The organism is Martinezella lusitana, assembly GCF_010668395.1.
In the GTDB taxonomy this organism is placed as follows: Bacteria; Pseudomonadota; Alphaproteobacteria; order Rhizobiales; family Rhizobiaceae; genus Rhizobium; species Rhizobium lusitanum_A.
Window position 1 is genome coordinate 1 of sequence record NZ_WUEY01000028.1, and the last position, 57,671, is coordinate 57,671.

Consider the following 57,671-nt stretch of genomic DNA (forward strand, 5'->3'; position numbering starts at 1 on the left):
CGTCTTCGGACAGCAGCTTCATGACCGGCGGCGAGGTTTTCGTCGATGGAGGCCTGGCGCAGGTCTGAAGCCCCTGAGCGTTGGGGCTTGAGAGCTTCGATAACGTGGATCGAAGCTCTCAGGGCGCCGTCCGGCACAGAAGCGAGTCGTCTCCGTGATGCCTGTCCCGGGCTCACGCCTTGGGCGCAGGTAGACGATCATGTTGGCAACTTCCTCGGTCGTTGTAAAATGCTGGATAAGGGAGGCCGGACGCAGCGCCATCAGGAAACCTCGCTCGGCTTCCTCTTATGCGATTCCGTTCGCGGCGGCCTGCTTCGCCATGAAGTTAGCAGCCACCTCAACGCGACGCCGTGCAAATGCCTTGGCCGTCGGACGCCAACCGAAGTTTTCCGCAAAAAACTCCGCGCCCAGATGAGACACGCCGGTTAGTTTGGGCAGCCCCGCAGGTCGCGATTCAGCACGAACTCACATGGCCGATACTTCAGCCGCATTGGCGAGTTCGCTACATCCCATGCACGCGGTACGCATTGAATGAAGTTCATACCATGGCACTATGTGTCAGGCGTTTTCTCATTATCTTGGCTTCTTGAAGCGGACTCCTACACCCCCGCCGTTTTCCGGAATGAATTCGATCCCGGCGTCCTCAAGCGCCTGCTTCACGCGCTGAAGCGTGCTTTCCCGTAGGTCCTCGCCTCGTTCAAGCCGACTAATCGTGTGTGTCGACACGTCGGCCGCCTTTGCAAGTTCGCGCACACCCCATTCAAGCGCAGTACGCGCCATCTTGCATTGAATTGCATCCATATCGCAACACTGTAGCGTTTTCGGTTGCCCGCCGATGGCGGATAGTGTAGGTTCCAAATGAAATCGGCTGGATGGCGTGCTGGAACACGCCACCCAACCTAACCACACCCAAGCTAGTTGGAGCTCGGATCATGGCTGATTCTGAGAATAGCAGAACTTTGCCTGCAAATACCCGACTAAACATCCTTTCGTACACGACAGATTTTCTGACGCGGACGAAGGACCGTGGCGTTAACGGCTCTGCCGCCGATCCGGCCCTTGTAAAGTGGCTGGAATGGCATGAAGCCCATCGCGAATTCGTCCGGCGCTGCCACCTGCAGCAGCACCTCGAGACCCAGTTGGTCGAAGCCGTCGGTTTTCCCTCCATTAAAATCGATGTTCCGGGCAAGCCCAATCCGGCCCACATGCAAAGTGAGGCCGAGATTGAATACTGGCTCAAAGGCGACGATCTGGCCGAGGCACGGGATAGGGCAAAGGAAGCGCTGTCGGCGCAGGTTCGGCGCTGGCATGCCGCAGACAACGTCATCGGGTATACCAGAGCCCAGGAAGCCGAGAGCGTGGCCGCTGATCGCGAGCTCGCACTGGCTGCGGAACTGTGGGAGATGCCCGCGCAGTCCATTGAAGGAGCAATCGCCAAGCTGCATGGGGTTCTGACCCTCGGTATCGCATCGCGTGACTGCGACGAATTTCCCTGGCGGTCGCTACGCTCCTTGATGAAGGATCTTTTGGAGATGCAACAGGCGGTTTGATCCCGCAGCCGCCGGCTCAGGGATGACCAGAATAAAGACGGCATCGCACTCGTGATAGACCTTGATTGTCAGTTGGTGGCCCGACGTCGACCACAGAACCAATACCGCAAAAACGATACCGCCATGCCTCTTCCATCCACCGCGATCAGCCCGCGCAAGAGGAGCTTCGGAGGCCATTTAGATCGCAAGCCCGCCCATCGATTGATAATCGGCAGCTGCTGACGAGAATTGAAGTCGCAGTCACCGATCCCCGCGTCACATTATCAAGATCCCCTGGCGAGATGCCCGCCATGGCGCAGATCAGTGAAGCCCACTATGAATCCCATGAAATGCTTGGTGGCGATGCGTGATTCTATTCCTCCGAACATCCCAAGATGCACCTTCCGAGTAAGGCCGCTATCGTCTCGATTTCCGCCACCCGGCGGCCTGCGCATCTGCTTCGCTGCAGAACCATCGCTCACCGTAGGCGGGATCTATCCGGGTCATGGCGTAAAACTTCTGTCCTGGGACGTGATAGATCCGCTCTCCGGTTTCGATGCTGACATTTCCCTTGATGTTGCAAGACGGATCGGTCGTTTCCTTCACTTGTTGGGCAATCGGCTGTGGAACGAGCTTATAGCCGCCCGTTGCGACAAACGATGCTGTTGAGACAATCGCGACCAAAGCGACAAATCTGGACATCAAATATCTCCCGATTGCCGCGAATGTAGCGAATACCGCTTTCGTTAGAGTTGAGCGGATGAATAAAAATCTACTGATCTCACAGGATATTCGATGAAACGGAAACTCATACTCGGGCCGGCTTCTTGAGCCGGCGGTGCTAAGCGGGACGATCAGCTTTTTCGGCGCGACATGATCAGGGCGGCATGACGCTCCGGGTATCCAGAATGTTTCCGTCCATGGTTCAGAGCTCTCGAAGGACCTAGCAATACGGAGATTGGACAGGCGACTGCCAATAAAGGAAATCCAAATTTGCGAGAGGCAATAGGCTGCTCGGGGCTGTTTTCGACATCACCCCCCTTGAGTGCCGAATAAAACCTCCATGAGACGTGTTCACCACCGCACGCCCGCGATTTGCCGTGTGGTTTAAGGAGTTCCTTGCATGACAATTCAAAGTACCGTTCTCGATGCAACACCCAAAAACGTTGCCCGTTACGACCGACTCACGATTACCCTTCATTGGCTTACTGCTCTGCTCGTCGTCTCACTTTTCGCGCTTGCCCAGGTGTGGGACATCCTTCAAAAGGGAACGCCTTTGCGTCTCGGCTTGCAGTCACTTCATATTTCGCTCGGAATGACGCTTGCGGCGGTCATCGCAATTCGGATCGTCTGGCGGTTGGCGCACCGGGGCGATTTGCCGCCTGCGGCCGGCGGCTTTCAGCACCTGCTGGCAAAGGCCGTTCATGGCCTTCTTTACCTTCTCCTCCTCCTCCAGGTGGCGCTCGGATTTTTGTTTCGTTGGTCGCAAAATCAACCGCTCTCGTTCTTCGGGCTTTTTGCGCTGCCGCAGCCTGACGGATTTCCAGTCGATATGCGCGGCACCTTTGCGCTCATGCATTATTGGGTTGCCTGGTCGATTATCATTTTGGCTGGTTTTCATGCATGCGCTGCGCTGCTTCATCACTATGTTCTGAAGGATCGCGTTCTCGGGCGCATGTTTCCGATCCCGGCCAATAAACGATAGTTCACCGAGCCCAGAAAATTGGAAACACACTCGCGCAGGACGGCCAATGTCGAAACAGCACCAAGCGGCTGATGCAACTCCGGGGTCTGTCGTGGTCTGGATTGGCTTCGTTGCCATGTGCGTTGGCATGTTCATGGCGATCCTCGACGTCCAGGTCGTCGCGACATCCCTGCCAACCATCCAGTCCGCGCTCGAGATCGACCCGGACCGGATGAGCTGGATCCAGACGGCCTATCTCATCGCCGAAGTGGTCGCCATCCCGCTGACAGGTTTTCTGACGCGGTCGCTGACGATGCGGTGGCTGTTCTTCACCGTTATCTGTCTGTTCGTCATCGCTTCCATCGGCTGTGCCTTGAGCGGCAGCTTCGGCGAACTGGTGGCCTGGCGTGTCCTTCAGGGTTTTTCGGGCGGCACCCTGATCCCGTCGGTATTCTCCGCCGTCTTCATCCTCTTTCCGAACGAGCGGCAAGCGGTGGCGACGACGATCGCCGGCGTGCTTGCCGTTCTTGCGCCGACGGTTGGGCCGATAATCGGCGGCTGGCTGACGCAGACCTATTCCTGGCACTGGCTGTTTCTGATCAATGTCATCCCCGGCATCGTTTCGGCCATCGTCGCGTGGCGAACGCTGCCGCGCGGAACAGTCGACCGCTCAGAGATCGTTCACCTCGACGGCCTGTCGCTCGTCCTGATGGCGACCGCGCTGACGACGCTCGAACTGAGCCTGACGGATGCGCCTACCAGCGGCTGGTCCTCGGTCTATGTGTCGAGCCTGCTTGCCGTGTTCCTCGCATCAGGCTGCATTTTCGTCTGGCGTTCGCTGCGCCGTAGCCGGCCGGTGGTGGATCTTAGCAACTTCGGCGACCGGAACTTTCTTGTCGGAGCGATCCTCAGCTTCATCCTCGGGATCGGCCTGTTCGGATCGGTCTATCTGATGCCGGTCTTTCTTGCCTTCGTCCGCGGGCACAACGCACTCCAAATCGGCACGACGATGCTCGTTACCGGGATTGCCCAGCTGGTTACGGCGCCGATCGCCGTGGCGCTGGAAAAGCGCACGGATCCCCGTCTGCTTTCGGCGCTGGGCTTCGGCGTCTTTGCGGTCGGGCTCGCCATGAGCGCCTTTGAGGATCCGCGCTCCGATTACGATGCGTTGTTCTGGCCGCAGATCGTCCGCGGTGTCGCCATTATGTTCTGCCTGCTGCCGCCCACGCGGCTGGCACTCGGCAATCTGCTGCCCGAACGTGTTCCGGACGCGAGCGGTCTATTCAACCTGATGCGGAACCTCGGCGGCGCAATCGGCATCGCGCTGATCGATACGATCGTCTACACGCGCTCCGGTCCGCTCGCGCAGAGCCTGTGGGACCGCCTCCAGTCCGGCCACGCCGACACCGCCGCCTTCGTCGGGGCTCCGGTTCGGACGATCGCCGGCCACACCGGAGCTTTCGACGTCGACACCACGGCAATGCTGGATCCGCTGGTTCAGACGGCTGCCAGCGTCCAAGCCATCAACGAAGCCTGGCTGGTTGTCGCCATCCTAACCGGCTGTGCGGTGCTGTGTGTGCCATTTGCCAAGCGGGTCTCGCCGCCGCGATGAGTTTGGGGATTGGAGCAGGTTCCGATCAATATCATGTGCTCGCTGCCAAGTCGCCGCCACCGCGCAGCCCGCCGCTTTCAACGGGCACAACTCGGCAAAAGAGCAATCGGAGCTCCCGATGACGCCATCGGTCTTATCCGTTTCCATGCCTTGGGGCTTCCTGCGAAATCTGTGCTGCGGACAGCACATGCAGGAATGGAAACAATGGCAATCGGAAATATCGCAAATACAAGAATCCTGATCGTCGGTGGCAGCTCCGGAATGGGACTGGCGCTGGCAAAACAATCTCTGGAGGCCGGCGCCGAGGTAATTATCGTCGGGCGCAACGAAGACAAGCTCAGGCACGCTTATGAAAAGCTGCGAAGTCCGGCAATTTCAACGGCAGTAGCCGACATTGCCCGAGAAGAAGACGTTGCAGCTCTTTTCGACGGAATCGGACGGCTCGATCACATCGTCAGTACCGCTGCCGATATTGAAGGCGCATATGAGCTGCTGCCCGCGCTGAAACTGGAAGCCGTGCAACGGGCCATGGCAAGCAAGGTCTACGGGCCGCTGTTCCTGGCGAAATATGGCGCCCATTCCCTTTCCGCCGGCGGCTCCATCACCTTTACCTCCGGTATCGCGGCGTATCGGCCGGCCATGCGCGGATCGGTCGTCGCCGCCATCAATGCCGCGCTCGAGGGGCTCGTCCGTGCTCTTGCCATCGAGCTAGCCCCCATTCGTGTCAATGCCGTCTCGCCCGGCTGGGTCGATACGCCCATCTGGACCTTTGTCGCCGGCGACAGGAAGGACGAGACGCTGGATGCCATGGCAAAGCGCTTGCCGGTCGGCCGGGTCGGTCGCCCCGAAGACATCGCCGATGCTATCGGCTACCTGATGGGCAACGGTTTCACGACAGGATCGGTACTGCATGTCGAGGGCGGACATCGGCTGATCTAGGCGACGCGAAACCCTCGCTCGCAGCCGCCAGCAACAATCTCAAAGCCGGCGGCTGAACCCGCCGGCGCCGCCACACCATGACGAGCGACGCAAACTGGTCGGATCCTGGCCAAGCCGCTTCCCTGATCTCACCCCTTTCAAGAGCATCGGCAACCGCCAGACGCGGCACAAGACCGATACCGGAGCCGGCCGCCGCCAATCGCGCAATCGCGCCGATGCTGCCCACTTCAACGGCAAGCCTTGGTGCTCTCATGCCCGCTTCGGAAAACGCGGCATCGAGCATGGTCCGATAGACGCAACCGGGCCCGGTTCCCAAGAAATCCATCGCGCCGAGCTCAGCCAGATCCGGCTTCCATGCGCCAAAGGCATTAGCGGTGGATGTCACGAGAACCAGCGGCTCCCTTGCTATCAAGCGCTTGACGAAACGCTGATCGACATCGCCCTGATCGAAGCAAAAGGCGACATCGATCTCGCCGTTCTCAAGCTTCCGCAAGAGTTCGCCGCTACCCGCAACCTTCAACTGCAATGCGATCTCGGGGTGATCGCCTTGGAAGCCGGATAGCCACGCGGGCAGCCTGACGGCAGCGATCGTCTCCAGCGCGCCGACGGCGATCGATCCAGGCGCCTGTCCGGCCGCCGTCGTGACTGCGGCGCGCGCCTCTTCGTTCAGCGCCAGTATCTCGTCGGCATAGGAAACGAGCGTCTCCCCCGCCTCCGTTAGTACGAGGCCCTGCCTGGAGCGAATGAAAAGCACAACGCCCAACTCAGCCTCCAGCGCCTGCATCTGGTCGCTGACGCTGGATTGCACGAGGTGAACCTTCTCGGCAGCCCGCGTGAAGCTTTTGCTGCGAGCGACCGCCAGGAATGTCTTGAGGACTCGGGGATGCATCAATACTCGCGCGATTGTTTCAGAAACCGTACCGCAGCACACAAGGCCTATTCGCAGTAGGCGCTGGAACGCTGCCACATCGCGTATGTTGTCGTCAACAAGGGACAGTATGCGCCTGGCGCGTGTGCATAAGTATCGTGTGATGATCCCGCTCGTCTCAGCGAAAACAATGGCTTATTGTACCGATCGGCATCGTGGCCCCGATGCCGTTTCACAACATCGATTTTAACGGAAAGGAAACCGACGGTTTAACCAACTGGTCTCTCCTGGGCGCTTGGTCCAATAACTGGAAAAGCCGCGCACGAGTTTTGACGGCGAGGGGACAGAGATCGTTGAAGCGGGAAATCACAGGAAGGCGGAGATCAAAAAAGTCCCGCCTGCGAGAGGGCGGGACAAGCAAAGTAGCGCACCTCCCAAGCCAGCGCCAAGAAAGGGCGTGAACATTCAGAAAGCAAGAAACCGATGGAAGTCGAGCCCGCGCTCTCCGCTTCCGTGCTGTTCAGCCGCAGGGATCGATCTGATGAACGGGGCGTATGTAGATCGTCGATATCGGAAGCGTATTTCTCGAATTAGCCGACCCGAAAGATGCAGGAACCAATGCTGCAGTCCTCCGGGCGGAGGGCCTATATCAGGGATGAAATTGGCTAGATCGCGCAACTGACCGCTGTCGAATTTCTCGACGAGGATGTTGAATGGTTCTTGCCATCTTATCGTCCAGGCGGTTTGTCGCTGCTTCTGACCTTTTGGGCGTCTAGTTGTCCGTGCTCGAACGATTTGGCGGCGCTGCTTCCTTCGGGATATGGGTTCCCATCACCCGTGTCCTTTTGCTTCCCGGCATTTGCGCCACGCTCGTATGCGCCGGCATTGCTCTTCGAGACATGCTTTCCATCCGATGCGCTCGATACAGGCGATTTGTCATGCTTTGTCATAGGTTCCTCCTTATCCCGGTAGACCTTCGCTATTGCTGAGCGGGGGCAGTGGCCGGCGGCGTTGCGGTGGCAGGCTGCTGTGTGGTCGTCTGGGCCGGGGCGTTAGAAGATATGGTGTTGGCGTGTGGCCAGAAGCCCCAGGTGAGAGCCGCGACCACGATAATCACAAGGACAGCGATCCATGACATCCAAGGCTGCTGAGGCGCGGGCGTCGTTCTGAGATCTGGCCTCGGTTTGTTGATGTTGTTGCTCATCGGAATGCTCCTCCAAGTCATAACCGTTAACTGTACCGAAGGTTCCAGAGTGTCCGAGCGTTGCGGCCAAGATTAATAGTGGAACTGATCCGGCACCTGGACGCGCCAATGGACGTTAGCTTTAAAAGCTGATGCCCATAGGCGTGAAACGAGAGCACCCGTAGATGACCACACATGGCAGTGTCCGGAGATCAACCCGCGCCTGGCGCCGGTGACCTCCGGACGGCCGCTCTGGAACGGGCCTTAACCCGGCACTAGGACGGACGCCATCTTTCCTTCACCGTCCGGGCTGCCTCGAAAATAAGTTGAGCTGCAATATCGGGGTGCGACAGCATTGCCAGGTGGCTGGAGGCAACCTCCACGATGGTGGCATGCATGCGCCCAGCCATGATGCGCTGGAGTTTGGGTTGGATCGCGTGATCCTCGCTGGCGAGCAGATACCAGCTCGGCTTCGATTGCCACGCAGGTTCCGAGATCGTTCCCGTCAGCGAGGCGATGGCGGTGGGGCCCTGCGTTGCAAACAAGACCGTCTTTTCATCATCGGAAAGATCCTGCGCAAAATGCTGATGAATTCCAGTTTCCGTAATCTTGAGAAAATTGGATGCATCCGGTCTCAGCTCGGCGTTCATCGGCGCCGGCTCGACGGTTTCACCCAATGAGGCAGCCGACTCCCCCGCCGCCGGTGCAAAGGCGGCGATATAGACAAGCGCCGATACTTTTTCATCGCGTCCCGCCTCGGTGATGACGGCGCCGCCATAGGAATGCCCGACGAGCACGACCGGCGGCTCGGCCAGGGTCAGCGCGCGGCGTAAAGCGGCAACGTCGTCAGCGAAACTTGCCAGAGGCATCTGGACGGCAGTCACCGTTAGGCCTTGCGCGGTCAATTGCGGAATGACGCGCGCCCAGCTCGATCCATCCGCCCAAGCGCCGTGAACCAGAACTACAGATTTGGCTATCATGTGTGTCTCCATATTAGACGTCAAAGCCGCAGCGATTGCAGCCGGAGTTGAAGGGACGCGCCCTGGTCGTGCCTGATCAGCGATCAAGCCGCGCCCGGAGCGCGTCGCATACGTTCAGTGGGCCACTGCGTCTTCGATCACCGCAGCCACTGCCGAGGGTTTGGACAGCATGATCAGATGGCTGCCCTTCACCGTTGTCGTCTTTGCATGGATCGTCTTGGCCATGGTGGCTTCGAGGGTCGGAGGTATGGCTCGATCCTCGGCGGCGACGATGTACCATGAAGGCTTGCTGTGCCAGGCTGCCGCGCTGATGTTCCCGCCTAGAGAATTGGTGTTCGTAGGCGCTTGCGCAACGTAGAGCTCCAACTTCTCGGCAGAGGTGACATCCTGGGCAAAATCCTCATAGACGCCCGTCTTGGTCAGCTTCAGGAAGTCCTGGGAATCGGGCCTGACCTCGGCGCCCATGGGCGGGGGAGGGACGGAGGCGCTCAAAGAACCCGCCGACTGGCCGGTGTCGGGAGCAAAGGCGGCGACATAGACCAAACCAGACACTTTCGGATCGTTGCCCGCTTCGGTGATCACCGCGCCGCCATAGGAATGGCCGACCAGCACGACCGGTCCGGTCTCCAACGCCAGCGCTCGCTTTACCACGGCCGCGTCATCGGCGAGCGACGTCAGGGGCAACTGTACAGCCGTGACATTCAGGCCCTTGGCCGTCAACAAGGGGATGATCTTGGACCAGCTGGAGCCATCGGCCCATGCGCCATGCACCAGGATCACGTTTTTCGCGGGTTGCGCATGGACGGCCACGGGAAGGCTAACCAGACCGAGCAAGGCGACCGCGAGGTATGGCCGGCGAAGGAAAGCGGGAACGGTAATCATATACTACTCCATGGGGTTAGAGCCGGAACAAAACCGGGGCGATGCTTTTATCCACCGGGGATGGCGCTCGGCGCATGTATGGAACTGACGTCATTTGTAAAAAACCGGTGCAAACCAATGGCGAACCAGGCGGGCACGGATGTCACCGACGACCGCGTCAGTCGAGATGAAGGCGCCGCCATCGCGCCGGCGGATGTCCCTCGCGGAATGCGAACGCCCGAGTGAAGTGGCTCTGGTCTGTAAATCCGCAGGCGACCGCTATTTCGGCGACGGGCAGGGCGCTGTATCTAAGCAGGTCTTTGGCGCGCTCGACCCGTTCGTTCATCAACCATCGGTGCGCGGTGACCCCGACCGAATGCCGGAATGCACGCGCAAAATAGCTTGCAGAGAGTCCGCACTCTCCAGCCAGTTCGGCAAGCCCTACCCCTTCCGACAGCTTTGCGAGCATCAACTCACGAGCGCGCCGGAGCTGCCACGGGGCCAGTCCACCGCGCAGAGGCTGCTCGCTGCGAAGTTCGCCATATGTCTGGGCAAGATGGATGTGAAAAGCGAGCGCCACATGGTCGAGGAATAACGGGTCGCTACCGCCATAAAGCCGCAATCGGCTCAGCAGCGCAGAACTGAGGCCGTGCAATGCCGGATCGTGAGCACCGAAGGTCGCTCTGAGGCTGCTCGAGCGCTGCCCGCGATCATACGCCAGGTCATCAAGCGTCCGCTGGGAGAAATGAAGACGAACGGTATCGAGCGGGTCCTGGATCAGCGAGATGGGGGACGTGCTGAGATCGAACAAGCAGATATCGCCGGCCTTCAGCGGATCCAATTTGGCGTGACGCCCTTCTATCCAGGTCTGGAGTCTGGGTAGAGGCGCCATGACCACATGGACTGAAAAGGCAGCCTCGGGATCCGGCGTTTCTGTCCAGCGGCCGGTGGGAGCAGCCAAGTTTAGCATGGAAATCGCGATCGGATCCTTGGAGATAGTCTTCGCAAAAAACGTCGTCGCGACGTTGGTCCGGAAGCGACGCGCAACAGCCGCTCCATAGGCCTCGACTTCAGAATTCATGGTTTGAATGTAGCTAGCCGGTTGGTAAGGGACGGTCCCGAATGGGAGATCCAATGGGAGTAAAGCACGGTCGATGCGGCCGCTCTTTCAAGAAATGGCTTTGAATTTCGAAAACAGCCCAAAAAGGCAACGGTGGAGCGGCGCAGAGACGTGCGTCATTCTGCGAAGCTATCGTTCCTCATCGCGAACGAGCGGCGCCAACGTCCGGGGCTCATATTTGTGTCGCTCTTGAATGTCGCGTTGAAATGAGACTGGTTGGAGAACCCGCATGCCAAGGCGATATCAGCCAGCGTATCGCTCGTTTCCGTGAGCAGAAATTTCGCTTTGCTGATACGCCGGGCAAGCAACCATTGATGCGGCGACATTCCGGTCGACCGCCGGAAACCCCGAACGAAATGCGTTATGGACAAGCGGCATTCCCGTGCCAGTTCCGACAGCCCGATGTCCATATGCTCATTCATCATTTCCTTCACGCGCAGCTCCTGCCATCGTGCCAGGCCAGGCGCGGAACGGCTGACCGGGATAGGTCTGTTGCCGTACCGTCCCAACGTGTGCGCGCACGCAGCACCCAGAATTTCGTCAAGCAGCAATCCGCTTGCAATGTGTTGCTCCCGAAGCGCGGCCAAGGCCGCCTGACCCAGATACCGCGTCACAGGATCGTCTTGACCAGCCATCGGCCGGTGGGTCAACTCCGAGATCGACGGGATATCGTTCTGATCGGCGAATGCGTTGAGCGTTGCAAGCGGTAGGTAGAAGTGGAGCGCATGCGTTGGTTCGCGCACCAGCGCCCTGGGGTCGAGCCGCAGATCATGGATATAGGTCATGCCGGCAATAGCGGGTGCGACGGGTATCGATCGGCCGTCCAGCCAGTATTCATGCCCGACAATATTGCAAAGCTGAATTCCCACCAGGAAAGCTTCGTCGTAGCCAAGCGAAGCGCTTGGCTCTGCCGCCGGAACATCGACTCTCAATTCCGATACAGCGACCTTGCCACGCTGTAGCGTGCGTTGCACGTTCAAGCCAGGTTTGGGCATATCAAAGCACTCGGCGAGATGCTCTCCATAAGCGCGATCGCTTGATCTGCCTTCCGTTCCAACCGCATTGCCTGAAACAGTCGCCATTGAGGAACTCCCACGAAACTCGCCTCAGGACGCGCTGCCGACCAGTTGGCAATATGAATGATGTTGACTGTTTCGCGAGCTGGGGTGTCAACCGCGGCCTGCGAGTTTGTCGTGCCGTTACAAACAGCGCATAGTAAGGTTGAGAAGCAAAAATAAAAGGCCTTGATTGCGGTCGCCCGCACACAGGTGTCGACAAGCAAGTTGTATTGCCGAGCTGTTCGCTTGCACCAGCGAGCCGGGCAATGATCTATGGTTTCAATGGGGACATGCGAAAAGGCGGAAAACTCACGCTCGAGCGCCTGTAGCACGCGGGTGCGCAGCTATCTGTGATTGCGTTTTCGCCCTAACCCGGTGAGGCGAAAGCCGCTATCGCCGCCTCGTTGTGCCCTGCCTCGTCAAGAAGTCGCCGAGCCAATTCGCAGGCCGGTCCGCTTAGCCGTCCGTCCGGTCGCACGAGATGGAATGACACATGATTGTTCAGCTCCCTGTCACAGACCCGGACCAGGCGCCCGGATGCCATCGCTGCGTCCGACAGAGGCGGTCGGGCCAATGCGACGCCGATGCCCTGCGCACAGGCGTCGATGATCAGATTGTAATCCTCGAAGCGGCGGTCCTGGCCGCGGGGCAGATACTGGACATCCTCGACAGCCAGCCAGCGTCGCCAGCCCTCGATGTTAGAGTCATGCAGGATCGGCAGGGTCAGGATCGATTGAGCGTCGCAGTTCCGGCCAAGCTGCTCCGCGAGCGATGGCGCGGCGATCGGAAAGGATCTCTCCTGCCAGAGTGGTGTCGCGCGAACGCCGGCCCAGGGGCCTTTTCCGCACCGAATGGCGAGATCCGTCCCTTCACCGAGATCTGCCAGTCGGTGCTCCAGGGACAGATCGATATGGAGGTCGTCGCGTTCCAGCTTTGCCAAACGTGCGAATAACCACAACGAGGCGACAGACGGTGTCACGGAAAGGCGCACTGTCGTCTTATGCCGCCGCGGGATCCACCGCTCGTCAGTTCCGCTAAGAAGGGAAAGCGCCTCCTGAGCCCGAGCAAAAAATCGTATGCCCTCTGGGGTCAGCGCTACACCCCTGGCCTGACGGACGAAAAGTCGCACGCCAAGCCACCGTTCCAGGCGCGCAATCTGTCGGGATACGGCACCATGGGTGATTCCCGCTTCTTCCGCGGCGGCGGAGAACGATCCGAGACGCGCAGCCACCGAGAAGGTCTCGAGGGTATCGAGCGGCGGAAGGGTTTGCGAGCTGTGAACCATGGACACATGAGAGCATCGATTGCCGTGCTTTTCAAGCTGAGGGTGAGAGGTTTATCTGCGGCGTGTGCAACGGGGTGAGCAATGAGCGCAATAGCCGGCAATATGGAAACCAAGTCGAAATTTGATCTTCCGGCCTTTCTGGCAATCATTGTCACGATTGTCTTCTGGGCTTCCTCCTTCGTTGTCATCCGCGTTTGTCTTGGTCCTTTGACACCCGTCGAACTTGCGAGCGCGCGGTACGTGACCGCCGGCATTATTGCTCTTGGCTACCTGGCATTTCGCTGGACGGTGCCGAGCAGGAAAGATCTCGTCCGGATTTCGATCGCAGCCGTCCTTTTTATCGCGGTTTATGCGGTTCTGCTCAATACCGGAGAGCAGACGGTACCGGCCGGTCCCGCGAGCTTCATCATCAATACGATGCCCGTCTTCACGGCGTTGATCGCCACCTTCGCCCTTGGAGAGCGTTTCGGGATCTGGGGATGGGCCGGCACAGCCCTTTCGTTTCTCGGTGTTGCGCTGATTGCCGTCGGCGCGGGCGGAGCCCTCAGCCTCGATCCCAATGCCATTCTCATCCTCGGCGCGGCTCTATGCTCTGCAATTGCCAGCGTTCTTCAGAAACCCGTTCTCGGCCGCATGCCGGCATTGACGGTGACCGCATGGGTTTTGCTCATAGGTTCCGTTCCGCTTCTGCCTGCGGTTCCGGCAACCGTTACGGCTCTCCTTGCTGCCCCGCCAATCGTCAATTGGAGCGTTGCCTATCTGGTGGTTTTCCCGACCGTGGTCGGTTATGTAACCTGGGCGATCGCCCTGAAGCGGCTTTCGGCCGCGCGCGCGGCGAATTTCCTCTATGGCGTCCCACCGACAGCGACGTTGATCGGCTTCTTATGGCTGGGCGAAACGCCTTCCGTGGTCGGCGCGGCCGGAGGTATCATGGCAATCCTTGGCGTCATTCTCGTCAATGTCATGCGGACGAGGTAACAGCCTGCCGGCGAGGGCAAACGGATTCGTCAGAGTTCCGGAACCACTTGCCGAAGTTTGAGCTGACAGCAAAATAGCGCGTCGCTTCCTCAACATCTGCCAGGGAAATACCCGATCCTTCACCGGCTTCGGATCGAGGCCTTCGATGGCGCGGTTCATCGCTTCGAAGGATTCGCGCGAGCCGACGGGGAATGCCGCGCGCGTCGGCCTGCTTGCGGGAGATATCGAGCGGATTGACGGATACCTTCCGACCCGCACAGGTAGCCGGCAAAAGCCGGGGCGCCGTTGGCGCTTGCTCGTACCAGACGAAAACGCTCGTAATTTCACCAGACTGTGAATAAACATCGTACGCCGATCCCGGTTGTCTAAGCGAAAACAATGGCTTATTGTGCTGATCGGTGCCATAATCCCATACCGATCTATACTCCAGGGTGAATACGGTGATCATTTGGGAAGAGACCGGCTGCGCTTCCGCTTCCCTCGCAATCGTCAGGAGTTCGAGATGGTAAATCCTCTCGTGAAGCCATTTTGGGACAAGGCAACGGGGAGCTGGCAATATGTCTTCCATGATCCCGAGACCATGAAGGGAGCGATTGTCGACCCGGTTCTCGGATACGATCTGATCGCAGGCGCAATCGACACGACGCAGGCTGAGGACATCGTTGCCTATGTCGAGCAAACGGGAATCGAGATTGTTTGGATCTTGGATACTCACCCCCATGCCGACCATTTCTCGGCCGCCTTCCACCTCAAGGGGCGGCTGGGGGCGCCAACGGCGATCGGCGAGTTCGTGACAAAGGTCCAAGTCCTTTGGAAAGGCATCTACAATCTGGGCGACGATTTTCGTGTCGATGGGTCTCAATGGGACCGGCTGTTCAAGGACGGCGAGACGTTTCAGGTCGGCAATGTACCTGTTACCGTCTTTTTCTCTCCCGGCCATACCATGGCGTCGGTGACCTACGTTGCGGGCGACGCCGCATTCGTCCACGATACTTTGATGATGCCCGACAGCGGTTCAAGCCGCGCCGACTTTCCTGGAGGGTGTTCACATGATTTGTACCGAAGTATTCGCCGAATACTTGCGCTTCCCGCCCAAACTCGTCTCTTCATCGGCCATGACTATGCGCCAAGCGGGCGGGCGCCCCTATGTGAGGCGTCCGTCGAAAGCCATCTGGCTTCAAACAAGCACTTTGCCGGACTGCCGGAGGAGGACGACTTTGTGAAGATGCGCGACGAACGTGACGCCACGCTGCCTCTGCCGAAGCTCATGCTGGCGGCTCTGCAGGTGAATCTTCGTGGTGGCCGCTTGCCGGAGGCGGAGAGTAACGGCCGATCGTATCTGAAGATCCCTGTCGGATACTTCACATCTCGCTCGGCGGACGGTTAGTCACTCCGGAAGATCATCCTTGCGACATTCAAGGCGATCTTTTGGGGCCAATTCCTCGCGCCACTTTCGAACTGCCGGCATGGCCGCCGAGACGGAAGTCGGCGGTAAATGACTTCGTTGTTTTAGAGCGATTTTCGTAACGGCCTGTTTAGCATCAATCAGAACCGCGGATTAGGAGTATTCGCGTAGGATCTCATGGAAGAGTTCTCCATGGGAAGGATGATGCCAGAGATTTATCGAACATGATGGAGGCGGGAACCGTATTTACAACCGTATCGCTGATGATGCTTGCAAACGGTGGCGTTCTTGCTGTCGTTTCTCGTGATCTGCCATCGACTCTGCGACCGGCGGCGACATATTGGCAGCTGGGGACTTTGCTCATTGCGGTTGGTTGCGCATTCTTCGCGTTTGGCGAAACGCTGCCAAGGCCGATCATGCTTTTGGCAGCCAACGGCCTGATCGTATTCGGGCTTACAGCCTATCATGCTGCAGTTCAGCAATTTGACGGTATTCACCCCAGAGCATGGCAGCTAATCCCGGCCATCCTCGCCAGTGCCTGTGTTTTCTGGTTTTCCGCAGTCAACCCTGACTTCCGCGTACGGATCGCAGTCGTTTCGACCATCTGGATATGGCTGATGTCCGCCTGCCTATGGACGCTGCTTGCCAGTTCGCACGGGGATTCCTCGCTCAGCCGCAAGATTCTTATCGGCAATTTCGCCTTGGTGCTGGCGTATACGCTCGGCAGGGGCGTCGCTTATCTGGCGATGGATCTCAGCAGCGACTTCGCCGTGGAAACCGGCGCGAACTGGTTGAACCTGTTGTCACCCATTTTCATGACCCTCCTGCCCGTTGTCGGGACGACGGCTTTCCTCCTGATGTGCTCCGACAAGCTAAGGCGACAGTTTGAGATTGCGGCATCAACCGACTATCTTACCGGGCTACCCAATCGCCGGGTCCTCGCGACGCATGGCATAAACAAATTTGTTTCGGCCCAAAAGCACGGCGCCGATTTCGCTGTTGCAATCCTGGACATCGACAATTTCAAAGCCATCAACGACGCCTATGGTCACGACGTGGGAGACGAAGTGCTTGTTGAGGTGGCGGGTCGTTTGCGGGAGCGGATAGGCACCTTCGGTATGGTGGCGCGCACTGGTGGTGAGGAGTTTACGGTCCTTTTAAGCGGTCTCGATCACATCATGGCGGCGGACGCGATTGAGCGAATGCGCTTCGCAGTTGAACAAGCGCAAGTCGGCGACGGGATGTCGAGGATCCCTGTCACCGTCTCCGCCGGCGTCGCTGTTTACTCTTCTGAGGACGGAGCCTTTGAAGACATGCTTCGACGCGCGGACATGGCGCTCTATTCGGCAAAGGCAAGAGGCCGCAACTGTGTGGAAGTCGCTCTGCAGACGGCTAATCCGGCGTTGACAAGGGGGGTAAATTGCGTCCAATGAGTCCCCATCAGGCTCTTTGTCTCCACTATTGGAGGATGGTAGCATGAGCTTCGATCGCCACCTCGTACTAGAAACCGCGCTCGAGGAGTCCGTCGATGCCGTCGTCCTGGCTGACGACGTTAATCGCATCACGTTCTTCAATGCGGCTGCAGAGCGTCTCTGGGGTTACCATCGCGGTGATGTGCTCGGTAAGGATATCAAGGACTTCGTTCCTTGCGGCATCTGTCCGACCCGTGACGGTTATGTCGATGCCAACCGGGATGGCTACGCAAACAAGATCGTCCGCACCAGCCGGGAGGCCCGCATTGAGAGGGAGGACGGCAAGGAAGTCTGGGGCTCTTTTTCCCTTTCCAAGGTCGATATCGGCGACAAGATTCACCACCTGGTCTTCATCCGTGATGTGACGGAGGAGGTTCAGCGCCGAGAGGAACTCCGCCTTCTGTCCTTGGTGGTGAACGAAACCGACCGCACCGTCATGGTGCTCGACCAAAACCGTCGCATCATTTACGTCAATCGCGCCTTCAGCGACCAGTTCGGCTATAGGATCGCCTATGCCCTCGGGAAATTGCCAACGGATTTCCTCGTCGGAGAAGGTACGGATGTGGATACTCTGGCCCGGCTGCAACGGAAGGCCTGGCAAGATCAGGGCTTCACCGAGGACATCCTTTGCTATGATCGTAGTGGCAATCCCGTCTGGGTCTCTGCAGCGGTGAATCCGATCCGCGACGCTCAGGGCGACGTCACCAACGTCGTCGTGGAGTTGACCGATATTGCCGCACTCAAGCGGGTTCAGTCCTTGCAGGATGACGTCCTTGAGGCGCTCGCCAGCAATATCTCGCTCGCGGAGGTCATGGATTTCTTGTGTCGGCGGGTAGAAGCCATTGCACCGGAGATCGTTTCGTCCATCCTGCTTGTCGACACCGAACAGAAATTATGGTCGCTGGCGGGGCCAAGTCTTCCCACCGCTTATAACGATGCAATAGCCGGGGTCCCAGCGGGCGAGAACACCGGTTCTTGCGGAACGGCCGTCTGGCGTGGCGAACCTGTTTATGTCACCGATATCGCGACGGATCCTTTGTGGACCAATTACAAGCATCTGGCGCTGCCGCATGGGCTCAGGGCCTGCTGGTCTTCACCGATCAGGCTGGGCGACGGCCGTATCGCGGGCACCTTCGCGTTCTATTATCGCGAGCCACGGGGACCGAGCGCATTCCATCGGCAGATCGTCAAGGCCTGCCTATATCTATGCAAACTCGCCATTGAACACCAAGAGGCGCGCCGTCAGATCGCGGTGCTCTCCCATTTCGATTCTCTGACCGGCTTGCCGAACCGGTCGCGGCTTCTGGAGGAAACCGAAAGCATCCTTCGCAAAGCCGAGGATGAGGGCCTGAAGGTCGCAATCTTCACGGTCAATCTCGATCACTTCAAGGACATCAACAGCAGTCTCGGCCACGCTATCGGCGATAAGGTGCTAATCGAGGCGGCCTATCGGCTGCAACGACTTGTCAGCGACTTTGCCGCAATCGTCGCGCGCGCGGGTAGCGACTCTTTCGTCGTCGTGCTGTCTGATTGCGATACCGCTCGGGCTGCGGTCAGGGCGGATAAGATCCTCCGCGCAATTTCCGAACCGACGGAGATAAAAGGCTTCAATCTGACCCTGTCCGCCAGTATCGGCATCAGCATCTCCGGTGACAAAGGCACCGATCCCGAGAGTCTTCTCAAGCACGCGGAAACCGCGATGTTTCAGGCGAAGTCGGCGGGCCGTGGTGTGTATCGCTTCTTCAGCCCCGAGATGAACCGGCTTGCCCAGGATCGCCTCGTGCTTGGCGCTGCCCTGCGCAACGCCCTGTCGACGAACAGCCTGAACCTCCATTACCAGCCCCAGATCAATCTCAACTCGAACACGCTTCACGGTGTCGAAGCGCTTGCCCGCTGGCATGACCCGGAACCGGGCAATATCCCTCCAGACCGCTTCATTCCCCTGGCCGAGGAAATCGGTCTGATCGATACCATCGGCAAATGGTCCCTTCGCGAATCCTGCCGCCAAATAGCCGCGTGGCGCAGCGAAGGCATCCCAATTCCCACTGTCTCGGTCAATCTGTCGCCGCTGCATTTCAACGACAGCGGCTTGCCCGGTTACGTGGCCGGTCTGCTCGAAGAATTCAATCTCCCCGCTGCCTGCCTCACGATCGAGATCACCGAGAGCGTGATGATGGATGCCGGCGCGGAAACACTTCGAACGTTGGCTAAATTGCATGAAACCGGGGTCGGTCTGTCGATGGACGACTTTGGCACCGGCTTTTCCTCCCTGTCGAGTCTTACGCGAATGCCGATCACCGAACTCAAGCTCGACCGCAGTTTCATGCGCAATTTCGAAACCGATCCCAGTGTACAGGCGGTCGCGGCGACGGTTGTCGGTATCGGCCTGAGCCTCGGGATGACAGTCGTTTCCGAGGGCGTGGAAAACGAGAACCAGGCAAGGCTTCTGCGGCGGCTCAACTGCACCGTCGCCCAAGGCTATTATTTCGCCAGACCCATGGAGGCTTGCGATATCGAGCGATGGATCTGCGCCACTCGGTTGGATGATACAGCGCCACTCAATATCAGCGCGTGAGCCATCGGAAAATCTATAGCCGTTTTCCTGACGGAACACCCTCAGCGGATCAGATTTCGGATGATGTCAGGGGCCGCGTTGCCTTATAATTCTGCAGGTGAACCCTTTCAGTTTCGCTGAGGTGTTAAACCGTCCCACAACCACGATCGAACACCTTTCCGACGGCTCTCAGGATTGCCGAGACGTGTTCGTATCGGACATCCGATTCGCCCAACATGATTTCTGACCCTGCTGCGGAGAGACACGCTTCGTATTTTATCTGGCCGAACATTCTCGCGCCTTGCTGGCACCGATGACCATCCTTGGTCACGTCAAGTTGCCGGGTGCGACAATCGACGTCTGGCTGTTGATAGTCATTAACGGCGCAGTGCAGGCATGGCCGAGCTCAATCCTCAGACGAATCCAACATGCTCTCCAAAGGGTACCTCTTCCTCAAGGTTACCTGTTCCGATACGGACGCTCTCCCCTGATAGCCTCTCATCCTCAGCGATTCCTTCGGGATGATAAGCCTGCCCAGGGTGATGATCGAGGTGTCGTTCGGAGGCTTGCTCATCTTCATCGACGCTAGCGTCGTTATGATCTTCATCCCGGAGCACAGCACGCTCTTCGTTCATCATCTCAAGATCTGCCGTGATCTGGGCCTGGCGCTCCGCAACCCAGGCCCGGTCGGGCTCCGAGGCTATCGACATGCTGTGGTTTATCTGCGTCGCTGACGAGGAAGAGGTGGGGGATGTCGCAGCGATTTTCTCGACCATGATGACCTTCTTTCGGGGCGTGCCAAATCCAGCGGACGCCGGATTCATCACAGTGTGGCTAAAGTAAAGTTCCCCTGTCAATGTCGAGATACGCAAGGCGGTCAGCAGACTGTGCCGGGTACTGCGATAGCGCCCAAGTGGGCGGAATTCCAAACGCCACGGAGAGTACGCATGTGAGGTGGTTCTGGTAGGTGAAGGCGATGTCATTGAGCGGCATCGATGTGCCACATCAATTTCATCGCCCTTTCTGAATGGTGGTACCGGATCTGCCATCGAAAGGGGCGTTCCCGTTGTCTGCCTGAAGGCTTGAGAAAATGGCCCCGACGACAAACTGCAGGCTTCGGCAAGACGCGAAATAGGCATTTTCGTGGTGATGTCCGCATCGATCAATACCAATGTGCAGCGGACCTGCCACGCAGTGAGATCGTCTGGGCGAGCTGATTCCGACTATCGGGCGATACCGTTTGTCACTGCAAGACGGATCGACCACACCAAGCAGACGTAATCGGCGAAAAGCCGGTTCGTTTCCTGTGGCTCGACAGCCTGTGGGGGCCTCGGCCAATCCGCGCACGCGGATCATCCCCGTCCGATTCCGGCAGAATGCCCAGCGACGGGGATTACCGTGCCCCGTCTATCATTTGCCCCGATTAATTATCATACAAAAGATTGACTCATATTATAAATAGAGATAGGCCTCACTCTATCCCCTGGGAGGCAGGGTATAGAGGAGGAGAGAGACCATGCGCTTTTACAAAGCAGCCATCCTTGCTGGCGCGTTCGCCATTTTGGCCGCCGGTTCGGCCCTGGCAGAGGACGTGAAGATCGGGTTCGTCGTAAAGCAGCCGGAGGAGCCCTGGTTCCAGGATGAGTGGAAGTTTGCTGATCAGGCCGCGAAAGAAAAGGGCTTTACGCTCGTCAAGATCGGCGCCGAAGATGGCGAGAAAGTTCAGTCGGCGATCGATAATCTTGGCGCTCAAGGCGCTCAGGGCTTCATCATTTGCACGCCGGACGTCAAGCTCGGTCCTGGCATAGTTGCCAAGGCCGCGGCCAACCAGCTGAAGCTTATGACCGTCGATGATCGCCTCGTAAACGCCGAGGGCACACCGCTTGAGGACGTGCCGCATATGGGCATCTCCGCCACCAAGATCGGCGAGACGGTGGGGCAGGCAATTGCCGGCGAGATCAAGAAGCGTGGCTGGGACATGAAGAATGTCGGCGCGATTCGCGTCTCCTATGATCAGCTGCCGACGGCCGTCGACCGCGTCGAGGGCGCGATCTCGGCCCTGAAGGCGGCGGGTTTCCCGGCTGCGAATATCTATGACGCGCCACAGGCAAAGACCGACACGGAAGCAGCGCTCAATGCCGCGACCACTGTTCTCAACAAGCACGCCGACATCAAGTACTGGGTCGCCTTCGGGCTCAACGACGAAGCCGTCCTTGGCGCGGTCCGCGCCTCTGAATCGGTGGGCATCCCGGCCACCAACATGATTGGCGTCGGCATCGGCGGTGCGGACTCGGCAATCAACGAGTTCAAAAAGCCTTCCGCAACTGGTTTCTTCGGTACGGTCATCATCTCGCCGAAGCGTCATGGCTACGAGACCGCGCTCGATATGTACGGCTGGATCGCCAACGGCAAGGAGCCGCCGAAGTTGACGCTGACCTCTGGCTCGCTGGCTCTGCGTGACGATTACGAGAAGGTTCGCAAGGACTTGGGAATCGAGTGATTTCTGGGGATGCGGCGAACCCGGACTGGCGAGTAACAACCGCCAGTCCGGAGGGAGAGTCATATATGTCTTTTTTAAGCTTTAGAAATATTTCCAAAAGCTATCCTGGGGTCCTGGCGCTTTCCAACATTTCCTTCGACGCTGAAAAGGGATCTGTGCATGGGCTGATGGGTGAAAACGGCGCAGGGAAGTCAACGCTGATCCGGATTCTTTCCGGCGATCAGGCCGCGGATACTGGCAGTATCGTCATCGATGGAGCGGAGCAGCATTACAGCTCCGTCCGCGACGCCTTTCACGCTGGCGTGATCGTCATCCACCAGGAACTTCAGCTGGTGGCGGAGCTGACCGTCGCCGAAAATCTCTGGTTAGGTCGTTTTCCCGGCAAGGCCGGTGTGATCGACGGCCGGACGCTGGTCGAGACCGTTCGTGCCAAGCTTAAGGAAATCGGTATCGATGTCGATTCTGCGGCCAAGGTCTCCTCGCTGTCGATCGGTGCCCGACAGATGGTGGAGATCGCCAAGGCCGTCATGGTCGATGCGCGGGTGATCGCGCTCGACGAGCCGACCTCGTCATTGTCGTCTCGTGAAAGCGAGATCCTGTTTTCGCTGATCGACCGGCTGAAGGCCAAAGGTACGATCATCCTCTATGTTTCGCATCGGCTCGATGAGATCTTTCGACTATGCGACAGCCTCACCATCTTGCGCGACGGCAGGCTTGCTGCCCATCATCCGAAAATCGCCGATACGACGCGAGATCAAGTTATCGCACAAATGGTCGGCCGCGAGATCAGCAATATCTGGGGTTGGCGTCAGCGGCCTCTCGGCCCTGTGCGTCTTGAGGTCAAGGATCTGTCGGGACCGAAACTGCGCAACCCCGTCAGCTTCTCGGTCCGCAAGGGAGAAATTCTGGGCTTTTTCGGTCTGATCGGCGCTGGCCGAAGTGAGATGGCCCGTCTGCTGTATGGCGCCGATCATCGACATCAGGGTAACGTCGCGATAGATGGCACTGCCGTTTCGCCGAACAATCCAAAGGCCGCCATAAGCGCGGGCATGGTTCTCTGCCCCGAGGACCGCAAGTTCGACGGCATCATTCAGGGGCGATCGATCGAGGAGAATATTGCCATTTCCTCACGGCGGCATTTTTCGCCGTTCGGGATCCTCAATCCGAAAAGGGAAGCCTCGGTCGCCGATCAATTCATCGCCAGGCTCAGGGTGCGCACACCCTCGCGCAAGCAGGATATCGTCAATCTCTCGGGCGGCAATCAGCAGAAGGTCATCCTTGGTCGCTGGCTTTCCGAACAGGGCATCAAGGTGCTTGTCATCGATGAGCCGACGCGCGGCATCGATGTCGGCGCCAAGTCCGAAATCTATGAAATCTTGTATGAATTGGCGGCTGGCGGCATGGCAATCCTTGTCATCTCCAGTGAGCTTCCTGAGATCATGGGTATTTCCGACCGCATCATGGTCATGTGCCAAGGGCGCGTCGCCGCCAATGTCGACCGCGCCGATTTCGACGAACGGGCCATTCTGACTGCGGCACTGCCAGACAAGAACGCCGCCGGCACAATCTAATTCAGGAATGATAGCGATGAATTCGTTTAAAAAAATCCTTCTCGGTGAACAGGGCCTTGTTGTGATCTTTGCGATCGCCTTCGTGATCGTCTCGCTCTTCGTGCCGAGCTTCCTGACAGAGCGCAACATGCTCGGCCTGTTACAGTCGGTTGTCACGATCGGCATCGTCGCCTGCACGATGATGTTCTGCCTGGCCTCGCGCGATTTCGATCTGTCGGTCGGCTCGACCGTCGCCTTCTCAGGCATGGTCGCCGTCATGGTGTCGAATGCGACAGGCTCCATCCCCCTTGGCCTGCTGGCCGCGCTGATCTGCGGCGGCTTCGTCGGCGTCATCAATGGCGTGGTGATTGCCAAGTTCCGCATCAACGCACTCATCACCACGCTGGCGACGATGCAGATCGTTCGTGGGCTTGCGCTGATTGCCTCTGATGGGCGCGCCGTCGGCATCAACGACCCGGCCTTTTATCAGCTGGCGCTGTCGCGCTTCCTGACCGTGCCGACGCCGATCTGGATCATGGTGCTGCTGTTCATCGTCTTCGGTTTCGTTCTGAACCGTACGGTCTTTGGCAAGAATACACTGGCGATCGGCGGCAATCCCGAGGCTTCACGGCTTGCAGGCGTCAATGTCGTCAACATGCGCATCTGGATCTTTGCGTTGCAGGGCCTTGTTTGCGCCATTGCCGGCATCCTGCTCGCTTCGCGCATCACCTCAGGTCAGCCAAATGCGGCGACGGGGCTGGAACTCTCGGTCATCTCTGCCTGCGTGCTCGGCGGCGTGTCGCTTGCCGGCGGCCGGGCAGCCATGACAGGCGTCATCGTCGGCGTACTGATCATGGGCATTGCCGAGAACGTCATGAACCTGCTCAATATCCAAGCTTTCTATCAGTATCTTGTGCGTGGCTGCATTCTGCTAATCGCTGTTCTGCTTGATAATCTGCGTTCATCGGCGGCAAGGCGTTAACCAGACAATAACGTGGCAGGAGAACAGCAATGACTGGACGTCTTCATGGCAAGCGCCTCTTCGTCACCGGCGCGGCGCAGGGTATCGGCCTTGCACTTGCAAGCGCTTTCCTCAAGGAGGGTGCCAATCTCTTCCTCATCGACAAAGATGGCGATTTGCTCGAACGTGAATGCAAGGCATTGTCCGCCGGGGACGGACGTGTGGCATGGGTCCCCGTGGACATAACAAACGCACCGGCAATCGAGGCCGCGGTCGCCGCGGCAGCGACAAAAATCGGCCCGATCAATGCACTGGTCAATAATGCCGGCATCAATGTTTTTGACGAACCTCTCAAATCGTCTGACGCTGACTGGGATAGGTGCTTCGACGTCAATCTGCGTGGTGCATGGAATTGCTGCCGTGCTGTCCTTCCAGGATTGATCGAAGGGGGTGGGGGAGCAATATTGAATATTGCATCGACCCATGCCTTCACCATCATACCGCACACTTTTCCTTATCCTCTTGCAAAGCATGCTCTTCTGGGCATGACCAAGGCGCTGGGAATCGAATATGCGGATCGAAACATTCGCGTGAATGCGATTGCGCCGGGCTATGTCGCCACGCAGAAGGCTGTGGAGTATTGGAACACCTTTGCCGACCCCGGTGCGGCTGAGAAGGCAACTCTTGCCCTGCACCCTAGCGGCAGGATCGCCACTCCTGAAGAAATCGCGTTGGCTGCCGTGTTCATGATTTCCGACGAGTGCCCGTTCATGAACGCCACCTGTCTAACGATCGATGGCGGTCTCAGTGTGCGGCAGCATCCTTGAGTGGACCGATGATGAACTTTCCAAAAATCGAGTAGTTTCGTTCAGCAGATTTTCCATTGCAGAACGTGCGGCTGTCGGGTCACCGTTCATAATCGCGTGGGCAACAGCACGATGGTTTGCGAGGTTGAATGCAAACGCTCCTACCGTATGGGGAAAGACAGCATCAAGTATCGATTCAATCGCCTGGCGTAAGCTCTGCAGAACCGGATTATGTGTCGCTGCCAAGATGGAAAGGTGAAACTCCTTGTCGGCGGCAACGGCTCCGGCCGGATCGTTCTGGCTCGTTTCCATCCGTCCATACGCCGCCATAATAGCCTCTCGCTCGGCCTTGCCTGCACGCTGGGCGGCCAAAACGACAGCACCAGGCTCCACGATCAGGCGTACTTCCGCAAATGCCATCAGTTCGTCATGGGAGATGCGTCCGTGCGACAACCAACCTATCAACTCGGCATCGAGCCATTGCCATCGTTCGCGCGGCTGAACTCTCGTGCCGGTACGCTGCCTGACGGTCACCAGACCTTTGGCGGACAATATCTTTGCCGCTTCGCGAACCACCGTGCGGCTGACGCCGAATTCGTGCTCAAGCTCACCCTCCGACGGAAGATAGGTCCCGGGAGTTATTTGCCCGGACGCGATACGGACGCCGAGAGCCTCCACGAGAGCCATCGTCCTGTTTGGCTTAGTTTTCGTCATGCATCCGTCCGTCGCCTTCATCATCTCCGAGACCAACCAGAATGCACAGATAAAAGCAAACAGCTTGTTGCTCTTCAAACATCATATGTTAAAGGTATGATGTTTGAAGGCTTTCATGAAGGGGCGGAGGAGAAAATGAAACTCGACACCAATGCGGACGCGGTCCGTCGGATCAATCTGCGCATCTTGCCGTTCCTGATGCTGCTTTACCTGGTTGCCTATATCGATCGGTCGAACATCTCGGTCGCTGCGCTCGGAATGAACGAGGAGCTCGGCCTGACGAGCCAGATGTACGGGCTGGCAGCCGGCATATTCTTCGCGACCTATATTGTTTTCGAAATACCGAGCAACATGTTGCTGGCCCGGTTCGGCGCGCGCCGCTGGATTGCGCGCATCATGATCAGCTGGGGCATCATTGCAGCCGGTATGGCATTCATTTCCAACGCCTCTCAGCTCTATGCTATGCGCCTTCTTCTCGGTGCTGCTGAAGCCGGCTTCACGCCAGGTATTATCTTCTATCTCGCGAAATGGTATCCATCGGGCGACAGGGCAAACGCCATGTCCTTCTTCTATATCGGTGCGGCGCTTGCCTCGGTAATCGGATTGCCCCTATCGGGCCTCTTGCTCAATGCGCATGGCATTCTCGGCCTTTCGGGATGGCGCTGGGTGTTCCTGATCGAAGGCATTCCTGCCGTCATCTTGGGCTTCATGGTGTTGAAGTTTCTGCCCGATCGCCCGCGAGAGGCGAGCTGGCTCACTGCCGAACAGCAGGATGGTCTCGAACGAACCATCGAGAGCGATGAGGAGAAGGCACCTGTGTCCCATCATGCCTCCTGGAGTGCGGCGTTTTCGAATGCTCGCGTCTGGATGCTCGCCTTCTTTTGGCTCCTTCAAGCCTTTGGGACGATCGGCATCACGCTCTTCATGCCCCTGATCGTCAAGAGCCTGTCGGGCGGTGGAAATCTGGCGGTGAGCCTGCTTTCGGCGGTGCCGTTTCTTGCGGCCTGCATCTTCATGTTCTTCAATGGCAGGCACTCTGATCGAACCGGCGAGCGTGCCCTTCATCTCGGGCTTCCACTCACTCTGGCCGGCGCCTGCCTTCTGGGTGCGACCTATACCGGTGATCCGCGAGTGGCCTATTTGCTGCTCGTCCTTTCCGTGGCGCTCAACTGGGCGGTCATTCCGATCTTCTGGGCGGTTACGACCGAATTTGTCTCGGGCATCGCTGCGGCCGTATCGATCGCGCTTATCAATGCACTGGCAAATGTCGCCGGCCTTGCCCTGCCGCCCGTGATCGGCTGGATCAAGGATTCCACCGGAAATTACAACATCGCGCTGACGCTGGTAGCTGCGGCGCTCATCGCAGGCGGTCTCCTCGGCATCGCAATTGTCCGTACAGGGGCTCCGGCCCTTCGGCTTTCAAGACAATAAGGCTATTCAAAAGATGACATTCGAACCTGAGAAGCTGCACGGTATTCACGCGATCCTCTACGCCCTTTTCGATGACGATGAGAAACTCGACAGGGCGGCGATGAAGCGGCAGACGGAAATCTGTGTGGCTGCCGGCGTGCATGGTCTGGTTGCGCTCGGCCTAGCAACGGAGGTTTCCAAATTGACGGCTGCCGAACGCCGAACCGTGATGGACTGGCTTGCCGAAGACAATGCCAGCCGCTTGCCGCTTGGCTTCACGATCTTCGGGACGTCAGTTGCCGAGCAGGTCGAGCAGGTCCGGCATGCCGAAGCGGTCGGCGCCAACTGGGTGATACTTCAGCCGCCTCCGGTCGGCAGTTTCGGGGCCGGTGAATATATCGGCTTCTTCGGCCGCGTTGCGGATGCCACGACGCTGCCCGTCGCGATTCAAAATGCCCCTGCCTTTCTTGGGCGCGGACTGACCGGCCTGGATCTCGCAGCGTTGCGCGCCGCCCACCCCAATGTGAGCGTGCTCAAGGCGGAAGGATCGGCGGTGGAGGTCAAGGCGCTGATGGAGATAATCGGTAACGGCGTGCCGGTCTTCAACGGGCGTGGTGGTCTGGAATTGCTTGACGGACTGCGGGCGGGCTGCGCCGGCTATATTCTCGCTCCCGATCTCATCGATTATGCGGTCATGGCATACAACGCCTTTCGCGCCGGAGACGAACTCCGCGCCGAAGAAATCTATCGAACGATGCTTCCATCTGCCGTCGCCGTCATGCAGGGGATCGAACATCTTATGTGCTACGGCAAGCGGTTGTTCGCTGAGCGGGCTGGCCTCACCGTTTGGGATCGGGCACCTGCCATGCGTCCCACACCGTTCGGGCAGCAGCTTGTCGTCTCGCATGCGGTTAGGCTCGGATCTTTCTGAAGCTGATCTGCTTTTAACCCTCTGATCGCGGCAGTTCGAGCTTCTGGACCTCCAGCGCCTCTCGCAGGAGGTTCCTCATCTGCTCCGCCGCGCCGGAGCCATCGGAGCCGGCAATGGCCTCGTAAACATTCTGATGACGGCGGATCCAATGCTCATCTTCCTTCGCCGTCCGTTCCAATCCCGCCTTGAAGACATGTTTCAGTCCAGCCGAGATCAATGACCCCAACGCCAGATAGAAGGCATTGCCGGTCGCGGCTAGAATGGCGGTGTGAAATGCGAGATCGTGCTCGATCTTTTCTTCCGCCGTCGAGGCAAGGGCCATGCCGAGCAGGGCATGCTTCATTTTCTGCAGTATCTGTGGTGTCGCGCGTGCGGCGGCAAGCTCCGCTGCGGCCGGCTCGAAGGATTGCCGCAGTTCATAGAGGTCGAGCCGTGCGCGTTCGCTGCCATTCCGCGCGCCCAGCCTCCACGCGAGAACCTGCGGATCAAGCAGAAGCCACGCGGAATGATCGGTCACCCTGGTGCCGCTTCGCGGGCGACTTTCGAGAAGTCCCTTGGCAGACAGGATCTTTATGGCTTCCCGAATAACGGTACGTGATGTTCCGAAATGTTCGCAGAGCTCCTGCTCGGTCCCGACCGAGGCTCCTGCGACCAAAGCGCCGCCGACGATACGTTCTCCCAATGCCTGCACAATGGCGTCATGGTATCTTTCTCTCGTGCCGGTACCTGTGTCGTCGGCGTCCGAATTCATGCCGGCCATCTGCTCTCCCCAAGAACCAAGTCATCTCTAGCTTCTTCAGCGTACGGTCACAAGCGCAACTCTACTTGACCGCCATCGGTCAATTGTATAACAAAAATATAAATCATACTACAAAAGAGGCAATTATGACCAAGGATTCAAAACGGCGGTCCCAGGCGTGGTTCGGCGGAGTGGACAAGGATGGATTCATCCACCGCTCCTGGATGAAAAATGGCGGCCTGCCCGACGACGTATTCGACGGCCGTCCTGTCATTGGTATCTGCAACACGTTTTCGGAATTTACGCCCTGCAACGCCCATTTTCGGGAGCTGGTCACGCATATTAAGGCGGGGGTGCTGGAGGCCGGCGGATTGCCACTCGAGTTTCCGGTCTTTTCCTGCGGTGAATCCAATCTTCGTCCGACTGCGATGCTCTTCAGAAACCTGGCTTCCATGGACGTCGAGGAGGCGATCCGCGGCAATCCGATGGATGGTGTTATCCTGATGGCCGGCTGTGACAAGACCACGCCATCGCTGCTCATGGGCGCGGCAAGCTGCGATTTGCCGACGATCGTCATTTCCGGCGGCCCGATGCTAAACGGCAACTTCCGCGGCAAGCCGATCGGCTCCGGCACAGATGTGTGGAAATTCTCCGAGGAGGTGAGGGCAGGCACCATGAGCCGGCAGGAATTTATGGATGCGGAAAGTGCCATGTCGCGCTCTCCCGGCCACTGCATGACCATGGGAACGGCCTCGACCATGGCCTCGATGGTGGAGGCTTTGGGCGTTGCTCTTCCCACCAATGCGGCCTGGCCCGCCGTCGATGCCCGGCGCGCGCGTCTGGCTCGTATGACGGGGCGTCGCGCCGTTGCGATGGTCAAGGAGGATCTGCGGCTCTCGAAGGTTCTCACGCGGCAGGCGTTCGAAAATGCCATCAAAGTCAATGGCGCGATTGGCGGATCGACCAATGCTGTCGTTCATCTGCTCGCCATTGCCGGGCGCGTCGGTGTCGACCTCTCGCTGGAGGACTGGGACAGGCAAGGTCGCGACGTGCCCACGATCGTCAATCTGATGCCTTCAGGAAAATACCTCATGGAGGACTTCTGTTATGCCGGCGGCATCCCGGTCGTGATGAAGGAGATTGCGGACCTTCTGCATCTCGATGCGCTGACAGTGTCGGGGATGAGCCTTGGCGAGAATATTGCTGATGTCGTCAACCATAATTCGGACGTCATCCGCAGCCGAGCAAATCCGCTTGTCGACAGCGGCGGAATTGCCGTCCTGAAGGGCAACCTTGCCCCGAACGGGGCAGTGCTCAAACCTTCAGCGGCGTCACCGCATCTCATGCGTCATCGTGGCCGCGCTGTCGTCTTCGAAAACATCGAGGATTTCCATGCCAGGATCGACGACCCAGGCCTTGATGTCGATGAGAATTCTGTTCTCGTTCTGAAGGGCGCCGGTCCGCGCGGTTATCCTGGCATGGCCGAAGTCGGCAACATGGCCCTGCCGAGCAAGCTCCTGGAGAAGGGGGTGCGCGACATGGTGCGTGTTTCCGACGGCCGCATGAGCGGCACCGCCTATGGAACCGTAGTGCTGCATATATCGCCGGAAGCTGCCGCCGGCGGTCCGCTAGCGCTCGTCGAGGAGGGGGATTTCATTGCGCTTGACGTTGAGGCTCGCACGTTGATCCTCGACGTGCCGGACGAAGAACTTTCAAGGCGACGCGCGGTCTGGAAGGAGCCGGTACCGCCGATGGCCTCCGGATACCAAGGCCTATACGTGCGAACCGTCATGCAAGCCGATACCGGTGCCGACCTCGACTTCCTGGTCGGAGGACGCGGCGCAAAGGTACCGCGCGAAAGCCACTAATTTACTTCATTCAGAACCATAAAAGGAGGAGATCGATGGTTTCCGAAAAGAACCTGGTCGCCAAGATCACTTGGCGACTCATGCCCTGGCTGGGCTTCCTTTATCTTATTGCCTACATCGACCGTCAGAACGTCAGCTTCGCGAAACTTCAGATGGTCGATGCCCTAGGTCTCAGCGAATATGCCTACGGGTTGGGAGCGTCGCTGTTTTTCATCGGATATTTCATTTTCGAGGTGCCGAGCAATCTTCTCTTGACCCGGTTTGGTGCCAGCAAATGGTTTGCGCGCATCCTGGTGTCCTGGGGTGTCGTGACCATCGCACTTGCGTTCACAGCCAATGCGACGATGTTTTACGTCCTGCGGTTTCTGCTCGGTGTATGCGAGGCGGGCTTCTTTCCGGGCGTGCTTTACCTTCTGACGCTCTGGTATCCATCCGAACATCGCGGCAAGATGGTAGGATTGTTCATGATCTTCAGCGCAGTCGCAAATGCCGTTGGGGCGCCGCTGGGAGGAACCCTTCTCAGTCTCGACGGCTTGCTTGGATTTGCCGGATGGGAATGGGTGTTTCTTGCAACCGGTGTTCCCGCTGTGCTTGCCGGAATTGCCACGCTCTTTCTGCTTCCGGACAGACCCGAGCAGGCGGTTTTTCTTGACAAGACGGAAAAGGCATGGCTTGCGCAGCGACTGGCATCGGAGGAGGCGGAAATCGACAGCCATGGCCGCAATCCGCTCGCGGCGCTGCTTGATGCCAGGGTGCTGCTCATGTCCGTCTGCTTCATAGGCTTTCCGCTATCCGCCTACGGGTTGAGCTATTGGCTGCCAACGATCGTGAAGAGTTTTGGCGTCGATAGCCTGTCGAATGGATTTCTCAACATCATTCCATGGGCTCTGGTTGCGATAGGCCTTTACGTCGTGCCAGCTGCGGCTGCCCGATCCAGGTCGCAGACAGCATATATCGTTGGACCCGCCATGGTCGGGATCATCTGTCTCGTCGCGTCTGCCGTTCTAAGCAATCATACGCTGCAATTTGCGTTTCTTTGCGTGGCCGCAGCCGGTATCTTCGCAGGGCAGCCGGTCTTCTGGAACCTGCCCTCAAAATTTCTGAAGGGAGCGGGTGCCGCTGCCGGCTTGGCGGCGATAAATTCCGTGGGTAATCTTGGCGGCTTCATCGCGCAGAACGTTGTCCCGTGGATCAGAGACGTCACGGGTAGTGCAATCGCGCCGATGTTTTTCCTGGCCTTTTGCCTTGGAATTGCGGCTATACTGGTCTTGCTCGTTCAATATTCGATAGCGCAAAAAAATAGCGACGGCGGAACTGAATTGGTTTAGCGCTTCGCAGGCGTGGCGGGGGAGGCAATGCCGCTACTTCCCCCGTCCGGTCGGATGCTGTCCCCCCGATACCCTTTCGCTTTGGTGGCAGGCTGAGCACTAGCCACGATAACGAACGTTTCGACGAGCACAGTCAGTACGGGTGGATGCTATCGATGGCTGGGATAGTATGCGGGTACACGAATGTAGCCGAGCTTTCGCCATCGCCCCGTAGATGTCATTAGGAATGAGCCGTTCAGCGTTTGCTGAAAGCACATCAAGACGTGAGCAATCGAGAAAACCAAGCGATTGCGGCGTGGCATGTGGCGCGATGCACCCGTCTTTCAGGTCAACAAGTTCGAATTACGATCTCCGGCAGCAGTAAGCCCCTCCACAAGAAAAGGAAAGAATTACGGGACGCGCTCCGCGTTGATCGCATCGTTTTGATCTTGCGAGTGCAGTTGGGCAAGAGGGGAGCAGGCAATCGTGGTCCTTGATGCGTGGAATGATTTAGCCGCGCTGCAGGGAGAACTGGAATGGACCGGGGGGCGATGACCGGCAGCGAGGCCGAGCGCGCAAGAGGGCTGGCGGAATAGAACGCAGACTGTGGTTAGTTGCGATGGGAGCCGAGCGCGCGGAACTGTAACGCCTCCGTCAAGTCTATGATCTCTTTGACGGTGTAAGCTGTTGCGTGAAGTCGATCTCATGGAAGCCGGCGCAAGGCCAATAGACTGATAGCAAAACCCCTCAAGCGATCCACGCTGACGCATTCGCATGGGGACAGCGTTGCTGTGTGGGCCGCCCGGTTGCCTGCCCGCTAAATAAAATGCACAACATCTAACTTGCCTTGGGCCTATTGTGGGAGCAGGCTGCCCTTTGTCACGACGCATAACGTTTTTGAACGCCGATCGCTCGGTTAAGACTCGATGGACAGTGGGCTAGCGTATCGATGTCCACAAAATGGACAGCATCGCTTGATTGTTGTGTACTTGCGTCGAGGGGTCTGTCGCGGCGCTCGTCTGAGCACAGTGGAGGCAGGATGACTTTTGCTGCAACGCAAGCGCCGATAGCAACGAGTTCGACAAGGGCGGCAAACAATTCCCAACTCGTCGATGAGCTGAAAGCAATCGTTGGAAGAAGATATGTTCTGACGAGCCCTTCGGCAACTCAGAGATTCCGGAAAGGCTTCCGGTTTGGGAACGGGCCGGCCCTAGCCGTGATACAGCCGGGCAGCTTGCTCGAACAATGGCGCGTCCTTAACGCCTGCATCAAGGCGAACAAAGCCGTCATCGTGCAGGCTGCCAACACCGGTTTGACCGGAGGATCCACGCCCGACGGCGATACATATGATCGCGATATCGTCATCATCAACACCTTGCGCATGAACAAGATCCATCTTATCGGAAATGGCCAACAGGTCATTTGCCTGCCGGGCGCCACTCTTTTCGAACTCGAAAAGATGCTGCAGCCACTCGGTCGCAATCCACATTCGGTGATCGGTTCCTCATGCATAGGCGCCTCTGTTTTTGGCGGGATCTGCAACAATTCCGGAGGCGCGCTGATCCATCGCGGGCCTGCATTCACGCAAATGACACTATATGCGCAAGTGACCGAGAGCGGGGATGTCATCCTTGTGAACCACCTAGGTGTCCGGTTAGGGACCGATCCGGAGGCCATTCTCACCAATGCCGAGAATGGAAGCTTCAAAGCCGAGGATGTTGAATATTATCCTGATCGCTTCTGCTCGGACCACGACTATCAGCAGCATGTGCGCGATATCGAGGCGCCGACGCCTGCGCGTTTCAATGCGGATCCGAAGCGCCTGTTCGAGGCCGCCGGCAGCGCCGGTAAGGTCATGCTTTTTGCCGTTCGCCTTGATACTTTTCCCAAAGAACAGAAGACCGGTGACTTCTACATCGGCACCAATGATCCAGGTGAGCTTACGCAGATAAGGCGGCACATCCTCGCGCACTTCAAATCTCTTCCCGTCCAAGGCGAATATCTGCACAGGGACGCTTTCGATATCGCCGAGAAATACGGCAAGGACACCTTTTTGGCGATACAATATCTCGGGACTGACCGTCTCCCGACATTGTTTGCGGTGAAGGGATGGTTTGACGCGCTTTGCGCGCGCGTCAAGTTTGTCCCGCACGATTTCTCGGATCGATTCATGCAGGCTGCCAGCAGCTTCTTTCCGAGACACCTGCCAAAGCGACTCTACGAATATCGCAATCGGTTCGAACATCACCTGATGCTGCGGATGGCGGACGATGGGATCGCAGAAGTGCGCGATTATCTCGCGAAGCGTTTTCCCTCTGCGCAGGGGGCTTTCTTTGAGTGTACGGTTGACGAAGGGGTTAAGGCGTTCCTGCATAGATTTGCGGCGGCCGGCGCGGCGATCCGTTACCGCGCCATCCATCGCAAACACGTTGAGGACATGGTCGCTCTTGATATCGCTCTTCCTCGCAATGGCACAGACTGGTTCGAGCGTCTGCCGCCCGATATCTCCAATCGGCTTGAGCAAAAGCTTTACTACGGTCACTTCTTTTGCCAGGTTCTCCATCAGGATTACATCGTCAAAAAAGGCTTCGATCCCATGGAGGTCGAACATGCGATGTGGGCGATCCTTGATACGAGGGGTGCCGAATATCCGGCAGAGCACAATGTCGGGCATCTCTACAATGCCAAAGCCTCGCTGGTTGACCACTATCAGACACTTGATCCCTGCAACTGCTTCAATCCGGGGATCGGTCATACCCCGAAGCTTCTGCGATGGCGGAAGGATGAGCCGCTTCCAGGTCCCGAATAGGTCCTGGCGCCGAGCCAATAGTCACTGAAAAACCTGTTTCCGGATTGTGCCTCGCATGGGGAGGATCACTGAATCCCATGTCGCAAGGCCGATCGGTGACATGCTGGCGGCGAGTGCAGCCGATTCTCCACCGGACGAACCGCCAGGCGTGCGCTCGAGATTCCAGGGAGTAATGGTGCGGCCGGTCACGAGATCGTCGCTCTCTGCCCAGAAGGAGAAGTCGAGCTGGTTAGCCTTCATGAGCGGAACGCCGCTGGTCGCCTTGAAACGTGCGACCGCCGTTGCTTCCTTGTCCGGAATGTTGCCCACGAACAGCTTCGAGCTGCGCTGGGTGAAGACGCCTGCGGTATCCAACGAACCCCTGATCGAGAAAGGCACTCATGCAGCAGACCCGGAGCGATGCCATCCGCGCCCGCATGGTCAGCAAAGTCCGTGCCCATTATCGCAGCTTCGACCTTGAGCGTCACGACCGCGTTGATCTGGTGGTTCACGACATCGGTGTGGTCCAGATGCGCCGGCACGACCTCGCGCCACGATAGTTGCTTCGCGTGAATGAGCGCCGCGAGAGCTATCGCATGCTGATAATAGATTGGGTTGGTGTCGATCATACCCGTCTCCTTCGAAGTTCTATCTATCGGTAGACAGGCAAAACTGAAGCAACGAAAGACCCAGCGCTCGTTGAGACGTCGGGTCCGTCGATCCAGGCCGGAAGTGGCGATATCAGCCGTGCCAGTGCGATCCGCGGATAACGCTGCAGAAGTTCCCGCGATGGAAATGCGGGTCCTTATCCGCGAGCACGTCGGCCTTGACGTTCCCGAATGTGGTGTCCGGTTTGTGCTTGATACCGTCGTAGAAGGCTTGGAGGATATCTTCCTTGAAATGCGGCGTCCTCGGGAACGCCCGCACGACTGCCTCCCGTTCGGCCTCCGAATATTCCCCGTAGGTCAGGCCAAGGACATCCATCTCGACGCCGGCCGTCACCAGCGCGACGACCGGATGCATATGCTTGGGGATGCCGGGCGTGGTGTGCAGCGCGATTGCCGCCCAGACTGTATCGATGTCGGCCTGCTTGATACCGTGCCGTTTCAGGAAATCCCGCGCCGCGTTGGCGCCGTCGACCTCGAAGCGTTCATCAGCGCTGCTGTAGGCTTTCATCAAGCCCATATCGTGGAACATGGCTCCTGTATAAAGCAGTTCCGGATCGAACTTCAGGCCGCGATGTTCGCCGGCCAACGCGCCGAATAGATAGACCCGACTCGAATGATTGAAGAGCAGCTCGGACTCCATATCGCGGACAATCTCAGTCACCTCTCGCGCAAGCCTGCTATCGGGGATTTTAAGGGCGTGATTTGCAGTGGTCATCATGTGCCTCCTTTCGTGGCTCTTCCAACCCTAGATATCCCTGTCTGTGTCCTCTATAGTCGTATTACGACGAATACGGACATTTGACCCAAATATGAGACACCAAGCTGATTCAAGGATGATTGGCATCCTCGCACTGCCAGGCGTGCAGATGCTCGACGTCGCGGGTCCTCTCGACGTTTTTGCCGAAGCCAATGTGCAATCCGGCCACCGGGCCTATGCACCATGCGTGATTTCCACTGTCGAAGGCCCCATTGTCAGTTCATCCGGGCTGCGCGTTGTTCCAGACATGATCCTCGGTCTTCACGTATCCACCATCTTCGACACGCTGCTTGTCGCCGGCGCCCCGCATCTCGGCGATGTCCCTGCAGATCCGAAGCTGGTGGACTGGCTGCGTCGGGAGGCGCCGCAGAGCCGCCGGTTTGGCTCTGTTTGCAGCGGCGCCATGGTGCTGGCCGCGACCGGATTGCTCGACGGGCGGCGCATCACCACACATTGGGCTGTTGCCGAGCCGCTTGGACGGCTCTTCCCGGAAGTCGACATCGAGATCGATGCGCTGCACGTTCGCGACGGACAGATCCGTACGGCGGCGGGCGTGACGGCGGGCCTCGATCTGGCGCTCGCGCTTGTCGAGGAGGATCTTGGCCGCGAGGTCGCCAAGAAGGTCGCTTCCCAGCTCGTAATGTTCTTTAAGCGTCCGGGCGGCCAGCTCCAGTTCAGTCGGCGAGGCGAGGCCAATCCCGCTGGCCGGTCGGCCCTGCAGGAAATCCAGCGCTGGGTGGTGGCCAATCCGACCGCCGACGCCAGTATGGCGGCGCTTGCCGAACGCGCCGGTCTCAGCCCGCGCCATCTTGCGCGATTGTTCAGGCAGGAAATCGGGATGACCCCATCAACCTGGGTCGAAATGGTCCGGATCGATGTGGCTCGTCAGCTACTTGAAGCCGGCGAGCGGCCCAAGCAGGCTGCTGCCGCTTGCGGCTTTAGCGACATCGATACTTTTCGTCGCGCCTTCCGTCGCCAGGTCGGTATCACGCCCACCGAATATCGAGGCCGCTACGAAATGGCAGACGCCGGCTAGCCTGCAGATGAGCAGAACCGGAGCATCAGGGAATCAAGCCAGTCGGCGGTAGGTCCTGATTGTGCGGTTATAGATGCCTATGTCCTGGCATCCGCGCGCGACGAACTGGGCTCCTTCGATGGCCGCGAAGATCGCCATCGCCTGTTCCTGCAGATCCGGATTGCTCGCGGCCGGCTTTGCCCGCGCCAGAACCTTGGTGATCCAATCGACGTTCGTCTGGCAAACTGGTCGATCTCAGCCCGTGCCTCCACCGGAAGGTCGTCAAGCTCAGCACTCATGATTCCGCAAAGACACATGCGATTGTCGTTGGCCAGTGCCAGGCGGAAGATCGCGGTATATTTGTCCATACACCACGACGCGTCGCTCGAAGTCGCAAGCAGGTCAGCCAGATAGGTTGCTCCGTCTTCGATATAGCGCCGCACCGAGCGCACCTTTGGTTGGGAAATAATAGGGCACGTTTGAACTTTTGATCCCAACCTCTTTCGCCAGCTCCCGAAAGCTGAGCGTGTTATCCATGCGCTTGCATGGTCGATTTTGCGGCGGCCATGACCGCCTCACGCATATCTGTTGTGGTCTCGGTCATTTCATATCTCCTGCCGATCGATCGATAGATAGATAGAGGTTGACAGAGTGAAAGAAAAAAAGGCCAACCGACCAAGCATTCATAAGTCCGGAATTCTTTGCGTCGGGGACAACTCGCGGTAGAGTGGCGGAACTCCAGAGGTTGCGAGCGCCCTTGCTCGGCATTTTCGCGAGGCTAGAGATAAATCCTGATCGTGCCGACGTCGCTGTGTGTCAGCGCATGTGAACACGGCATTTCTTGATCCTTGATTATTGATGGAAGTTTGGTTTGAACGGCCGAGCCTTGCCGCCAGAAACGGTTAAGCATTCTTGTTACGGCGGCGGGCCGGCCAACTTCCCGAAGCGAGACGTCGGGCGGAATGGGCCCGGTATCTTTTTGGGAACACGATGCGTTGTGAGAGATGGATGCCGGAGTGCCCGCTGAAGACGTAGGCTATGAAGCAGGCGGTAGCGATGTAAACAGTGTCCTCTGCACCAAAGAGTTCCAACCCACGATAGTGCAGGCGAGTGATGTGTTGGATGCCGCGGCAAATACCGCCACGAATCCCAAGCCGGCGAAGAGATCGATGGGGGCACCAAACATCCGAACAGACGGCGCAGACGATCTGGCATATGTTCGAGGCCGAACGAGGCTGCCTCGTGCATTAGTTTAGCCCGTTCGACAGTTTCCATGGCGTGCCAGCCTCGAAGGCAAAGACCTTCACCGTCCGCTTCGACAATAACAAATACTCGCTCCTGTCGACGGCCGTCGGCCGCTCGGTCGAGATTCATGCCTATGCTGATCGGATTGTCATCACGCAGGATGGAGTGACGGTTGCCGAACACCGGCGCGGCTTCGGCCGCGGCGACACTGTCTATGATCTCCCCATGGAGGGAGATCGGATCATCAAGTACCCGTCCGAGCGCTTTCTCCCGATCGCTCTCGTTCCACCAATGCGCGACGCGAGGTTCGGATTGTTTTACTGCTTGCTGGCCCTCCCAGGCGGAAGATTTGGCGCTTGTCGCGTATCGCCACCCCCGTAATATTTCTGAGCATCGTGTAGCCTCCGTATCGATAAGCGCTTCTCTTGCGGCTGATCGCGGCTGAAGTGAGCAGCGGCGGCCAAGCTGGCGAGGTCGTGAAGCTTGTCAAAATCCGTCACGCCCTTTCGATAAGCCTGATCAGTTCCGCCGCAAACGCCTCGCGGTTCATTTCCGTCAAATGAAACCATGGCTGGCCAATCACAGCGTCGAAAATTTTCTGGAGATTGGTGATCTCGTCCGGCTGGAGCACTCCTTCGATTAGGTGGTGGTAGCGCTTCATTTTCCTCCTCCCTATTTTAGCTCATCCTATTTTTCATCCTCCTCGATATTTAGGCAAGAGGCGGCCTTGAAACGCCGTTTCAATCACATCATTTTGAGACGGCTTGGCGGGCGGCCAGTTAACCTCGTGACCGTGATCTGCTGCTCTCGCGCATTTGTCCGTGAAGACCGGCGACAAGCGTAGTCGCTTCGCTTCGCGTTGCGTTGAGCTTTTTCAGCGCTTCCCGCGATGCGCCCGATACAGAAGTGGGTTGTCTCCGTGGCACCTGTCCCGGGCTCACGCCTTGGGCGCAGGTAGACGATCATGTTGGCAACTTCCTCGGTCGTTGCAAAACGCTGGATAAGGGAGGCCGGACGCGTTGCCTTCAGGAAACCTCGCTCAGCTTCCTCTTATGCGATTCCGTTCGCGGCGGCCTGCTTCGCCATGAAGTTTGCAGCCACCTCAACGCGACGCCGTGCAAATGCCTTGGCCGTCGGACGCCAACCGAAGTTTTCCGCAAAAAACTGCGCGCCCATATGAGGCACGCCGGTTAGCTTGGGCAGCCCCGCAGGTCGCGATTCAGCATGAACTGACATGTCTTGACACTTCAGCCGTATTGGCGAGTTCGCTACATCCCATGCACGCGGTACGCATTGAATGAAGTTCATACATGGCACTATGTGTCAGGCGTTTCCTCATTATCTCGGCTTCTTGAAGCGGACTCCCGCGCCCCCACCGTTTTCCGGAATGAATTCGATCCCGGCGTCTTCGAGTGTCATCTTAATCAGTTTGAGGTTTGCTGCCGTAATTGAAGGCCGCCCATCTTCAGCTTCCGCGCGACGTATCGTCATAACGCCAGTGCTGGCGGCTTTTGCAAGATCTTCAGCGGTCCATCGGAGCAGCGCTCTCGACGCGCGGATTTGCGCTCCGGTTATTTCACTCATTCTTGTCGATTTCTCGTTGTATATTATTTTACCATATGGTATTTTAACTACCAGTCGGCTGCATTCGGCGCTTGCAACACCGAGTGCAGCCTAACCATACCCAAGCTAGTTGGAGCTCGGATCATGGCTGATTCTGAGAATAGCAGAACTTTGCCTGCAAATACCCGACTAAACATCCTTTCGTACACGACAGATTTTCTGACGCGGACGAAGGACCGTGGCGTTAACGGCTCTGCCGCCGATCCGGCCCTTGTAAAGTGGCTGGAATGGCATGAAGCCCATCGCGAATTCGTCCGGCGCTGCCACCTGCAGCAGCACCTCGAGACCCAGTTGGTCGAAGCCGTCGGTTTCCCCTCCATTAAAATCGATGTTCCGGGCAAGCCCGATCCGGCCCACCTGCAAAGTGAGGCCGAGATTGAATACTGGCTCAAAGGCGACGATCTGGCCGAGGCACGGGATAGGGCAAAGGAAGCGCTGTCGGCGCAGGTTCGCCGTTGGAACGCCGCAGACAACGTCATCGGGTATACCAGAGCCCAGGAGGCCGAGAGCGTGGCCGCTGATCGCGAGCTCGCACTGGCTGCGGAACTGTGGGAGATGCCCGCGCAGTCCATTGAAGGAGCGATCGCCAAGCTGCATGGGGTTCTGACCCTCGGTATCGCATCGCGTGACTGCGACGAATTTCCCTGGCGGTCGCTCCGCTCCTTGATGAAGGATCTTTTGGAGATGCAACAGGCAGTTTGATCCCGCAGCCGCCGGCTCAGGGATGACCGGAATAAAGACGGCATCGCACTTGTGATAGACCTTGATTGTCAGTTGGTGGCCTGACGTCGACCACAGAACCAATACCGCAAAAACGATACCGCCATGCCTCTTCCATCCACCGCGATCAGCCCGCGCAAGAGGAGCTTCGGAGGCCACTTAGATCGCAAGGCGGCCCATCGATTGAGAATAGGCAGCTGCTGACGAGAATTGAAGTCGCAGTCACCGATCCCCGCGTCACATTATCAAGATCCCCTGGCGAGATGCTCGCCATGGTGTAGATCAATGAAGCCCTTCGGGTGCGCAAGCGAAGGTTGTATTTCGATACGGGTCATGATCACAATGCTGATCATCCACCTCAGGGATGCGCATGCTCCGCCGCTCCGAATAAACAACGCTTCCCGTTTTCGCAGGTCGAATGGAACACGCAAGACGGTTCATCCGTTATCGAGATGATCCATTTCTAGTTGACGAGGAAAATTATGAAGATCATCTCGAAAATACTCTCTGTAGCGGTGCTCGGTGCAACCCTTGGCCTGACGTCCATTTCGGCCGCTGGTGCGGTGCCGATGTCCGGGATCGTTTTGCCCAACGCCCATGACGTGGAGCAAGTCCAGTGGCGCCATCATCACGGCGGCGATGGCTGGTACCGCGGGCATCGTGGCTATCGCGATTATCGTCCCGGCTACAGGCGGCATGGAGACTACTGGTACCCGCTAGCCGCTTTTGGTGCTGGCGCTCTGATCGGCGGCGCTCTGGCAGCGCCAACCCGTCCGAGCTACGGCTCCAGGCATGAAGAGTGGTGCGCCAGCCGCTACCGCACCTACGACCCCGGCACTGACACCTACGTGCCACGCGCGGGAGTGCGCGCAAGATGTGTTTCACCTTATTAAGTGGGTGCCACGAGGCTATATTGTTGACGCCCCTCTTGGGGCGTCGATATACGTTGACTGCTCGGTCACTTCTCGCCGATGTTTGACGAGAATGGCTATCCGCGGCGATCTTAATAGAATGGTCTTGAGGACCGACGACGCGGCCCTCGTAAGTGTCATGGCCTTCCCGGAAGAGATTGATCACGGCGGCCGCGGCTAGCTTGGCCCCCGCATCTCTTTCGTGATCCCACTTCTCGCAAGCCTCGCTTGTAGACAGCGTAAATGTCCGACAACTCTGCTGGCCCAAACGTCTTTTCGGAAAACTCGCGCATGATCTCCTCAGCTTTGTTCGGCGGTGATGAGGGATCAGGTCGGGGCGTTCAAGAGCCAAAGTGGCGACTGGGTGTGCGTGCCAAATGCGCTGCGGCCTCATGTGCCGTTCATGGCAGTGCTAGACGGTCAGGACAGCAACCGTGCAACCTTCCCGCTACGCCGCGTTGCATTGTTATAATAGCTCGACGCCTGCTGAACGGAACGATGGCGCGATTGCTCCATCGCTTCGGACATCGGGATGTCGCGTAAGGTAGCTTCGGTCATGTAGCCCGATCTCAGGCCATGCGCCGAAAACTCCCCAACCTCTAGCCCAGCCGCTGCCACGCGTCGCTTGACGATATCGTTGGCCGCCTTCGGATCAAGCGCCCGGCGCGAAACATTGCCCAGCGATCGATCGCCCGAAACACGCTGCCGCCATCGATCTTCGCAGCCTCCAGCCAGGCATTCAGGGCGTCCACCGGCCGGCCGGTCAGATAGGCGACCTCGTCCTGGCTGGCGCCGGAATTCTTGGTGCGGCCAAGATGGATGGCGAGCGAGGCGAGGGGGATCTCGTCCTCACCGGCAACCGAAACCTCGACCGTCAACTGCTCCGTGCGAAGACCGGCCACCTCGCTGCGCCTTCGGCCGCTGGAAGCAAAGGCGACCATCAGGATCGCCCGGTCACGCAAATCGCGCAGGCTGTTGGTGGCGCAGGTCGCCAGCAGTTTGGCCAAGACGTCACCGGTGACAGCCTTGGCGCTCTTGCGTCTCCGTTTTCGTGGCACGGCGCGAACGGCTAGGCGGATGGCCGATTTGAGGGCAGGGGAGGTGAAGGCGCCGTCGAGACCACGCCACTTGGTCAGCGTCGACCAGTTCGCCAGCCGCCTGCGCACCGTCGCCGGCGCATGGGGACCGGTCGATTTCAGAAAGCCCTGGGCTCGCAGATTGTCGTCGACATCGGCCGGCATGCCGTGATCAGGATCAGTCGCGCGCTTCTGCGGATCCCACAGGTGCTGCGCGACGAATTTCAGCAGTAGCGCCTCGGGCGCTGGCCAGGGGAGGGGTTCTCCAGTCGCCACCAGCGCCCAGGCTTTGAGATAGCCGAGGTCGGAGGTCAGCGCCCGCAGCGTGTTGCCACCCATGCCGGCATTGACCAGATGCCGCAGCGTCTCGACGTCCTGGTCGGTCAGCAGCTCAGCGAGCTTGTCGCGCCGGCCGATCGGCAGCACCGCGGCGATGGTGTCGAGCGCTTCGGCGACCGACGACACCGGCGGCTGACCCGTCCGCGGCGCCGTCATGCCTGCTCCGCCTGCGGCCGCCAGCGCGCGATGATCGCTTCGATCTCGCCGTGGTGTTCAGTGGGATAAACGACATCCTCTTCGCAGGCGAGGAAGGTGAAGATCGTTGCCATGTCGTCGCCGAGGTGCGGATCGACGTTTGCGAGATCGGTGAGAGCGAAACCACCATGGACTTCGGCGTTCCACCAGCCAGTGGGAAGTTGGCGACCCGCCGTCCCTGTTCGGTGTCTTCGTGGGCGACGTTCAGCAGCTTTTCGAGGGCGAATCTGACGCGGCCTTCCATGGGATCTTGTCGGGTTCGGTTTCGTCTTCTTTCCTCAGGCGGATGATACTGGATGAATTTTCAGGTCCGTCCGGCCAAAGTCCTTCCCGTTGAACAGCAGCGGCGCCCTGGCGAGCGCCGCGACGCCGGCGAGAGATCAGTCGCCATGCGCGAAGGGGCCGAGCACCGCTACTCCTTCCTTGCGCTCGGCGGCAGCCAACTTGCGATCGAGTGTTGCCAGCGGCACAATCCGGTTGATCGCGAGCGCCAGATAGGCGGCGTCAGAGGCGCTCGGGCCGTGATTGGCGGCCAGAAGAAGGATCGAGCCGCCGCCGCCGATGCCGGCGTCGTCAAGCGGCAGCCGCCGCACCCGTTCCATGCCGAGCAGAGCACTGCCGGAACCGATGCGGCCGCGCGGTTCGGCTGTGGCCAGGATGTTGTGGATCTCCAAGAAGAAGAACGACGGGACAGGGGCAGGGGGCTTCAATTGACGCGATCACCGTCTCGGCGGCATCCGAAAATTCCTCCGGCAGTAGCCAGGCTGCCGCCATCGATACATCTGTTACAAAGGCCATCAGCGGCGACCCTCGTCGCGCCAAGACATAACTTCGTCATGCGATACGGGCGCCAGCCTGGTACGGGCAGCGCGCACTTCGTTGACCAGCTGCTGTAGATCGTTTTCCTTGCGGATCCGCGACAGCCGGGCAACCGGATCGTTGCCACGGGCGATGATTACCTCCTCGCCGGCTTCGACGCGGGCTGGCAATTCGGACAGATGGCTTTCGCCTCGGAAACTTTCACGGTGGTGCCCACGGTTGATCCTTTCAACAAAAAGGCGATTTTCCACCAATTTAGGGAATGGAACTAAGTTGGTCAAAAGGCAGATCCACTCACTTCCGATAACCAGTACTTATCGATGGTTATAGCTTCAGCCGTCAACCATACTATGTAAAGAACTACAATAATTATATAGAGTTCGTTTAGCAAATCATTTACCATGATTTCAATGCCTTACTTTCTCGCGAAAATCAGCATGAATGCCTTGATGCGGCCGGCTTTCGACGCCGGTATCGCTCTGACGCGTCTGGACGAGCGCATCGCCCGTTCGCCGGTCGGGCAGGGCTTCCTCGAGCGCACTCACTTCACCGACGCCTGCGCTTCGCTGTGGATCGACGGCGAGCTCGTCCATCTCGAAGACCTCGTCCTCCACGACGCCACCAAAGACATTCGCACCCCGACCCACGAACTCACCATCGCCCGCGACGTGCTACGCACCCGCCGAAGGATTTCTGACCAGTCAGCCGACTGGGCTCTTTCCGCGGAGGGTATCCGGGTTTTGCGACAAACGTCGGATGCCGGCGCGATCGGCGCCGAGGCTGCAGAGCCGGTCGGCAGCATGCGAACAGCACCCGTCGTCGATCGGGAAGGGGAGGGGGACAATAATAACGAGGCCGAAAATCTGCCGGGCGTCGATTTCGCCGCCATCGATGCGGTGCTCGCCCGATCGCAGGCTGCGATCGAGATTGCCAAACGACCCGGCCGTGGCATCGTTCAGGACAAAGACCCGATGATTTACGATCTCGACTGGGACGAGGATGCCCGGCTCGACGAGTGGCGCGGCGTCCTGCGGCAGGCTCAAGACTTGCCGACGGTGCTGCAGGCGATCATTGCCCTTGATGCCTGGAACGAGCTTTCCGTTCTTCAGCACGCCCCCTGGCTCGGCCGGTTGTTTTGCGCCTCAATCCTGCGGGAAGCCGGCATCGCCACAGGTGCTCACCTCGCCGCCATCAATCTTGGCCTCAAAACCATTCCGGTCGATCGGCGGCGTCACCGCGACCGGGACACCCGTTTGCTTGCCATCGCCCACGGGCTTTTGGCGGCCGCCGAGATCGGCATCAAGGAGCATGACCGGCTGACGTTGGCGAAAACGATGATGGATAGAAAACTGGAGGGGCGGCGGACCTCGTCAAAATTGCCGAAGCTCGTTGAACTGGTGATGGCAAAGCCGCTGGTATCCGCCGGCATGGTGGCCAAAGCGCTCGAGGTCACGCCGCAGGCGGCGCGGCGGATTGTGACGGAGCTCGGCCTCAGGGAAATGACGGGGAGGGGGAGGTTTCGGGCATGGGGCGTAATTTGAAGCTGAAGGCAAGCTTACGAGCAGTGGTCATCAGCTGACAAGATTTCGCCGGGCGCACCACCACAATCTCCGCGGCATTGCTTGCTGAGAAAAACACGGTGAATAACCAAAGTCGGGCGCTACAAACCTACCGTTGTAGATATAGTGCGTCAGCAATAGCGGCTCGGGAAGCGCTGGTGTGGAGGTGGATCATCGCTGTGGATGACGTCTTGCGAAGCATTGAGGCCTGTGGGGTGAACGTAATGCCACAGGCGGCTGCGAAGGCATTCTTGACGGAGTGGGGAAGCCGCAAGATCCGTGGTTTCGAGGGGACCATCGATGAGGAAGGAGAATACCTCTCAAAGATCTACTCAACGGCCAATAGCATCAGTGAACAGATTGCCGCCGATTATCACGGTCGCTTTTTGATCGAACTGATCCAGAATGCGCATGATGTGCATCCCGACGACCATAGGGACGGTCAGATCGAGGTTGTTTTTGATGTCGGCGCCGGCGCACATGGCATCCTCTATGTTGCGAATGGCGGCGCACCTTTCGCGCAGTCGAATGTAGAAGCGTTGTCGGATCTCGGCCTTTCGAGCAAGCCGCCCGGCCAAGCCATTGGTAATAAGGGGCTCGGCTTCAGAAGCGTCCGCCATATCTGCGATGCGCCCGAAATCTATTCACAGGCGGTCGGGCAGAAAGGTGCGGATCGGTTTTACGGATTCTGCTTTCGCTTCGCCAATGGCGACGACCTTGCCGCGATGACTTCTGGAGTTCGTGTGCTCGAGCTTGCCCGAAAAGACCTCCCTCCTTTCCACGTTCCCGTCTGGCTCGACGAGCAGCCGCCTGAAATACGCGCTTTCGCTCAACGCGGTTTTGCGACCGTCATTGCGCTGCCGGTTCGTGATTCCCGAGCAGCGGAGGCGGTCGTGGCCGAAATCGAAGCACTTCGAACCGTTGGCGCTCCGATGTTACTGTTCCTCACCCGGTTGGGACGCCTCGATGTCCGGGTTTTAGGCGTCGACGGGGCGCAATCAGAACCTATCGTTCTTACTCGTCGAGAAGAGGCGGTTCCCGGTGCGCCGAGCGGTTTTGCGGTCGCCGATCTTGGTTCAGCTGGCCGCCATCTGATCGCTCGATGTGCGGTCGATGAACGCGCAATGATCGAGACGATCTCCGTGGGGATCGAACAGACTCAGCTCCATTCCCATTGGGCCGAGTGGACGGGCGACGGTGAGATCGCCCTTGCCGTGAGCTTGGACGCTGCCGCCATCGTATCTTCAAGGCTTTATACCTATCTGCCCATGGGAGAACAGGCGCAGGCGCCGTTTCGTGGTTATCTGCATGCTTCGTTCTTCCCGACCGCCAATCGCAAAGGGCTCGACGGCAAGGTTCGGTTGAATGCGATGCTTCTTGAACACGCAGCGGATCTGGCTGCAAGGGCAGTTGCATGGCTGGCTCGGGAGAATGGCAACGGCGCCGGCACGCTGACAGTGGAGGAGCGAGCTCGTGGCGTCGTAGACCTCATGTGCTGGGTCAAGACTCAAAGTTTTGAGACGGACGCGGATCTTCCGTTGCGCGTCGCAAAAGGTATCGCCGCAACAATGGGTGTTGCTGACTTCGCTGACGCTCCCGTTGCACCGGTGCTCACCGTCACCGAATCCGGCCAACTGAGCCTTTCATGGCGGAGCCCGCGCGTGTCTCGCCGGGGGCTCCAACTCGGCGAAACTTTCTCGCTGGCGGCGGCGGCACGACACGCCTCAAAAGTGGGAGCTTGGCCTCTCTGGCTCGAGCTCGGCACGCGGACCGACGCGTTTACCGCTTTCGTGAAGGCGCACGTGATCGGTTACGTCGACACACCCAACGTGACGGAGCGTGTGGCGTTGGCCATAGAGGTCGCCGCAATGCTGCAGCGCGACAAGCTTCGTTCGCCGGCAGCATGGACGGCCTATTATAAGGACCTGGTGGAGTTCGTCGGTAGTGGTGGCAGCGCGCTCGCCGGCCAGCTCATCCTGCTATGCGAAGATGGGCACTTGCGTCCGTCAATGTCCACGGTCGTGCCTCCTGAGGACACTCCGAAGAGCGGCCGCCGTCGTGTCCGGCGCACAGGACGCGTTGCCGTGTTTGCACCGCCGGCGCGCAGGGGGCCGGAAGAGGACGAGGCCAGCGACCTTTCGCCTCCCAATGCATTGGCGGAGAATTTCGCCTTTCTCTCCGAGAAGCTCGATTGGTACGGGGAACTCGCCGATGCTCGTAATTTTCTTCTTCGGCACAAATTGGTCCTAGAATTCGACCGAGAAAACATTCTCAATCAGATTGCGCGTGTCTTACGCGAGGATAGTCGGCATCAGCAGCGCGCGGCCGGTTTGCGGTGGGCATTCCAGATCTGGCGGCGGCCGCAGGGCAAAGGGCGCGGTGTGTCACTTCCGGCCGGCCTGCGGCTGTATGTGCCCACCTTGGATCACGGATTTGTACCGGCGGAGGAGGCGGTGTTTTCCGGCGGTTGGCCTGATGAGACCCGCGGGCGCCTTCTTCAACGGTTCCTCGATGCGGCACCGTCCGATTGTTTGGACCTTCAGGAGATTTCTCGTCGACGATTAGCCAACCCCGACCACTACGCATTCAAAATCGGCAATTTGAGTCTCTGGACCGAATTTCTGCGCGATCTCGGGGTCAAGCGCGGTCTCAATCCGGTCCACAGATCAGTATCCGGCACGCATCGTGGCCAAGCGCTGGACGGCCCGGCATTCTGGCGCGCACTGGGACTATCGGAAGCCGCTACGGTGGCCTGGAAGACAGCAATCGCCGGCGAGAAAACATCATCGTTGACGGCAGGCAGCGCATATTCCATTAGCGGTAGCCTGCAATGGATGCCAGGGCAGTGGGATATAGAGCGCTTCGATCGCGAGGCACTCGAATACTACGCCTTGCTCGTCATCGCCTGGCTTGGAGAGCCTCTTCCAGAGGCATGGTCGCTTACCATACGGCATTCGTTCTTTACACAGTCCGACGTCCGGCAATGGTCCACACCATTGAAGATCTTCCTGCAGAACGCGGCGTGGATCCCTGCTTTGGAGCCCACATCGCATGGAAGTGAGCCTGTCGCTGTAAGGCCTTGGCAAATCTGGATGGCGGCTGAATCTGGTGAGCGTTTCCCTTTTTTCCTTCGCAGGCCCGCGATACCGGTCATTCGTGCGCTGGACAGGGCAAGCGCGCCGCATCTGGCGGCAATTCGCAAGCATACGACACTCCGCACCCTTGATGATCCCACGACGTTGCTTCAGCAGGCGACTTTTCTCGCCAGCCAATTCGCAAAGCCCGGGTTCGAGACCTTTTATGAACGGCATTTGGCCAACCTTTATGCGGGAACATGGCAGCGGATTGCCGACCACTATCGCAACATTGCTCTGCCCGGATCGGCAAGTGCGCCGCCTCTGCTTTTGGCGCGTCGAGGTGGGTTTCTGCAGGCTTTTTCGATGCGCGGCGATAATGCACCCGACGAAGAGATCTACGTGCGAGATACCGACGATGAGACGGCAGCAAGCCTTGTAGAGGCCGCTGGCAAGCCGATGATTGAGATCCGCGCCGGAGACAAACTGCGCCTGGGCCAGATCTTGCAGACCTTCTATGGCGATCGCGTACGCCTTCTTTCAAGGGCCGACTACCAGATTACGATTGATGGCCGAGGCGTCGGGACAGGTCATATGGTTGCCGCAGTTGAATGGTGCCCTCGACTTCCGTTGATGGCAGCAGTGGCCATGGAAGGGGTCAAAGGGCTCGACGCACGAAACCTGCCGGTCAACCGCCAATCTGTCCTGGATCGATTGAATCGCATTATGATTCAGACTGGCTCACGGTTAGGCTTTCGGCTGGATGATTTCGCCCACGATGAATTGGAGGGCGGTCCCGAGGCCCTTGGTCTGAAGCTTGCTGATGGGCAGGCGGTGATTGTGGTGCGGACGGATGAGCGAGCCGGGTGGAGCCAACTCGATCAGTCGCTTACAGCATTCTGCGACGCATTGGGCCAGCCTGGTCTGGAGCAAGCATTGCGGATCCTGTTACGCTACTTACAGGCTGATGGAGCGGCAATTGGAGAGTCTGGCGAACCGGACCGTGAGCTCGATGGCCTTTGCGACAGCCTCCGTTTGGCACCGCGAGCCCGCCGGGTTGTGCGCGAAACAATGGGAGGTGGCCTTGAAAGACATCTACCCTGGCTACGGGCACTGTTGCACCTTGCCGCCGGGCAGCCCGCTGTCGATGCCCTCGCCGCCGATGAAGCGGAAGTCGTAAAGGACGCTTCGTGGTTGCGCCAGGCGATCGCACCCTGGCTCGCGCCGCTTGGATGCGATGCGCAGGCCACTCTCGACGCATGTCGTACCGCGCTCTCCGTCTCTGAGCTGCGGGATATGCTGAAGCTCGACTTTGAAGGGTTGAACTGGGCTCTGACAGCCGTGGGCCAGTCGCCGGACACCTATCCGGACGTCCATGCACGCCAACTTTCCAACCGGATCAAGGCGGTTAGTATTGCCATTTTCGATGCCTTACGCGCGACATTTGCGCCGACAATCGCAGCCGGCATCGCCGCACCAGCCTATGCCCAAGCCCGAGACGCTGCCGGTGAGCTAGAGCCGGACCCAAGCTGGGCGATGCGTTGGAAGGACGTGCCGGACATTGTTATCGACAAGCACATAAACGGCTGGCTTGCTTCTCACGGCGCAATGCCGCTCGACGTATCGCATCCTGAGCTCGCAGCGTTGGAACACGTTCGCCGAACCAACAACCAGACTCTGAAGGAATTGGTGCGGGACGCTACGCCGCTCATCCGAGCTTGGTGTTCGGCTCGAGCGTTGGCGATCCCGACGCTTTGGACCGGCTCCGATGGTGGCTTTGCTGAGTTGCGGAGGCGCCTCGATCAAGCGGGAGTAATGGACATCCGAGCATGTGACCGTGACGACCTGCTCAGCTGGATCAACCGGCTTGGTTGCTGGCCCGACAACATGGAGTGCACGCTCGATCGTGACGCGTTGGAGCTCGGCGACGCGGCACTGGCGGAAGCGCGTGCGAAGGCTGAGGCGGAAGTTGCCGCTCGTCGCAAGCAAGAGCGTTCGATCGAGTTCAACGGTCGATCTGTCGATCCCGAGGAGACTGATTGGGCGGCATTGGACGCAGAGCTCAAACAGGCTCTTTCGCGGGAATTTTTCAAGATTCCCGTCGGCCATAGTGCCGCTCTTGCCCCTGCACGAACCGGTAGTGATCAAAAGCCCGCTAATGGGCAGAGCGGCGGCTATCGGATGCCGAGCTATGGTGGCCGTCCTTTTGCTCCATCTGCGAAAACCGACATGATCGGACGTCTGGGTGAGCTGGCCGTTCGACATTGGCTACAAGGCCGCATACCCAAGCAGGACATCGATGCAGCTTGGAAATCGACCAATGCCGAGGTCTTTACAGGTAGGAAGGGTAATGACAGCCTGGGCTACGACTTCGAGGTTTCATGGCAGAAGCAAGCCTGGCAGATTGAGGTGAAGGCAAGCCTTAACGATCCGCGCGTGTTTGAATTGGGAGAGACTGAGGTTCGTGCCGGAAGGATAGCCGCTCGGACGCGAGCTGGCCTTCTTTATTGGATCGCCTATGTCAGTAACCTCGCCGATCCCGCGCGAGCGCGGGTCGAAATGATCCCCAATCCGTTGAGCGAAGCTGGAGAGGCGGTTCTGGAACTCGTCGGCGAGGGCCTACGGTATAGCTTCCGCCGGTCTTGACCGGCTGGATCGAAGAGGAATCGTCATGCCCAGGAACCGGACTTCCGTGGTGGCTTAGAGAATAGACATGTTTGCGCTTGAAGTGTCGCGTGCAGCGGTTTCTGAAGCCAACATCCGGGCCAAGCAGTGCTTCGCGTGTGGTCGGACGCCCACCACAGGCGCTGGAGAACACGTAATTCCGAAATGGCTGCAATCAAAGCTCGGATTGTTCGATGAAAGGCTAACGCTGCTCAACGGAACACAAATTCCCTATAGGAGCCTGACAGTTCCTTGTTGCGCCGAATGTAACAACGGCTTTCTCTCTGCCATTGAACGGGAGGTCCACCCGATCTTCACCCGAGGCACTTTGATCGCCGGAGATGAGCTCGTCTTGGGACGATGGCTATCGAAGATTCTGATCGGAATACTTGTTAAAGAAACCAGTCTTTCTTTCGATCGCACGAAACCTTCCCGCGGCTCGATCGTAGAGCCGGAATTCTTGGATGAACTTCAACACTGTCACTTCATAATGCAGAGCGGGCGTAAGCCAACGCTCTTTCGGTGCCTTCACGGCGGCTACCCATTTTCACTTTACCACTACCAGATCGCGGATAGCGATGCGGATACATTCGACCTATCCACTAATGTCTACGGACAATCTATATCAATACGGATTGGTGCTCTCGGTGTCGTGTTTGTCAACGATGGCGGCCTCCAACTCCATATCGGCGCTAAGGGACCTTTCGGCCTTTCTGGAGCTACCGTTACTCCAGTGCAATTTGCGGAGCTTTCAGCTCGAATTCATTTCAAGGCAGCTTTACGAGACGCGACCCATTTTTACCTTACATTCGAGAATGATCAGGTCGTTCAAATTGAGCAGCTGCACGTAAAATCATTCTCCGGGTATATCCCCGGCACGGACGAATTACAGATCTTCAGGGGTTGGGACGAGGAGCAATTCAGTTATGCCCTTGCGGCCTACACGAGGATCCCAAGGTCCGAGCTCTTCGATGAGGCCGCACGCGTATGTCGGACGAGTCTGGGCAATTTCATATTGAACGCGACAGACGAGAGATTGCCGTAGCTGGAGGAGAAGCATGTAGGGGAGTGAACCGGCTAGAATGTGATGCCGCGCAGAGACTTCTCGTGCCGCAGCTCTCAATTCCTTGCCGATGATAGTAACATCCGCGGGCATGTCGTATGAACCGATCGTCACACTGAAACACCCCGGATAGCTTTTTGCCAACCGGAGCTGCAGTGCGCGAAAAGCTTGCCTTTCGGATGAGGATGAACTCTCACATGAACTACCAATGGAGATCCTGTAAATTCGCTGGCCCAATGTTGCCAGGCTACGAGGACCGAGAAATCTCCGAACACTGGCACGAACGGGCAAAATCGGCGCCTGATGTGTTTTGTTATCCTCAGGTCGACAGTTGGAGGGAAACGTTGTGGGGCCTGCTGAGTGACTATCTCACAGCTGGTGTAAAGGCTGCCTTCGTCGACTCTCCTCCTGAATATATTGTGTCGGATGACCTCAGCTGGTTGGACGAGATCATCTTTGAAGCGACCGGTAAAGTGGTCGACATCAAACAACTGACGGCAGACCGGATGCGTGCACACTATCGCGGCTTTCGCGCGGTGCACGGAACACGGACGGATGACCTGGCTCCCTTTTATCGCAACGGGTTGCGCATTCTGCGGAGTGCGGAAATCGAGGATCGTGCGCGATCAATCTTCCTCAACGGCCGATTTCGTCATGCGAGCGAGGAGCGACTCCACGAGGCGATCAAAGATGTGGACGCGCGAAATGAAGGCGGAGGTAGGGAGGGCAGGCTGTGGCTATGTGCGGACGAGAGGAGTTTGACGACCCGGCCTGGAGGCGCCGGCCACTATTTGGTCTACGGCTCAGAATATCTCTACTGCCTCGGCATTCGGGTAGCGACAACGCGGGAAACAAAAGAAGCCCTAAAATCCGTGGGTCGACCAACCGTGTTCGTCTGCGACGTGCCAATGCAACTTATGCGATCTGCAACATTGCCAATGTTTGCGGGGCTAATCCTCGAATATATGTTCTGTGAGCTGATCGACGATCTTCAAGCCCATGCCTTGAGCCCTGGATCGGGCTCTGGCTTTAGCATTCCGTATGATCTGCCGGCCGATTGGATTGTTGGTCATTATCATCCAGAAAACATCCACGACCCCATGTGATGAGAAATCTGGACTTCATTTTTTAAACCTGATAGAAGGTTGAAAAAATGAAGTTTGAAGTGATTCAATGGCAATGTCGGCAACTGTCGTTTATCAGCATCCTTTCGACGCGAGGCGCCGACTTGCTGAATTGAATATCTCCGTAGAGGCTGTAATCAGAGCTGTTCTGGCTGGTCACACCGCTCGGCTCAACTGTACCGACAACGATCCCCCATTCATCCCTGGCACTGAGGCATGGCGGTTTGTGGTGCGGACGCTGCGGGATGAATTGCTTCCGTTGGGTTGGCGCAAGGATGACCCGAGCAATTACTCGCTGGTGATCAACGATTCCTCGCAGGTCAACATCGTTGTTGCCAGTTCCGATGCGCTGACCTGTGCCGTCCATGGGTCGCCCCGTACTAAGTCCCTGAAGGGACTATTTACTGAGGCCGCTGTTCTTAAGAACAATCTCGAAACGGATATGTTTCCCGAGACCGTTGAAGCTGAGCTTCGCAAGGCTGCGACGATCTTGAGCTATCCCACCTGGCTGCTGCTGATCCATATCGAAGACGAGGAATGCAGAGCGGAGCTTTCATTGCCGTCTGCCTTCGATGATCGCAACGTAACAGAATGGGCTGAGCGCATCTTCATACCGCTTCCCGGCATCGACGGTGGTTTACCGGTAGAGGATCCGATCGGAGATACCGATATTGATGTGCCGGTGAAGCGTAAGGCGGCGTGATGTTTAACAGATCGCGGTTAACCGTGGCCCGGCAGCGCGCCGGCCTAACGATGAAGGAACTCGCCTCAAGAGCGGGCATCGAACCGCGAACAGTTACAGGATATGAGGCTGGAGAATATCTTCCCAGTGAGGACGTCGCCAGGAAACTCTCTCGCATTCTGGGATTCCCGCTTGCCTTTTTCATGTCAGACGACGTGGACATTCCACGGGCTGAAGGCGTCAGCTTCAGATCGATGAGCAAAATGACCGCGAGGCAGCGGGATGGCGCTATTGCTGCGGGCGCAATAGCGTTCATGCTGTCCGATTGGTTAGATAATGAGTTTGATCTGCCAGTTTCCGACGTGCCGGATATGAGGGAGGACACCCCTCAGAGTGCTGCCGCCGGGCTGCGTGATTTTTGGGGTCTTGGTAACCGGCCCATCAAAAACATGGTGCATCTTCTGGAGTTGAAGGGGGTACGTGTTTTCTCACTGGGGGAGGATGGCAAGGAAGTCGATGCATTCTCCGTCTGGCGCGGGCAGCGACCCCATGTATTTCTCAATTCTCAAAAGTCCGCTGAACGGAGCCGCTTCGACGCTGCTCATGAACTGGGGCATCTCGTATTGCATAAGCACGCAGCCCCCAATGGTCTTGAAGCCGAAAAGCAAGCAAACGAATTTGCTGCGGCGTTCCTGATGCCGGAGGCCCCTTTGCGCGCGGTCGGGCGCGTATCAGGTCTGCCCAGAGTAGTTGAGCTTAAGCGCATGGCGGGGGTCTCGGTCGCTGCTATGACGTATCGGCTCCATGAACTGGGTTTGGCATCCAAATGGACTTATCAACAATTGTTTATGGAATTATCCCGAAGAGGCTGGAGGACCGATGAACCAGTGCCGATGCGGCGTGAGCAGTCGCAGATCTGGAAGAAGGTTTTGGATGATCTTCGTGAAAATGGCGCCGGTGTGGAGCGCCTTTCTGAAATCCTCTCGGTTCCCGAATCCGAAATCGTTAAGCTGCTTTTTGGGCTTGTGACGGTTGCCGTCCCCTCAAATCCAAATGCTTCGATAACTCCTAAGAGAGGAAGCTTGAGATTGGTAAAATAGAAGAATGCTCTTCCGGAAGCAGATATCTGGCGAAAGGTGTCTCTCGGCGGCCGGTCGTGTCCGGGGCTAACCAGCTTTGCGGAAAATGTTCGGTTTCCGCTGGATCCGCCAAACACCGCTGATCGCCCACAAATTGGCCCCGGCCACAGCCGCAAATGACATGATATGGCGCGAACGGCGGCGCGTTCATCCGGTTTTTGCAGCTCAGGCCGAGAGCGGTGAACTACTGATCGGATGCTGTCGCCGAGGGCCAGGAACGCCGCTGGGTATCACCGCAGCGTTACATCCTGTCCGAAGTGCTGCCGTCAAACACGGTATGGTTTTCACACACAATCACGCTAAGTACCTCCAGCTAAGACTAGGCAAAGCTGTATTTCGACCGAAAATCCTTACTATCGAGCGCATTTTCAACGTATTGCGAACAAATCGAGCGATTTAGCTTGAAATCGGTCGAAATATCCTCCATTTATGAAAACATGTTGGAACGTGAGGATCAATGTCATGAGTGAATTCGCCAGGACGCTCCAAGGATTTGTTGAGCAAATGCCTGAAAGTCAGCAGAAGACAGAATTTTTGGAAGCCCTGCAGGTGTGTCCTGTCATTGACCTGGAGGTCGTACCTGAGGAAAAGGCCAACAAAAATATGAAGGCTATTCGCGAAAGTGCGCTGGAGTCGGGTCAGGCTTTTGTGATCGCGAGGGCTGGACGTGTGGACAATGTCCCGCAAGCAGCGTTTGTTCTTTCATCGGACACTATATTGGCATTGATTGGTTCTGTTCGAGGTGAGACCGAGCGTCAGGTCGCTCGTCGCAGACCGGCGAGTGCACTCTTGGCTCAGTTGAAGCCCTTGGCTGCAAGTGTGGTAAACATGCGCCTTGAGCCTCGATCTCAGGAGGAGACTTTAGGCGGTCGAGGACGGGTATTCTAAGGCAATCATGTCGCGATATCTCATAAGCTCCCAATGCTTCTTCGATGTGATCAAAAGGCGAAATCTTGACGCTGAGTTGTGGCTTCAGACGGCTGATGCCCGCGGGATATATGCGGATGACATTTGCATCAGTGCAATAACCCCGATGAGCATCCTCTGGCAGCTTGAGCAGGCCCTTTCTGCGGCTCGGGCGGCGCCAGAGACAGCCGTCCACCCTGTGCCTGTGATCAGAGACTTCATCGATCAGGCGAACCGGCTTTTCGAAGACTTTGCGCGAGACGATCGGATTATTGCGATGGATCACAGGATTGCACATCGCTGGGGTGATCTTCTTGATATGAGGATCACGTACCTGCGTGATGGGGAGCCTTATGACCTTCCCAGCTCGACAAAAGTCGAGATAGCGACGGCGCTTGTTGGGCGGGGTGATTTTCCGTTTATCTATGTTGACTATCGGCAGGCTGGGCACGCGACTGTGCCGAAGCTGATTGTCGAAAATCCCGAAGACTATGTACCAGTGCGCTAATGGGAGTGGCACCTAGACGATTCCAGATTCTGGCACTCAGTGGCGGCGGCTATCGAGGGCTGTTTGGTGCCGAATTTCTGGCAGCTTGCGAAGCGCATTTCCAGGCCAAATGCGCCGAACGCTTCGATATCATTGCCGGTACGTCCATCGGCGCCCTTTTGGCTGCAGGCCTGTCGGTCGGGGTTCCAGCTCAGACGCTTGCAGCAGCGATGAAAGAGTACGGGCCTTCGATTTTTGCGAAAGGGCCGGCAACCGGCATCAGACGGCTTTTCGTTTCAGCACCCTATAGTCCGGCACCGATCCGTGAAGCGGTACGAAAGACACTCGGAAAGTCCGTTGCGACGATGCCGTTGAACGAATTTCCCGCTCCGTTGCTTATCACCGCAGTGAATTATTCTACGAGTGAGACAACGATATTCCGGTCGAAGGGGCTTGCCGGTAGGGCTGCGAGCTCTGCCAGTGTCGAGGATGCCATTCTCGCA

The 57,671-nt window shown here is 58.1% G+C and carries 49 protein-coding genes and 5 pseudogenes (1 of these 54 running past the window's edge); 32 read left to right on the plus strand and 22 right to left on the minus strand.

The annotated features are described in order from the left end of the window. Window positions 1–324: 324 nt before the first annotated feature. Window positions 325–429 (plus strand): annotated as a pseudogene (locus GR212_RS37330) (IS30 family transposase); the annotation flags it as partial. A 144-nt stretch (window positions 430–573) separates the two neighbouring features. On the opposite strand, the gene GR212_RS37335 reads toward GR212_RS37330, so the two are convergent. Further along, window positions 574–801 (minus strand): helix-turn-helix domain-containing protein, encoded by a 228-nt coding sequence (locus tag GR212_RS37335; protein WP_246726152.1) that lies wholly within the window; start codon window positions 799–801, stop codon window positions 574–576. A gap of 131 nt (window positions 802–932) precedes the next feature. On the opposite strand from GR212_RS37335, the gene GR212_RS32405 reads away from it, so the two are divergent. Next, window positions 933–1,550, plus strand: coding sequence for a hypothetical protein (locus tag GR212_RS32405; protein WP_163993351.1), 618 nt, complete (start codon window positions 933–935; stop codon window positions 1,548–1,550). Window positions 1,551–1,946: 396 nt separating this feature from the next. On the opposite strand, the gene GR212_RS32410 is transcribed toward GR212_RS32405, so the two are convergent. Continuing rightward, window positions 1,947–2,231 carry a sunset domain-containing protein gene (locus GR212_RS32410; RefSeq protein WP_163993353.1) on the minus strand — a complete coding sequence of 95 codons (285 nt, stop codon included), beginning with the start codon at window positions 2,229–2,231 and terminating at the stop codon, window positions 1,947–1,949. A gap of 421 nt (window positions 2,232–2,652) precedes the next feature. On the opposite strand from GR212_RS32410, the gene GR212_RS32415 reads away from it, so the two are divergent. The 3 genes from GR212_RS32415 to GR212_RS32425 all read left to right on the plus strand — a co-directional run bounded on the left by GR212_RS32415 (window position 2,653) and on the right by GR212_RS32425 (window position 5,764). Then, window positions 2,653–3,234, plus strand: a complete 582-nt coding sequence (locus tag GR212_RS32415) for a cytochrome b (RefSeq protein WP_163993355.1) — start codon at window positions 2,653–2,655, stop codon at window positions 3,232–3,234. Window positions 3,235–3,280: 46 nt separating this feature from the next. Then, window positions 3,281–4,825: a DHA2 family efflux MFS transporter permease subunit gene (locus GR212_RS32420; RefSeq protein WP_163993357.1), complete on the plus strand. Its 1,545-nt coding sequence runs from the start codon at window positions 3,281–3,283 to the stop codon at window positions 4,823–4,825. Window positions 4,826–5,029: 204 nt separating this feature from the next. Next, window positions 5,030–5,764: an SDR family oxidoreductase gene (locus GR212_RS32425; RefSeq protein WP_163993360.1), complete on the plus strand. Its 735-nt coding sequence runs from the start codon at window positions 5,030–5,032 to the stop codon at window positions 5,762–5,764. Here the strand turns inward: GR212_RS32425 and GR212_RS32430 are convergent. The 7 genes from GR212_RS32430 to GR212_RS32460 all read right to left on the minus strand — a co-directional run bounded on the left by GR212_RS32430 (window position 5,715) and on the right by GR212_RS32460 (window position 13,119). After that, window positions 5,715–6,653, minus strand: coding sequence for a LysR family transcriptional regulator (locus tag GR212_RS32430; protein ID WP_163993361.1), 939 nt, complete (start codon window positions 6,651–6,653; stop codon window positions 5,715–5,717). The genes GR212_RS32425 and GR212_RS32430 overlap by 50 nt on opposite strands. 707 nt (window positions 6,654–7,360) lie before the next feature. Next, window positions 7,361–7,582, minus strand: coding sequence for an Sf3a2-prov protein (locus GR212_RS32435; protein ID WP_163993363.1), 222 nt, complete (start codon window positions 7,580–7,582; stop codon window positions 7,361–7,363). A gap of 508 nt (window positions 7,583–8,090) precedes the next feature. After that, window positions 8,091–8,795, minus strand: a complete 705-nt coding sequence (locus tag GR212_RS32440; RefSeq protein ID WP_163993365.1) for an alpha/beta fold hydrolase — start codon at window positions 8,793–8,795, stop codon at window positions 8,091–8,093. A gap of 114 nt (window positions 8,796–8,909) precedes the next feature. After that, on the minus strand, window positions 8,910–9,677 hold the full coding sequence (locus GR212_RS32445; RefSeq protein WP_163993367.1) for an alpha/beta fold hydrolase: 768 nt from the start codon (window positions 9,675–9,677) through the stop codon (window positions 8,910–8,912). 157 nt (window positions 9,678–9,834) lie between these two features. After that, the gene (locus GR212_RS32450) at window positions 9,835–10,737 is read right to left on the minus strand and encodes a helix-turn-helix domain-containing protein (RefSeq protein ID WP_163993368.1); all 903 of its coding nucleotides are present in this window, start codon (window positions 10,735–10,737) and stop codon (window positions 9,835–9,837) included. A 155-nt stretch (window positions 10,738–10,892) separates the two neighbouring features. Continuing rightward, on the minus strand, window positions 10,893–11,858 hold the full coding sequence (locus GR212_RS32455) for a helix-turn-helix transcriptional regulator (RefSeq protein ID WP_163993370.1): 966 nt from the start codon (window positions 11,856–11,858) through the stop codon (window positions 10,893–10,895). A 343-nt stretch (window positions 11,859–12,201) separates the two neighbouring features. Next, on the minus strand, window positions 12,202–13,119 hold the full coding sequence (locus GR212_RS32460) for a LysR family transcriptional regulator (protein WP_163993460.1): 918 nt from the start codon (window positions 13,117–13,119) through the stop codon (window positions 12,202–12,204). Between the two features lie 81 nt (window positions 13,120–13,200). Here GR212_RS32460 and GR212_RS32465 point away from each other — a divergent pair, with 81 nt between their 5' ends. From GR212_RS32465 to dosP, 4 genes are all read left to right on the plus strand, one after another. Then, the gene (locus GR212_RS32465; protein ID WP_163993372.1) at window positions 13,201–14,097 is read left to right on the plus strand and encodes a DMT family transporter; all 897 of its coding nucleotides are present in this window, start codon (window positions 13,201–13,203) and stop codon (window positions 14,095–14,097) included. Window positions 14,098–14,599: 502 nt separating this feature from the next. After that, window positions 14,600–15,484, plus strand: coding sequence for an MBL fold metallo-hydrolase (locus GR212_RS32470; RefSeq protein WP_163993375.1), 885 nt, complete (start codon window positions 14,600–14,602; stop codon window positions 15,482–15,484). A 242-nt stretch (window positions 15,485–15,726) separates the two neighbouring features. Continuing rightward, window positions 15,727–16,935 carry a GGDEF domain-containing protein gene (locus GR212_RS32475; protein ID WP_246726154.1) on the plus strand — a complete coding sequence of 403 codons (1,209 nt, stop codon included), beginning with the start codon at window positions 15,727–15,729 and terminating at the stop codon, window positions 16,933–16,935. Between the two features lie 43 nt (window positions 16,936–16,978). Next, window positions 16,979–19,549, plus strand: coding sequence for an oxygen-sensing cyclic-di-GMP phosphodiesterase DosP (gene dosP, locus GR212_RS32480; RefSeq protein WP_163993377.1), 2,571 nt, complete (start codon window positions 16,979–16,981; stop codon window positions 19,547–19,549). A gap of 392 nt (window positions 19,550–19,941) precedes the next feature. Here dosP and GR212_RS32485 read toward each other — a convergent pair whose 3' ends face one another. Further along, window positions 19,942–20,304 (minus strand): hypothetical protein, encoded by a 363-nt coding sequence (locus GR212_RS32485; RefSeq protein ID WP_163993379.1) that lies wholly within the window; start codon window positions 20,302–20,304, stop codon window positions 19,942–19,944. Window positions 20,305–21,044: 740 nt separating this feature from the next. On the opposite strand from GR212_RS32485, the gene GR212_RS32490 reads away from it, so the two are divergent. The 4 genes from GR212_RS32490 to GR212_RS32505 all read left to right on the plus strand — a co-directional run bounded on the left by GR212_RS32490 (window position 21,045) and on the right by GR212_RS32505 (window position 25,366). After that, on the plus strand, window positions 21,045–22,028 hold the full coding sequence (locus tag GR212_RS32490) for an arabinose ABC transporter substrate-binding protein (protein ID WP_163993381.1): 984 nt from the start codon (window positions 21,045–21,047) through the stop codon (window positions 22,026–22,028). Between the two features lie 65 nt (window positions 22,029–22,093). Then, on the plus strand, window positions 22,094–23,599 hold the full coding sequence (gene araG / locus GR212_RS32495; protein WP_163993383.1) for an L-arabinose ABC transporter ATP-binding protein AraG: 1,506 nt from the start codon (window positions 22,094–22,096) through the stop codon (window positions 23,597–23,599). Window positions 23,600–23,615: 16 nt separating this feature from the next. Next, the gene (gene araH / locus GR212_RS32500; protein ID WP_163993385.1) at window positions 23,616–24,560 is read left to right on the plus strand and encodes an L-arabinose ABC transporter permease AraH; all 945 of its coding nucleotides are present in this window, start codon (window positions 23,616–23,618) and stop codon (window positions 24,558–24,560) included. A gap of 29 nt (window positions 24,561–24,589) precedes the next feature. Continuing rightward, a complete protein-coding gene (locus GR212_RS32505) occupies window positions 24,590–25,366 on the plus strand; it encodes an SDR family oxidoreductase (protein WP_163993387.1) in 777 nt (258 codons plus the stop codon). Here the strand turns inward: GR212_RS32505 and GR212_RS32510 are convergent. Beyond that, window positions 25,325–26,137, minus strand: a complete 813-nt coding sequence (locus GR212_RS32510) for a FadR/GntR family transcriptional regulator (protein ID WP_163993389.1) — start codon at window positions 26,135–26,137, stop codon at window positions 25,325–25,327. The two genes, GR212_RS32505 and GR212_RS32510, sit on opposite strands and share 42 nt — an antisense overlap. 57 nt (window positions 26,138–26,194) lie before the next feature. Here GR212_RS32510 and GR212_RS32515 point away from each other — a divergent pair, with 57 nt between their 5' ends. Together GR212_RS32515 and GR212_RS32520 are read left to right on the plus strand one after the other, a co-directional pair. Then, window positions 26,195–27,490 (plus strand): MFS transporter, encoded by a 1,296-nt coding sequence (locus GR212_RS32515; RefSeq protein ID WP_163993391.1) that lies wholly within the window; start codon window positions 26,195–26,197, stop codon window positions 27,488–27,490. A 13-nt stretch (window positions 27,491–27,503) separates the two neighbouring features. Then, window positions 27,504–28,400: a dihydrodipicolinate synthase family protein gene (locus GR212_RS32520; protein WP_163993393.1), complete on the plus strand. Its 897-nt coding sequence runs from the start codon at window positions 27,504–27,506 to the stop codon at window positions 28,398–28,400. A gap of 13 nt (window positions 28,401–28,413) precedes the next feature. Here the strand turns inward: GR212_RS32520 and GR212_RS32525 are convergent, their stop codons facing one another. Beyond that, window positions 28,414–29,160 carry a FadR/GntR family transcriptional regulator gene (locus tag GR212_RS32525; RefSeq protein ID WP_163993395.1) on the minus strand — a complete coding sequence of 249 codons (747 nt, stop codon included), beginning with the start codon at window positions 29,158–29,160 and terminating at the stop codon, window positions 28,414–28,416. A gap of 125 nt (window positions 29,161–29,285) precedes the next feature. On the opposite strand from GR212_RS32525, the gene GR212_RS32530 reads away from it, so the two are divergent. From GR212_RS32530 to dld, 3 genes are all read left to right on the plus strand, one after another. Continuing rightward, the gene (locus GR212_RS32530; protein ID WP_163993397.1) at window positions 29,286–31,007 is read left to right on the plus strand and encodes an IlvD/Edd family dehydratase; all 1,722 of its coding nucleotides are present in this window, start codon (window positions 29,286–29,288) and stop codon (window positions 31,005–31,007) included. Window positions 31,008–31,042: 35 nt separating this feature from the next. Beyond that, entirely contained in the window at window positions 31,043–32,335 is a 1,293-nt protein-coding gene (locus GR212_RS32535) for an MFS transporter (RefSeq protein WP_163993398.1), read from the plus strand. Window positions 32,336–33,353: 1,018 nt separating this feature from the next. Then, window positions 33,354–35,123 (plus strand): D-lactate dehydrogenase, encoded by a 1,770-nt coding sequence (dld, locus tag GR212_RS32540; RefSeq protein ID WP_163993400.1) that lies wholly within the window; start codon window positions 33,354–33,356, stop codon window positions 35,121–35,123. Between the two features lie 21 nt (window positions 35,124–35,144). On the opposite strand, the gene GR212_RS32545 is transcribed toward dld, so the two are convergent. After that, the gene (locus GR212_RS32545; protein WP_348643584.1) at window positions 35,145–35,501 is read right to left on the minus strand and encodes an amidase family protein; all 357 of its coding nucleotides are present in this window, start codon (window positions 35,499–35,501) and stop codon (window positions 35,145–35,147) included. Window positions 35,502–35,503: 2 nt separating this feature from the next. Between GR212_RS32545 and GR212_RS32550 the strand changes: the two genes are divergently transcribed. Beyond that, on the plus strand, window positions 35,504–35,662 hold the full coding sequence (locus GR212_RS32550; RefSeq protein ID WP_163993404.1) for a hypothetical protein: 159 nt from the start codon (window positions 35,504–35,506) through the stop codon (window positions 35,660–35,662). Between the two features lie 181 nt (window positions 35,663–35,843). On the opposite strand, the gene GR212_RS32555 is transcribed toward GR212_RS32550, so the two are convergent. Beyond that, window positions 35,844–36,485, minus strand: a complete 642-nt coding sequence (locus GR212_RS32555; RefSeq protein ID WP_163993462.1) for an HD domain-containing protein — start codon at window positions 36,483–36,485, stop codon at window positions 35,844–35,846. 118 nt (window positions 36,486–36,603) lie between these two features. Here GR212_RS32555 and GR212_RS32560 point away from each other — a divergent pair, with 118 nt between their 5' ends. Further along, on the plus strand, window positions 36,604–37,563 hold the full coding sequence (locus GR212_RS32560; protein ID WP_246726155.1) for a GlxA family transcriptional regulator: 960 nt from the start codon (window positions 36,604–36,606) through the stop codon (window positions 37,561–37,563). A gap of 25 nt (window positions 37,564–37,588) precedes the next feature. Here the strand turns inward: GR212_RS32560 and GR212_RS37340 are convergent. Next, a pseudogene (locus tag GR212_RS37340) lies at window positions 37,589–38,146 on the minus strand (TetR/AcrR family transcriptional regulator). A 665-nt stretch (window positions 38,147–38,811) separates the two neighbouring features. On the opposite strand from GR212_RS37340, the pseudogene GR212_RS37860 reads away from it, so the two are divergent. Then, window positions 38,812–39,168, plus strand: a pseudogene (locus tag GR212_RS37860) (Mu transposase domain-containing protein); the annotation flags it as partial. 115 nt (window positions 39,169–39,283) lie between these two features. Here the strand turns inward: GR212_RS37860 and GR212_RS32565 are convergent. The 3 genes from GR212_RS32565 to GR212_RS32575 form a co-directional block, all read right to left on the minus strand. After that, window positions 39,284–39,448, minus strand: a complete 165-nt coding sequence (locus tag GR212_RS32565) for a hypothetical protein (protein WP_163993408.1) — start codon at window positions 39,446–39,448, stop codon at window positions 39,284–39,286. A gap of 389 nt (window positions 39,449–39,837) precedes the next feature. Beyond that, on the minus strand, window positions 39,838–40,023 hold the full coding sequence (locus GR212_RS37655; RefSeq protein ID WP_348643585.1) for a hypothetical protein: 186 nt from the start codon (window positions 40,021–40,023) through the stop codon (window positions 39,838–39,840). Between the two features lie 102 nt (window positions 40,024–40,125). After that, window positions 40,126–40,371, minus strand: a complete 246-nt coding sequence (locus GR212_RS32575; protein WP_163993409.1) for a transcriptional regulator — start codon at window positions 40,369–40,371, stop codon at window positions 40,126–40,128. A gap of 123 nt (window positions 40,372–40,494) precedes the next feature. On the opposite strand from GR212_RS32575, the gene GR212_RS32580 reads away from it, so the two are divergent. Together GR212_RS32580 and GR212_RS32585 are read left to right on the plus strand one after the other, a co-directional pair. After that, entirely contained in the window at window positions 40,495–41,112 is a 618-nt protein-coding gene (locus GR212_RS32580) for a hypothetical protein (RefSeq protein WP_163993411.1), read from the plus strand. Window positions 41,113–41,612: 500 nt separating this feature from the next. Next, window positions 41,613–42,023 (plus strand): BA14K family protein, encoded by a 411-nt coding sequence (locus tag GR212_RS32585; protein WP_163993413.1) that lies wholly within the window; start codon window positions 41,613–41,615, stop codon window positions 42,021–42,023. A 438-nt stretch (window positions 42,024–42,461) separates the two neighbouring features. On the opposite strand, the pseudogene GR212_RS32590 reads toward GR212_RS32585, so the two are convergent. From GR212_RS32590 to GR212_RS32605, 4 genes and pseudogenes are all read right to left on the minus strand, one after another. Further along, window positions 42,462–43,612, minus strand: a pseudogene (locus GR212_RS32590) (tyrosine-type recombinase/integrase). Then, window positions 43,609–43,878, minus strand: coding sequence for a DUF7673 family protein (locus GR212_RS37865; RefSeq protein WP_432444425.1), 270 nt, complete (start codon window positions 43,876–43,878; stop codon window positions 43,609–43,611). The pseudogene GR212_RS32590 and the gene GR212_RS37865 overlap by 4 nt, the downstream one beginning before the upstream one ends. Window positions 43,879–44,031: 153 nt before the next feature. After that, a complete protein-coding gene (locus GR212_RS32600; protein ID WP_246726158.1) occupies window positions 44,032–44,361 on the minus strand; it encodes a type II toxin-antitoxin system VapC family toxin in 330 nt (109 codons plus the stop codon). Window positions 44,362–44,448: 87 nt separating this feature from the next. Further along, window positions 44,449–44,687 (minus strand): annotated as a pseudogene (locus tag GR212_RS32605) (type II toxin-antitoxin system Phd/YefM family antitoxin). Between the two features lie 184 nt (window positions 44,688–44,871). Here GR212_RS32605 and GR212_RS32610 point away from each other — a divergent pair. The 9 genes from GR212_RS32610 to GR212_RS32650 form a co-directional block, all read left to right on the plus strand. Continuing rightward, window positions 44,872–46,011, plus strand: a complete 1,140-nt coding sequence (locus GR212_RS32610) for an RHE_PE00001 family protein (protein ID WP_163993415.1) — start codon at window positions 44,872–44,874, stop codon at window positions 46,009–46,011. A gap of 77 nt (window positions 46,012–46,088) precedes the next feature. Next, the gene (locus tag GR212_RS32615; protein ID WP_163993417.1) at window positions 46,089–51,749 is read left to right on the plus strand and encodes a sacsin N-terminal ATP-binding-like domain-containing protein; all 5,661 of its coding nucleotides are present in this window, start codon (window positions 46,089–46,091) and stop codon (window positions 51,747–51,749) included. 67 nt (window positions 51,750–51,816) lie between these two features. After that, on the plus strand, window positions 51,817–52,812 hold the full coding sequence (locus GR212_RS32620) for a hypothetical protein (protein ID WP_163993419.1): 996 nt from the start codon (window positions 51,817–51,819) through the stop codon (window positions 52,810–52,812). A 215-nt stretch (window positions 52,813–53,027) separates the two neighbouring features. Continuing rightward, a complete protein-coding gene (locus GR212_RS32625) occupies window positions 53,028–53,936 on the plus strand; it encodes a hypothetical protein (RefSeq protein WP_163993421.1) in 909 nt (302 codons plus the stop codon). 67 nt (window positions 53,937–54,003) lie between these two features. Beyond that, entirely contained in the window at window positions 54,004–54,657 is a 654-nt protein-coding gene (locus GR212_RS32630; protein WP_163993423.1) for a hypothetical protein, read from the plus strand. After that, a complete protein-coding gene (locus tag GR212_RS32635) occupies window positions 54,657–55,736 on the plus strand; it encodes an ImmA/IrrE family metallo-endopeptidase (protein ID WP_163993425.1) in 1,080 nt (359 codons plus the stop codon). The genes GR212_RS32630 and GR212_RS32635 overlap by 1 nt, the downstream gene beginning before the upstream one ends. A gap of 501 nt (window positions 55,737–56,237) precedes the next feature. Beyond that, entirely contained in the window at window positions 56,238–56,663 is a 426-nt protein-coding gene (locus GR212_RS32640) for a hypothetical protein (protein ID WP_163993427.1), read from the plus strand. Between the two features lie 145 nt (window positions 56,664–56,808). Continuing rightward, complete coding sequence (locus GR212_RS32645) at window positions 56,809–57,189, plus strand: hypothetical protein (protein WP_163993429.1); 381 nt, start codon at window positions 56,809–56,811, stop codon at window positions 57,187–57,189. Then, window positions 57,189–57,671, plus strand: the 5' portion of a protein-coding gene (locus GR212_RS32650) for a CBASS cGAMP-activated phospholipase (protein WP_163993431.1). Its footprint extends 474 nt past the window's final position; 483 of the gene's 957 nt are visible here — the first part of the coding sequence; the start codon lies at window positions 57,189–57,191; the stop codon falls past the right edge of the window. Before GR212_RS32645 ends, GR212_RS32650 begins: the two co-directional genes overlap by 1 nt.

Coding starts and splice junctions, on each gene's coding strand:
- GR212_RS37335 (WP_246726152.1), bottom strand. CDS start 801: ATGGATGCAATTCAATGCAAGATGGCGCGTACTGCGCTTGAATGGGGT.
- GR212_RS32405 (WP_163993351.1), top strand. CDS start 933: ATGGCTGATTCTGAGAATAGCAGAACTTTGCCTGCAAATACCCGACTA.
- GR212_RS32410 (WP_163993353.1), bottom strand. CDS start 2,231: ATGTCCAGATTTGTCGCTTTGGTCGCGATTGTCTCAACAGCATCGTTT.
- GR212_RS32415 (WP_163993355.1), top strand. CDS start 2,653: ATGACAATTCAAAGTACCGTTCTCGATGCAACACCCAAAAACGTTGCC.
- GR212_RS32420 (WP_163993357.1), top strand. CDS start 3,281: ATGTCGAAACAGCACCAAGCGGCTGATGCAACTCCGGGGTCTGTCGTG.
- GR212_RS32425 (WP_163993360.1), top strand. CDS start 5,030: ATGGCAATCGGAAATATCGCAAATACAAGAATCCTGATCGTCGGTGGC.
- GR212_RS32430 (WP_163993361.1), bottom strand. CDS start 6,653: ATGCATCCCCGAGTCCTCAAGACATTCCTGGCGGTCGCTCGCAGCAAA.
- GR212_RS32435 (WP_163993363.1), bottom strand. CDS start 7,582: ATGACAAAGCATGACAAATCGCCTGTATCGAGCGCATCGGATGGAAAG.
- GR212_RS32440 (WP_163993365.1), bottom strand. CDS start 8,795: ATGATAGCCAAATCTGTAGTTCTGGTTCACGGCGCTTGGGCGGATGGA.
- GR212_RS32445 (WP_163993367.1), bottom strand. CDS start 9,677: ATGATTACCGTTCCCGCTTTCCTTCGCCGGCCATACCTCGCGGTCGCC.
- GR212_RS32450 (WP_163993368.1), bottom strand. CDS start 10,737: ATGAATTCTGAAGTCGAGGCCTATGGAGCGGCTGTTGCGCGTCGCTTC.
- GR212_RS32455 (WP_163993370.1), bottom strand. CDS start 11,858: ATGGCGACTGTTTCAGGCAATGCGGTTGGAACGGAAGGCAGATCAAGC.
- GR212_RS32460 (WP_163993460.1), bottom strand. CDS start 13,119: ATGGTTCACAGCTCGCAAACCCTTCCGCCGCTCGATACCCTCGAGACC.
- GR212_RS32465 (WP_163993372.1), top strand. CDS start 13,201: ATGAGCGCAATAGCCGGCAATATGGAAACCAAGTCGAAATTTGATCTT.
- GR212_RS32470 (WP_163993375.1), top strand. CDS start 14,600: ATGGTAAATCCTCTCGTGAAGCCATTTTGGGACAAGGCAACGGGGAGC.
- GR212_RS32475 (WP_246726154.1), top strand. CDS start 15,727: ATGATGGAGGCGGGAACCGTATTTACAACCGTATCGCTGATGATGCTT.
- dosP (WP_163993377.1), top strand. CDS start 16,979: ATGAGCTTCGATCGCCACCTCGTACTAGAAACCGCGCTCGAGGAGTCC.
- GR212_RS32485 (WP_163993379.1), bottom strand. CDS start 20,304: ATGGTCGAGAAAATCGCTGCGACATCCCCCACCTCTTCCTCGTCAGCG.
- GR212_RS32490 (WP_163993381.1), top strand. CDS start 21,045: ATGCGCTTTTACAAAGCAGCCATCCTTGCTGGCGCGTTCGCCATTTTG.
- araG (WP_163993383.1), top strand. CDS start 22,094: ATGTCTTTTTTAAGCTTTAGAAATATTTCCAAAAGCTATCCTGGGGTC.
- araH (WP_163993385.1), top strand. CDS start 23,616: ATGAATTCGTTTAAAAAAATCCTTCTCGGTGAACAGGGCCTTGTTGTG.
- GR212_RS32505 (WP_163993387.1), top strand. CDS start 24,590: ATGACTGGACGTCTTCATGGCAAGCGCCTCTTCGTCACCGGCGCGGCG.
- GR212_RS32515 (WP_163993391.1), top strand. CDS start 26,195: ATGAAACTCGACACCAATGCGGACGCGGTCCGTCGGATCAATCTGCGC.
- GR212_RS32520 (WP_163993393.1), top strand. CDS start 27,504: ATGACATTCGAACCTGAGAAGCTGCACGGTATTCACGCGATCCTCTAC.
- GR212_RS32525 (WP_163993395.1), bottom strand. CDS start 29,160: ATGGCCGGCATGAATTCGGACGCCGACGACACAGGTACCGGCACGAGA.
- GR212_RS32530 (WP_163993397.1), top strand. CDS start 29,286: ATGACCAAGGATTCAAAACGGCGGTCCCAGGCGTGGTTCGGCGGAGTG.
- GR212_RS32535 (WP_163993398.1), top strand. CDS start 31,043: ATGGTTTCCGAAAAGAACCTGGTCGCCAAGATCACTTGGCGACTCATG.
- dld (WP_163993400.1), top strand. CDS start 33,354: ATGACTTTTGCTGCAACGCAAGCGCCGATAGCAACGAGTTCGACAAGG.
- GR212_RS32550 (WP_163993404.1), top strand. CDS start 35,504: ATGCAGCAGACCCGGAGCGATGCCATCCGCGCCCGCATGGTCAGCAAA.
- GR212_RS32555 (WP_163993462.1), bottom strand. CDS start 36,485: ATGACCACTGCAAATCACGCCCTTAAAATCCCCGATAGCAGGCTTGCG.
- GR212_RS32560 (WP_246726155.1), top strand. CDS start 36,604: ATGATTGGCATCCTCGCACTGCCAGGCGTGCAGATGCTCGACGTCGCG.
- GR212_RS32565 (WP_163993408.1), bottom strand. CDS start 39,448: ATGAAGCGCTACCACCACCTAATCGAAGGAGTGCTCCAGCCGGACGAG.
- GR212_RS37655 (WP_348643585.1), bottom strand. CDS start 40,023: ATGTCAGTTCATGCTGAATCGCGACCTGCGGGGCTGCCCAAGCTAACC.
- GR212_RS32575 (WP_163993409.1), bottom strand. CDS start 40,371: ATGAGTGAAATAACCGGAGCGCAAATCCGCGCGTCGAGAGCGCTGCTC.
- GR212_RS32580 (WP_163993411.1), top strand. CDS start 40,495: ATGGCTGATTCTGAGAATAGCAGAACTTTGCCTGCAAATACCCGACTA.
- GR212_RS32585 (WP_163993413.1), top strand. CDS start 41,613: ATGAAGATCATCTCGAAAATACTCTCTGTAGCGGTGCTCGGTGCAACC.
- GR212_RS32610 (WP_163993415.1), top strand. CDS start 44,872: ATGATTTCAATGCCTTACTTTCTCGCGAAAATCAGCATGAATGCCTTG.
- GR212_RS32620 (WP_163993419.1), top strand. CDS start 51,817: ATGTTTGCGCTTGAAGTGTCGCGTGCAGCGGTTTCTGAAGCCAACATC.
- GR212_RS32625 (WP_163993421.1), top strand. CDS start 53,028: ATGAACTACCAATGGAGATCCTGTAAATTCGCTGGCCCAATGTTGCCA.
- GR212_RS32630 (WP_163993423.1), top strand. CDS start 54,004: ATGGCAATGTCGGCAACTGTCGTTTATCAGCATCCTTTCGACGCGAGG.
- GR212_RS32635 (WP_163993425.1), top strand. CDS start 54,657: ATGTTTAACAGATCGCGGTTAACCGTGGCCCGGCAGCGCGCCGGCCTA.
- GR212_RS32640 (WP_163993427.1), top strand. CDS start 56,238: ATGAGTGAATTCGCCAGGACGCTCCAAGGATTTGTTGAGCAAATGCCT.
- GR212_RS32645 (WP_163993429.1), top strand. CDS start 56,809: ATGAGCATCCTCTGGCAGCTTGAGCAGGCCCTTTCTGCGGCTCGGGCG.